Annotated in this window: 55 protein-coding genes (2 of these 55 only partly in view); 21 read left to right on the plus strand and 34 right to left on the minus strand. The window is 41.0% G+C overall.

The genetic code is table 11. The features are described from left to right. Both SKC38_RS02300 and SKC38_RS02305 read right to left on the minus strand, forming a co-directional pair. On the minus strand, positions 1–2572 hold the 5' portion of the coding sequence (locus SKC38_RS02300; protein ID WP_377974870.1) for a S8 family serine peptidase. The gene continues 1331 nt to the left of window position 1, outside the view; 2572 of the gene's 3903 nt are visible here — the first part of the coding sequence; it begins with the start codon at positions 2570–2572; its stop codon lies off the left edge, out of view. A gap of 58 nt (positions 2573–2630) precedes the next feature. After that, the gene (locus tag SKC38_RS02305; protein ID WP_377974727.1) at positions 2631–3239 is read right to left on the minus strand and encodes a ribonuclease HII; all 609 of its coding nucleotides are present in this window, start codon (positions 3237–3239) and stop codon (positions 2631–2633) included. Between the two features lie 82 nt (positions 3240–3321). On the opposite strand from SKC38_RS02305, the gene SKC38_RS02310 reads away from it, so the two are divergent. Beyond that, positions 3322–3996, plus strand: coding sequence for an outer membrane beta-barrel protein (locus SKC38_RS02310; RefSeq protein ID WP_377974729.1), 675 nt, complete (start codon positions 3322–3324; stop codon positions 3994–3996). A gap of 2 nt (positions 3997–3998) precedes the next feature. Here the strand turns inward: SKC38_RS02310 and SKC38_RS02315 are convergent, their stop codons facing one another. Together SKC38_RS02315 and SKC38_RS02320 are read right to left on the minus strand one after the other, a co-directional pair. Beyond that, a complete protein-coding gene (locus SKC38_RS02315; protein WP_377974731.1) occupies positions 3999–5339 on the minus strand; it encodes a dihydroorotase in 1341 nt (446 codons plus the stop codon). A gap of 7 nt (positions 5340–5346) precedes the next feature. Then, positions 5347–7347: a CHU_0125 family OmpA-like outer membrane integrity protein gene (locus tag SKC38_RS02320; protein WP_377974732.1), complete on the minus strand. Its 2001-nt coding sequence runs from the start codon at positions 7345–7347 to the stop codon at positions 5347–5349. Positions 7348–7470: 123 nt separating this feature from the next. Between SKC38_RS02320 and SKC38_RS02325 the strand changes: the two genes are divergently transcribed. Next, the gene (locus SKC38_RS02325) at positions 7471–9153 is read left to right on the plus strand and encodes a pseudouridine synthase (protein WP_377974734.1); all 1683 of its coding nucleotides are present in this window, start codon (positions 7471–7473) and stop codon (positions 9151–9153) included. A 62-nt stretch (positions 9154–9215) separates the two neighbouring features. Here the strand turns inward: SKC38_RS02325 and SKC38_RS02330 are convergent, their stop codons facing one another. Continuing rightward, on the minus strand, positions 9216–10142 hold the full coding sequence (locus SKC38_RS02330; protein ID WP_377974736.1) for an AraC family transcriptional regulator: 927 nt from the start codon (positions 10140–10142) through the stop codon (positions 9216–9218). 322 nt (positions 10143–10464) lie between these two features. On the opposite strand from SKC38_RS02330, the gene SKC38_RS02335 reads away from it, so the two are divergent. The 8 genes from SKC38_RS02335 to SKC38_RS02370 all read left to right on the plus strand — a co-directional run bounded on the left by SKC38_RS02335 (position 10465) and on the right by SKC38_RS02370 (position 17014). After that, entirely contained in the window at positions 10465–11490 is a 1026-nt protein-coding gene (locus tag SKC38_RS02335) for a rod shape-determining protein (protein WP_377974737.1), read from the plus strand. A gap of 19 nt (positions 11491–11509) precedes the next feature. Then, positions 11510–12349 (plus strand): rod shape-determining protein MreC, encoded by an 840-nt coding sequence (gene mreC / locus SKC38_RS02340; protein WP_377974739.1) that lies wholly within the window; start codon positions 11510–11512, stop codon positions 12347–12349. 1 nt (position 12350) lies between these two features. Further along, positions 12351–12860 carry a hypothetical protein gene (locus SKC38_RS02345; RefSeq protein ID WP_377974741.1) on the plus strand — a complete coding sequence of 170 codons (510 nt, stop codon included), beginning with the start codon at positions 12351–12353 and terminating at the stop codon, positions 12858–12860. A gap of 84 nt (positions 12861–12944) precedes the next feature. Beyond that, the gene (locus SKC38_RS02350; RefSeq protein ID WP_377974743.1) at positions 12945–13529 is read left to right on the plus strand and encodes a sigma-70 family RNA polymerase sigma factor; all 585 of its coding nucleotides are present in this window, start codon (positions 12945–12947) and stop codon (positions 13527–13529) included. Between the two features lie 78 nt (positions 13530–13607). Next, on the plus strand, positions 13608–13880 hold the full coding sequence (locus SKC38_RS02355; protein WP_377974745.1) for a hypothetical protein: 273 nt from the start codon (positions 13608–13610) through the stop codon (positions 13878–13880). A 20-nt stretch (positions 13881–13900) separates the two neighbouring features. Further along, a complete protein-coding gene (gene gmk / locus SKC38_RS02360; protein ID WP_377974746.1) occupies positions 13901–14467 on the plus strand; it encodes a guanylate kinase in 567 nt (188 codons plus the stop codon). A gap of 1 nt (position 14468) precedes the next feature. Continuing rightward, positions 14469–15041, plus strand: coding sequence for a nicotinate (nicotinamide) nucleotide adenylyltransferase (gene nadD, locus SKC38_RS02365; RefSeq protein ID WP_377974748.1), 573 nt, complete (start codon positions 14469–14471; stop codon positions 15039–15041). A gap of 17 nt (positions 15042–15058) precedes the next feature. Further along, a complete protein-coding gene (locus tag SKC38_RS02370; RefSeq protein ID WP_377974750.1) occupies positions 15059–17014 on the plus strand; it encodes a ComEC/Rec2 family competence protein in 1956 nt (651 codons plus the stop codon). A gap of 33 nt (positions 17015–17047) precedes the next feature. On the opposite strand, the gene typA is transcribed toward SKC38_RS02370, so the two are convergent. The 5 genes from typA to cysS all read right to left on the minus strand — a co-directional run bounded on the left by typA (position 17048) and on the right by cysS (position 24072). Then, positions 17048–18856, minus strand: a complete 1809-nt coding sequence (gene typA / locus SKC38_RS02375) for a translational GTPase TypA (protein WP_377974752.1) — start codon at positions 18854–18856, stop codon at positions 17048–17050. Between the two features lie 115 nt (positions 18857–18971). Continuing rightward, positions 18972–20930, minus strand: a complete 1959-nt coding sequence (dxs, locus tag SKC38_RS02380; protein WP_377974753.1) for a 1-deoxy-D-xylulose-5-phosphate synthase — start codon at positions 20928–20930, stop codon at positions 18972–18974. A 56-nt stretch (positions 20931–20986) separates the two neighbouring features. Then, positions 20987–21841, minus strand: a complete 855-nt coding sequence (locus SKC38_RS02385; protein WP_377974755.1) for a rhomboid family intramembrane serine protease — start codon at positions 21839–21841, stop codon at positions 20987–20989. Between the two features lies 1 nt (position 21842). Next, positions 21843–22580: a rhomboid family intramembrane serine protease gene (locus tag SKC38_RS02390; protein ID WP_377974757.1), complete on the minus strand. Its 738-nt coding sequence runs from the start codon at positions 22578–22580 to the stop codon at positions 21843–21845. 4 nt (positions 22581–22584) lie between these two features. Further along, positions 22585–24072 carry a cysteine--tRNA ligase gene (gene cysS, locus SKC38_RS02395; RefSeq protein ID WP_377974759.1) on the minus strand — a complete coding sequence of 496 codons (1488 nt, stop codon included), beginning with the start codon at positions 24070–24072 and terminating at the stop codon, positions 22585–22587. Positions 24073–24214: 142 nt separating this feature from the next. Here cysS and SKC38_RS02400 point away from each other — a divergent pair, with 142 nt between their 5' ends. Together SKC38_RS02400 and SKC38_RS02405 are read left to right on the plus strand one after the other, a co-directional pair. Beyond that, positions 24215–25384 (plus strand): hypothetical protein, encoded by a 1170-nt coding sequence (locus SKC38_RS02400; protein WP_377974760.1) that lies wholly within the window; start codon positions 24215–24217, stop codon positions 25382–25384. A gap of 10 nt (positions 25385–25394) precedes the next feature. Further along, positions 25395–26303 carry a PfkB family carbohydrate kinase gene (locus SKC38_RS02405; RefSeq protein ID WP_377974761.1) on the plus strand — a complete coding sequence of 303 codons (909 nt, stop codon included), beginning with the start codon at positions 25395–25397 and terminating at the stop codon, positions 26301–26303. Here SKC38_RS02405 and SKC38_RS02410 read toward each other — a convergent pair. From SKC38_RS02410 to SKC38_RS02460, 11 genes are all read right to left on the minus strand, one after another. Beyond that, positions 26300–27571, minus strand: a complete 1272-nt coding sequence (locus SKC38_RS02410; RefSeq protein WP_377974763.1) for a M16 family metallopeptidase — start codon at positions 27569–27571, stop codon at positions 26300–26302. The two genes, SKC38_RS02405 and SKC38_RS02410, sit on opposite strands and share 4 nt — an antisense overlap. A 67-nt stretch (positions 27572–27638) precedes the next feature. Continuing rightward, entirely contained in the window at positions 27639–28820 is a 1182-nt protein-coding gene (gene porV, locus SKC38_RS02415; RefSeq protein WP_377974765.1) for a type IX secretion system outer membrane channel protein PorV, read from the minus strand. 106 nt (positions 28821–28926) lie between these two features. Further along, the gene (porU, locus tag SKC38_RS02420) at positions 28927–32169 is read right to left on the minus strand and encodes a type IX secretion system sortase PorU (protein ID WP_377974767.1); all 3243 of its coding nucleotides are present in this window, start codon (positions 32167–32169) and stop codon (positions 28927–28929) included. After that, a complete protein-coding gene (locus SKC38_RS02425; RefSeq protein WP_377974769.1) occupies positions 32141–32758 on the minus strand; it encodes a SprT-like domain-containing protein in 618 nt (205 codons plus the stop codon). The genes porU and SKC38_RS02425 overlap by 29 nt, the downstream gene beginning before the upstream one ends. A 59-nt stretch (positions 32759–32817) precedes the next feature. Next, positions 32818–32991 (minus strand): hypothetical protein, encoded by a 174-nt coding sequence (locus SKC38_RS02430; protein WP_315574991.1) that lies wholly within the window; start codon positions 32989–32991, stop codon positions 32818–32820. Positions 32992–33189: 198 nt separating this feature from the next. Continuing rightward, a complete protein-coding gene (locus SKC38_RS02435; protein WP_377974771.1) occupies positions 33190–33681 on the minus strand; it encodes a GtrA family protein in 492 nt (163 codons plus the stop codon). Next, on the minus strand, positions 33682–35079 hold the full coding sequence (locus SKC38_RS02440) for an NADH-quinone oxidoreductase subunit N (protein WP_377974773.1): 1398 nt from the start codon (positions 35077–35079) through the stop codon (positions 33682–33684). Positions 35080–35109: 30 nt separating this feature from the next. Next, positions 35110–36555: a complex I subunit 4 family protein gene (locus SKC38_RS02445; RefSeq protein ID WP_377974774.1), complete on the minus strand. Its 1446-nt coding sequence runs from the start codon at positions 36553–36555 to the stop codon at positions 35110–35112. A 21-nt stretch (positions 36556–36576) separates the two neighbouring features. Next, complete coding sequence (gene nuoL / locus SKC38_RS02450; protein WP_377974776.1) at positions 36577–38457, minus strand: NADH-quinone oxidoreductase subunit L; 1881 nt, start codon at positions 38455–38457, stop codon at positions 36577–36579. Between the two features lie 28 nt (positions 38458–38485). Further along, positions 38486–38815 (minus strand): NADH-quinone oxidoreductase subunit NuoK, encoded by a 330-nt coding sequence (gene nuoK / locus SKC38_RS02455; protein ID WP_377974778.1) that lies wholly within the window; start codon positions 38813–38815, stop codon positions 38486–38488. Positions 38816–38878: 63 nt separating this feature from the next. Continuing rightward, complete coding sequence (locus tag SKC38_RS02460) at positions 38879–39688, minus strand: exonuclease domain-containing protein (RefSeq protein WP_377974780.1); 810 nt, start codon at positions 39686–39688, stop codon at positions 38879–38881. Between the two features lie 52 nt (positions 39689–39740). Here SKC38_RS02460 and SKC38_RS02465 point away from each other — a divergent pair, with 52 nt between their 5' ends. Beyond that, positions 39741–40430: a YjjG family noncanonical pyrimidine nucleotidase gene (locus SKC38_RS02465; RefSeq protein WP_377974782.1), complete on the plus strand. Its 690-nt coding sequence runs from the start codon at positions 39741–39743 to the stop codon at positions 40428–40430. Here SKC38_RS02465 and SKC38_RS02470 read toward each other — a convergent pair. From SKC38_RS02470 to SKC38_RS02490, 5 genes are read right to left on the minus strand one after another with little or no spacing between them, the layout of a single operon-like run. Further along, complete coding sequence (locus tag SKC38_RS02470) at positions 40419–41042, minus strand: hypothetical protein (RefSeq protein ID WP_377974784.1); 624 nt, start codon at positions 41040–41042, stop codon at positions 40419–40421. The two genes, SKC38_RS02465 and SKC38_RS02470, sit on opposite strands and share 12 nt — an antisense overlap. 10 nt (positions 41043–41052) lie before the next feature. Beyond that, a complete protein-coding gene (locus SKC38_RS02475; protein WP_377974785.1) occupies positions 41053–41355 on the minus strand; it encodes a (2Fe-2S) ferredoxin domain-containing protein in 303 nt (100 codons plus the stop codon). 1 nt (position 41356) lies between these two features. Continuing rightward, positions 41357–42127, minus strand: a complete 771-nt coding sequence (locus SKC38_RS02480; RefSeq protein ID WP_377974872.1) for an exodeoxyribonuclease III — start codon at positions 42125–42127, stop codon at positions 41357–41359. A gap of 6 nt (positions 42128–42133) precedes the next feature. Continuing rightward, positions 42134–42493 (minus strand): hypothetical protein, encoded by a 360-nt coding sequence (locus tag SKC38_RS02485; protein WP_377974787.1) that lies wholly within the window; start codon positions 42491–42493, stop codon positions 42134–42136. Beyond that, positions 42493–43038 (minus strand): hypothetical protein, encoded by a 546-nt coding sequence (locus tag SKC38_RS02490; RefSeq protein WP_377974788.1) that lies wholly within the window; start codon positions 43036–43038, stop codon positions 42493–42495. Before SKC38_RS02490 ends, SKC38_RS02485 begins: the two co-directional genes overlap by 1 nt. Positions 43039–43314: 276 nt before the next feature. On the opposite strand from SKC38_RS02490, the gene SKC38_RS02495 reads away from it, so the two are divergent. Further along, a complete protein-coding gene (locus SKC38_RS02495) occupies positions 43315–44553 on the plus strand; it encodes a 4-hydroxy-3-methylbut-2-enyl diphosphate reductase (RefSeq protein ID WP_377974790.1) in 1239 nt (412 codons plus the stop codon). Here SKC38_RS02495 and SKC38_RS02500 read toward each other — a convergent pair. From SKC38_RS02500 to rpmH, 6 genes are read right to left on the minus strand one after another with little or no spacing between them, the layout of a single operon-like run. Next, positions 44550–45434, minus strand: coding sequence for a fructosamine kinase family protein (locus tag SKC38_RS02500; protein ID WP_377974792.1), 885 nt, complete (start codon positions 45432–45434; stop codon positions 44550–44552). The genes SKC38_RS02495 and SKC38_RS02500 overlap by 4 nt on opposite strands. Before the next feature lie 39 nt (positions 45435–45473). Further along, positions 45474–45980: a DUF2480 family protein gene (locus tag SKC38_RS02505; protein WP_377974793.1), complete on the minus strand. Its 507-nt coding sequence runs from the start codon at positions 45978–45980 to the stop codon at positions 45474–45476. A 2-nt stretch (positions 45981–45982) separates the two neighbouring features. Continuing rightward, a complete protein-coding gene (gene tsaB, locus SKC38_RS02510; protein WP_377974795.1) occupies positions 45983–46666 on the minus strand; it encodes a tRNA (adenosine(37)-N6)-threonylcarbamoyltransferase complex dimerization subunit type 1 TsaB in 684 nt (227 codons plus the stop codon). Then, the gene (locus SKC38_RS02515; RefSeq protein ID WP_377974797.1) at positions 46663–48333 is read right to left on the minus strand and encodes a S41 family peptidase; all 1671 of its coding nucleotides are present in this window, start codon (positions 48331–48333) and stop codon (positions 46663–46665) included. Before SKC38_RS02515 ends, tsaB begins: the two co-directional genes overlap by 4 nt. Beyond that, a complete protein-coding gene (locus SKC38_RS02520; RefSeq protein ID WP_377974799.1) occupies positions 48324–48719 on the minus strand; it encodes a ribonuclease P protein component in 396 nt (131 codons plus the stop codon). The genes SKC38_RS02515 and SKC38_RS02520 overlap by 10 nt, the downstream gene beginning before the upstream one ends. Before the next feature lie 58 nt (positions 48720–48777). Further along, complete coding sequence (gene rpmH / locus SKC38_RS02525) at positions 48778–48933, minus strand: 50S ribosomal protein L34 (RefSeq protein ID WP_127802947.1); 156 nt, start codon at positions 48931–48933, stop codon at positions 48778–48780. Between the two features lie 154 nt (positions 48934–49087). Here rpmH and SKC38_RS02530 point away from each other — a divergent pair, with 154 nt between their 5' ends. After that, positions 49088–49828, plus strand: coding sequence for a glycosyltransferase family 2 protein (locus SKC38_RS02530; RefSeq protein ID WP_377974801.1), 741 nt, complete (start codon positions 49088–49090; stop codon positions 49826–49828). Positions 49829–49883: 55 nt separating this feature from the next. On the opposite strand, the gene rpsJ is transcribed toward SKC38_RS02530, so the two are convergent. Continuing rightward, positions 49884–50189 (minus strand): 30S ribosomal protein S10, encoded by a 306-nt coding sequence (gene rpsJ, locus SKC38_RS02535; RefSeq protein WP_315575090.1) that lies wholly within the window; start codon positions 50187–50189, stop codon positions 49884–49886. 109 nt (positions 50190–50298) lie between these two features. Continuing rightward, complete coding sequence (locus SKC38_RS02540) at positions 50299–52485, minus strand: tetratricopeptide repeat protein (protein WP_377974803.1); 2187 nt, start codon at positions 52483–52485, stop codon at positions 50299–50301. A gap of 141 nt (positions 52486–52626) precedes the next feature. Here SKC38_RS02540 and atpD point away from each other — a divergent pair, with 141 nt between their 5' ends. From atpD to SKC38_RS02570, 6 genes are all read left to right on the plus strand, one after another. Next, the gene (gene atpD, locus SKC38_RS02545; protein ID WP_377974804.1) at positions 52627–54144 is read left to right on the plus strand and encodes a F0F1 ATP synthase subunit beta; all 1518 of its coding nucleotides are present in this window, start codon (positions 52627–52629) and stop codon (positions 54142–54144) included. A gap of 8 nt (positions 54145–54152) precedes the next feature. Then, complete coding sequence (locus SKC38_RS02550; protein ID WP_315575028.1) at positions 54153–54383, plus strand: F0F1 ATP synthase subunit delta/epsilon; 231 nt, start codon at positions 54153–54155, stop codon at positions 54381–54383. A gap of 4 nt (positions 54384–54387) precedes the next feature. After that, positions 54388–54924: a hypothetical protein gene (locus SKC38_RS02555; RefSeq protein WP_377974806.1), complete on the plus strand. Its 537-nt coding sequence runs from the start codon at positions 54388–54390 to the stop codon at positions 54922–54924. A gap of 93 nt (positions 54925–55017) precedes the next feature. Further along, on the plus strand, positions 55018–55482 hold the full coding sequence (locus SKC38_RS02560) for a MarR family winged helix-turn-helix transcriptional regulator (protein ID WP_377974808.1): 465 nt from the start codon (positions 55018–55020) through the stop codon (positions 55480–55482). A 2-nt stretch (positions 55483–55484) separates the two neighbouring features. After that, positions 55485–57275: an acyl-CoA dehydrogenase family protein gene (locus SKC38_RS02565; protein ID WP_377974810.1), complete on the plus strand. Its 1791-nt coding sequence runs from the start codon at positions 55485–55487 to the stop codon at positions 57273–57275. Between the two features lie 88 nt (positions 57276–57363). Then, on the plus strand, positions 57364–57671 hold the beginning of the coding sequence (locus tag SKC38_RS02570; RefSeq protein WP_377974812.1) for an OmpA/MotB family protein. Its footprint extends 595 nt past the window's final position; 308 of the gene's 903 nt are visible here — the first part of the coding sequence; its start codon is at positions 57364–57366; its stop codon lies beyond the right edge, outside the window.

Raw genomic sequence — 57671 nt, forward strand, 5'->3', positions numbered from 1 at the left:
TCGGTCCCGTACCTACCAATGTATTGTTTGCATACCAAAGCGCCCCATCACTAAGGGATGTCAAATTGACCAAAGTCCCCGGTGTACACTGGGTTCCTGTGGCGACGGGAGTTTGAGGACTTTCAATTTTCTGTTGAATTTGGATTTTGTTGTTGGGGGCGTATTGGTCGCTTGCCAACTGGTTTGTGAGTTCAAAATTGTAGGTTTTACCTGCTAGGAGTGTGATATCTGCTTGCAAGGCAAGCTCTTGTTCGTGGCCAGCAAAGATTTTGTTAACAATACCTTTTAAGGTTCCGATCTGTTGGGCATTTTCAAAAACTGAAATCTGAACGGGTACATTGTTTTGTGTTTTAGTGCCACTATTCTTCACTCGTGCGATGAGTTTGAGGCTGCCGGTATTTTGACAGAAATTACCCACGGGAGTTGAGATGCCTGTGGCTTCCATGTCGTTGGACGCCTGTAAAACTTGAATGCTTGTTTCGAGGATATTTCCATTCGAAATCGTGCCACAGCTGCCTGAAATCGGGTCATTTGATGCCAATATGCGCACTTTATAGCGTTTGTTGACCGATACGCTAGTTGGTGGTGTAATGGAAAGGTTAATACTGTTAGCGCTAAGGTTTGTCGACGCATTGATTAATTCATCCGCATCATCAAAATCTCCATCCTGATTCCAATCAGCCACTGCTCGCAAGTTTTTGGCTGTTGAATTGCTGAATAGGATGTTGGCAATTTTCGTTTCCCCCATTTCAACGGGAATGGCCGTTCCAGAACTATCAAGTGTATTTGCGATGGATTTACTATCCACCAAAACTTGTGATATCAGTAATTTATTTGTGCTTGTGCTTACACTACAATATGTTTTACCCGCGATGCCAGAAAGAATCAGTGAAAAGTCTTGCAAATTGTTTTTCAACGTCCCTTTGTGATTGATTGATAAGGTATAAGTCTCGCCTGGGATGCTTTGGTGAATTATGATTTTTTCAATGTTATCTAGATTATTTACCCCAGTTTTGGCAAGAGCACTCGGATTTTCTGGGTCTAAGGTAAAGGGAAGGTAGGTGCCTTTGCTATCCTGAATTTTGATGTCTAAATCATTGACGAGCCGAGGAGTTCGGTTATTCAAACTGCTCGCTACAAGAGGCAAAACGTTGCCTTCTGGATCAGTCCAAGATAGCGTAACGCTAATATTTCCTGCTCCTGATGCTATCAGCTTTTCTGTATATAAAGTGCCATTGCTTAAACTAAGCTCTCGGATTGCTTGGGTTTTATCCGTGTTTTGAATGACTTTTGCAGCGCTTTCTGCATTCAATAATCCCCATCCGCTTTGGTAGTCGGGCCCCACAGGTCCAAAATCCATCGCTGTGTGGATGACCAATCCTTTTAGCGTTGCGGAACGCATGAATTTGCCATTATTTAGACGATTGTATAACTGCTGAAGCAAAAACAAAGATCCGGCAACTTGCGGGGAAGACATGGAGGTCCCGTCGAGGGTTGTGTAGGCCGCATTTGAGGTGTTGCTGGTGGATAAAATATCGGTCCCTACGCCCATAATATCCGGTTTGATCCGACCGTCGTCGGTAGGACCCCAACTCGTAAAATTGCTTACTCGGAGATCAGAAGCAAGGTTAGGGGTTTGTTGGATTGACTCAATGGCTCCCACGGTCAAGATATTTTTTGCAGTACCCGTCGTGGAGATGATATCATAAGCGTCGTTTTTTGACCGGATGATATTGCTGGAATCTTTTGTGTTTTTGAGGTAATAATATTCGCCTTTGGTGAAATCAGGGCCATTTTCTGATCGGCTATTTCCAGCTGATTTGGTAATGAGGTAGTAGGGGGCATTGAAGGCAATCTTGTCCAAGGCTTGCGCATTGCTGTCATAATACCCGAACTTATAATCTTCTAGTGTGCTGATAGCATCATTTCCCCACCACTGCCATTTGTTTTTCGTCGAGTCATAAACCCATCCCGCCTGATACCCATAGGAATGATTACTGATTAATAAATTCGGTGATGCTGCACTAATTTCTGAATTGTCATTATTATAATCCCAGACCTTTAAATCCGCTCCGAAAGCCATTCCACGTGCCGAAGCAATTACCCCACTAGCAATCATTGTTCCCGCAACGTGCGTGGCGTGCAGGTCGGATGTTAATACACTCTCTTGTGATTTTATGCGACTGCCAAATTCCTGATGCGTCGACATTGCACCTCCGCCATCCCAAAGGGCTAGTTTTCCAGCAAGCGTGTCAGATTTCCCCGTTAAGGCAAGGCTTAATCCTCCCGTGCTATACAATTGATCAGTACGTGTTATTTGTGCAGAACGGCGATTCGACTCGATCCCTAGATATAGGGCTTCTCCAAGTGAATTGATCTGCTGTAAAGTGATTTTTTTATCCCCGATTTGGTCTTGGAGTTTAATGCCATTCTGTTTGGCGAGTGCTTGACTCTGTAAATACTGCTTATTTTGCTCCCGACTGAAATCATCCGCAAACTCTTGCATGCGTTGTTTATTTTCACCCCTGTACAATTCATGTTGGGCATGAATGCTCATGGAGAAAATAAGCATCAAGATAACCGTGTTAAGTAGTTGTTGGGGGCGCATCACACAGAGCTAAAGTACTAATTTAGGCTTTTTCCTTTAATTCTACACGAAAGGTTTTTCGGTGGATTTCCGTAGGTCCTATGCGAAGGACTGCCTTTCGATGTTCCAAGGTCGGATAGCCCGCATTTCGCTCCCATCCGTAGCCTGGAAAGCGTTCTGCAGCTTTTTGCATCCATTCATCTCGATAAGTTTTGGATAATATGGAAGCTGCCGCAATCGAAAAATACTTGGAATCTCCTTTCACAATGCAGGTGTGCTGGACAAATGGGTAGCTAATAAAACGATTTCCGTCGACTAATAAATGGTCAGGTTTAGTTTGTAGTTTGTCCACAGCTTTGTGCATCGCCATGACACTTGCTTTGTAGATATTAATTTGATCAATCGTCTCATGGTCAACTTCTGCAATCGCATAATCAATGGCATAGGTTTTGACCACTTCGATTAATTGTTGCCGCTGTTTCGCATTCAATTGTTTAGAATCAGTCAATAATTTATCATGAAAATCTTTGGGTAAAATGACAGCAGCTGCAACTACAGGTCCTGCCAAACACCCTCGACCGGCTTCATCTAGGCCTGCTTCGATCCCTTCAGCATGAAAATAAGGTAGTAAAGCGTGTTTAATTATTGACATTATTCCGTTGCGTACAATAAATTTTGTTGGTGTTTCCACAAATATGGCTTAAAATTGCTAATTATTTCCAATGATTCCACCTATGATTAAGCACCTAGTTTGTAGTTTTTTGTGTATTTCGCTACTTGTAAATACAGCATTTGCTCAAAAAAATCGCTCCAAAAAGATTTTCCATATCGAAGCGAAGTCGGCCCGTTTCAGCGGTGATGGTGTAGGAGGGGAAACCTATTTTTTTAAACCAGCCTTCGAAGTTGGCTTCGGTGTGCAATATCCATTAACATCCCGCGTCAGCTTTAATCCCGAATTAACCTTGTCACAAAAAGGATTTCATGGCAAAACGAATTATTCGGATTCTACGTATACAGAACGAAACATATCCTTAAACTACTTGGATATCAGCCCTAATTTCGAGATTAAATTAGGTTCCGTTTCCGAATATGCGAGTGGGTTTTCCGTGTGGGGTGGTCCATACATGGGAATAGGCCTTTGGGACAACGCTACTTACGATATCCGCTCAGCAAATGTGCTGAAGCCAGGGACCTATGTATTGACTTCTACGACTGGTGAAAGCTTTTCGCGTGATGTTCGCCGACTAGACCTAGGTTTTAAAGTGGGCATCGGTGTTGTTTCCCAAAACTTTGTATCCGTAGGATTAACTTACCAAGCAGGACTAATCAATATAGCGACTGATACAAAATCATTGTATAATCAGTCACTCGGTTTTTACATGCGTGTTTTCTTCGACGAGATTCTCTAAGCCTAACGATTAAAAAGTAGTCGTATTCCTTTTTTACTCATATCAAATCGGCCATTTGCATAGGCCAAATGTCCTGAGACAAACGTGTGTGTAATGCTCGCTGGGAATTTATGTCCTTCTAAGGGTGACCAGGCACATTGATAATGTAGTGATGATTTTGTCACTTCGTGCGATTGCTGTAAATCAACAATTGCCAAATCTGCCCAATAACCCTCTCTGATATATCCGCGATCTTGAATTTGGAAACATTCAGCCAAATTATGCGCTATTTTTTCTGCAATTTGAGGAAGGCTTAATACACCTTCTTGGCTCATTTCTAATAACATCAATAAGGGGTGCTGAACCAAGGGTAGGCCAGAAGGTGATTTCCAATAACCTTGTTGTTTCTCCTCCCACGTGTGTGGAGCGTGATCTGTGGCAATGACATCAATAGCTCCTGTTTGAAGTGCTTGTCTGATCGCTGCACGATGTCTTCCATCTTTGATGGCAGGATTACATTTGATTTGATTTCCTAAAGTTTCATAGCTTGCGGCATCAAACCACAAGTGATGAACACAGGCCTCAGCTGTAATTCGTTTGTCTTTCACAGGCTTACCTGTTTCGAATAAGGCTAGTTCTTCCTCTGTACTAATATGTAAAATGTGCAAACGGGTATTGGACTTTTTCGCCAAATCTACCGCCATCGATGAAGATAAATAACAAGCCTCTTCATTACGAATCAAGGGATGAATAAAGGCCGGTGCATCTTCCGTTGGGTATTTTTCTCTGAATAATTCCAGACGCGCACGCACTGTTGCCTCATCTTCGCAATGCGTCGCAATCAATAATTCGCTGGAATTGAAAAGTGTTTCTAGGGTTTTGGTATTATCCACTAGCATATTTCCTGTGCTAGATCCCATGAATATCTTGATCCCACAAACATTGTTTTTGTTCGTCTTTAATACTTCTTCCAAATTGTCATTGGCAGCCCCCATAAAGAAAGAGTAGTTGGCCAAAGAGCTCTCATGTGCGATGTGGTATTTGTCCGAAAGTAATTCTTGCGTCAGTGCATTCGGAACGGTGTTCGGCATCTCCATAAAACTCGTTACACCCCCGGCTACTGCCGCGCGTGCTTCGCTAGCAATGGTTGCCTTGTGTGTCAAACCGGGTTCTCTAAAGTGGACCTGGTCATCAATCATACCTGGAAAAACATGTTTGCATTCTAAATCAATGATCTGTTCGTTTCCTTCCGGACTTAAGCTCGTTCCGATTTTCTCAATTCGGCCGTTTTTAATGCGAATATCACCTGGCGTGATTTGCCCTTCGTTGACGATTTGACCATTTTTTAATAAGTATGCCGACATATTATTTCTAATTTATTTGTATGATTTTAAACTCTGTCCGACGGTTCTGCTGATGCATTTCCTCTGGGCAATCTACCCCGTCTGAACATTCATTGATTAATTGGCTTTCGCCATAACCTTTCGGTTTGATTCGGTCTTTTGCGATACCGCGTTGTAAGATGTATTTTACAGCTGATTCCGCGCGGCGTTGTGATAACTTCTGATTATATGCAGCCGTTGCACGGGCATCTGTATGGGCACCCAATTCCAAATTCACTTGTGGGTTATCCTGCAAGAAATTGACAATTTTGTCTAATTCAATAGCTGCGTCTGGTCGGATATCTGCTTTGTCTAAATCGTAATAAATGGAATTCAACTGGTAAAATTGACTAATTTCTTTGCCGATTTCCGGTTGGTCCATCACGATTTTAAACGCAAACGTTGTATCCGTGAGTTCCTTTTTTAGCAAAGCCTGTGGGATTTCTCTGCCTTCCAACGAAAAGCTCGAACGAGCCGAAATATATCCGTCTTTTTCAAGTTTGAACTGAACCTCATCGCCCGAGTTTAAATTGATTGGTTCTATTTTCCCCAGTTTATCCGTAGTAAAAACTTCGCTAGATTCCCCATTTCTTCTTGCACTTACCTGAACCCCCGGAATCGTCTTGCCATCCGGTTGAACGACTTGTACGGCTAACGCATAATTGACCGTTTTTAATGCTTGTGGCACTTGCGTTGACGTGGTATCATTTGACCACCAATGTTCTTCGCTTCCGCTGGACTTAAAGAAATAAATGTCGTCATCTCCTTTGCCGCCGGGACGGTTGGAACTGATATAGCCCGAAAGCGGGTCGGATAAATTAATCGCAAAATCATCGCCAATCGAATTCAACGGGACGCCTAAATGCTCGACACTGATTTCGTTTTCGTTTCGACTTGCTACGTATAGGTCTAATCCCCCGATGCTCGGATGTCCATCTGATGAAAAGTACAGTTTTCCATTTTCACTTACATAAGGGAAAATTTCATCCCCAGGGGTGTTGATGATGGACCCTAAGTTTATAGGTCTTCCAAAACGTCCTGAATTGTCAACGGGTACGCGATATAGATCCAGGCCTCCTTTGCCACCTCTTCGATTTGAGCTGAAGTAGAGCGTTCGGTCATCAAATGAAAAACAGGGGCTTCCGTCCCAAGCGATCGAATCAGATATGGCTAGGCGTTCTGGTTCCGACCAATCATTTCCATTTTTTTTCGAAATGTATAAATCTACATCCGGCGAAGGATCCTTGCTTTTGCCGGTATTGCCGCGTGCAAAAACAACCGTTGTTCCATCGTGTGAAAATGCGGGAGTTCCGTCATTGGCATTCTCCTTGTAGAGCTGAGTGCTGAATAAATGTGGCGTGGTGATTTCGTTTTCTTTCAGCAATGGAGCACTATAAAGTCCCAAAAATGGAAGTCCATTGTTTTTGTAAATTAAGGGTTTGCTTGAACTGGTAAAGAGTAATTCATTTCCAATTTTTTGCGCGGCAAATTCCGTTTTAGGGGTATTCCCCATTAATGGAAAGAGTGTAACAGGGCTTTGTTTTTGAACAAGCGATGGGATTTTATCCAAATTCTCTAATTCAATTTCGGCCTTAATTTGGTAGAAACGATTCGGCTTACTTTGAAGGAATTTAGTTAAAGCGGTTTTGCACAAGGTATAATCGCCAAGTGATTTTGCTGCTAAGGCAATGTGATAATTGACTAAAATATCGTCGATTCCTTTTGATTGGGCTTTTTGGTAATAGGGGAGTGATAGTCCAATCCGATTAGATAGTCGGTAAGATTCCGCCACATAATAGGCGCTTTTATCTCCTTCGATACCTTGATCGGCCAAAGGCTTCAGTGCTTGAATGGCCCATTCGTATTCGCCTCGTTCAAAATATTTCAAGCCTTTTTTGCTTGTTTGACGCGTAGGATTACAGCCAAATATCGTTATGAGAACGATAAAAAAAGCGAGTAAACGGACGGATTGACTGGATTTTGCTAGCATGGCCCTTAAAGATCTTTCAAATGTAATAAGCTATGCTCGTTTTTTTGATGTACCTTTGCATAAATTATCAATCAGTCAAGGAAATAAATCCTTGTCAAATCCAGCAGTGATGTTGCATATTTTATGAGAAAAAGAATTCAGAAAGACGACAATCGTCGTTCAGATGCGCCACGTAGTAATTCAGGTGGTCGCTCAACAGCAAGAAATTTTAGTGATCGTTCTTCAGGGCCTAATCGGGCGTCTGCAGGAGACCGTAAACCTTTTGAAGGCGGAGATCGTCCATATACACCACGTGCTCTGCGCGAAGGTGGTGAACGTCGGCCTTTCAACCGTGAAGGATCTAGCGATCGTCCATATACACCGCGCGCACCGCGTGAGGGTGGTGAGCGTCGGCCTTTCAACCGTGAAGGATCTAGCGATCGTCCATATACACCGCGCGCACCGCGTGAGGGTGGTGAACGTCGTCCTTTTAACCGTGAGGGATCTAGCGATCGTCCTTATACGCCTCGTGCACCTCGTGAAGAGGGGGAGCGTCGCCCTTACAACCGTGAAGGATCTAGCGACCGTCCATATACTCCTCGTGCACCTCGTGAGGAGGGTGAGCGTCGCCCTTACAACCGTGAGGGATCTAGAGATCGTCCATATACTCCGCGTGCACCTCGTGAAGGTGGTGAGCGTCGCCCTTACAATCGTGAAGGATCTAGCGATCGTCCTTATACGCCACGTGCACCTCGTGAGGATGGAGAGCGTCGTCCATTCAATCGTGAAGGATCGAGTGATCGTCCGTATACACCACGAGCTCCTCGTGAAGAGGGTGAAGCTCCTCGTGCACCATTTAGAAGAACGGGAGGTGATTTTTCACCACGTCCAGCACGCGATGAGGCTCCACGTAATATTGAAGCACGTGAGGAACGTAAATTTACTCCGCGTGAAGATGATCGCGGGCGTCCAGCCAAGTTTTCGAAACGTGATACATTCAAATCGCGTAATCGCCATGATCAGGCACCTGCCTTTTCTCCGGCCTATAAATTAGACCGTTATAAAGAAACGGCTCCTGCCAAAATTCAAAAGAGAATTGCACAGACAGAACGTCGTGGCGATGATGTTCGTTTAAATCGTTTCATCGCGAATGCGGGCATTTGCTCTCGTCGGGACGCGGATAAGTTGATCGAAGCAGGTGAAATTAAAGTAAACAATAAAGTTGTAACGGAAATGGGTTACCAAGTGGGCCCAACGGATGTCGTGAAATACGGGAACCGTCGTTTGAATCGCGAGAAGCCTGCATATGTTTTATTGAATAAGCCTAAAGATTTCTTAACAACAACGGAAGATCCTCAAGATCGTAAAACGGTTATGGAATTAGTGAAAAATGCGGGTGAATCACGTATTTATCCCGTTGGACGTTTGGACAGAAATACGACAGGCTTAATTTTATTAACAAACGATGGCGAATTAGCCGATAAATTGACGCACCCATCGAATGAGATTGAGAAAATCTACCAAGCGGAATTGGATAAGCCATTGACCGACGAGGATTTTGAAAAAATCGTTGCGGGCTTAAAGTTGGAAGATGGTGAAATTAAAGTCGATGATTTGGCCAAAGTTACGCCAGACGGTTATGTAATTGGGGTGAAAATTCACTCAGGTAAGAACCGTATCGTTCGTCGTATTTTTGAACATTTGGGATACGAAGTAACGAAACTAGACCGGACAACCTTTGCGGGATTGACTAAAAAAGATTTGCCACGTGGCAGCTGGCGTTACTTAACAGAGCGCGAGTTAGTGAAGTTGAAATACTTGCTATAGTTTTTAGCAAAAGAAAAGGCCCAGTGAAAACTGGGCCTTTTTTATGTTCAGAGCGGAATCGCTTAGATGTTCATCAACGATTCACGACGTCTCATTTTTCCTGCTGGAATACCAAACATCATTTTGAAACGACGACAGAAATAAGCAGTGTCTTTATAGCCAACTTCTGAACCAATCGCGCGGATTGATTTTTTGGTTGTACGTAATAAACCTACAGCCGCTTCCATACGTTGGTATTCGATGTAATCTTGTGGATTAATTCCAGTCAACATTTTGAAATATTGACCTACATAATCTTCAGATACATTGGCAACGTTAGCAAGAACCTTATTAGATAAATCGCCACCGATATGGTCTTTGATGTAAGCAAAAATGTCGATTAAGCGAGGGTCTTTGAAATACGTACTGTTTGTTGCTAATTGCTCAACGAATAAACGGTTTTGGATGATGTAACGAATGACTTCAATGACAATTTCTTCCGTTTTAATCTTAATGATACGACCTTTGCCGATTTCTTCCGACATGTCTTCTAATAAGATTTCTTTGATCGTTTGAGCGAGCTTTTCGTCCTTTTTAATTAAGAAAGGAGGGATATCTAAGGAAGTGAAGAAATTCACAGAATCGAATACTTTGGCTTCGAAAGCCACCATACCAAATGAATTGTCATGCGCTCCGATGTTCTGTGGCTCCATATTCAAGTCGAAGTACAATTCGCGGTGCGTCATGAACTCTTCATTGTTGACAGCTTTAGGTTTCTCAGCGTTTCCGTAGGTTACGCTCACCATTTTTCCGCCTGGGATGAATAGCATATCGCCTTCTTCTACTGGAGTGTCTTCTTCACCAAATGAAACTTCGCCTTTGTACAATATCAAGAGCGAGTTTTCCACATCGTAATAATTCTTAATACGAATAGGTTGTAATATTCTTATGTTTCGTGCTTTGATGAATTTGACCCCAAGGGACTCAATGATCTTGTTGTAATCTTCCATTTTATTGCTGATTATCCACCGACAAACACGGTTTTAACTTTTAAATTTGGACAAAACTAATAAATCAGATAATAATTCCAAATTTTTTTATGTTAATTTTTGTCCATTTGCTGAAATGTGTCGACCACTATTAATTGTAATATACCTATAAATCCCGCTGGCGGGGTGGGAGCGGTTTGAATTTCTGTGCTAATCTGTTTTTTATAATTATTTTTAGGGTGACTCAAAATTTGAAATAAAATCAATCAATAGGTCATTTTTTATCTGTAAATTTGTTTTCTAGAGCGTGTATAGCTTTATTATTTCCCCTATTTGAAACACCATGGGACTATTTAATTTCCTGACCAAGGACATCGCCATTGATTTAGGTACAGCGAATACCTTAATTATCCACAAAAATCAAGTTGTTGTCGACGAGCCGTCGATTATTGCTTTAGACCGGACCACAAATAAAGTGTTAGCCGTAGGTCGACAAGCCATGATGATGCATGAGAAGACAAATGATAATATCAAAACGATTCGTCCATTGAAAGATGGCGTAATCGCCGACTTTACTGCAGCGGAATTGATGTTGCGTGGGTTAATTAAAATGTTGGATCGTGGAAATTCATTTTTCTCACCTGCACTTCGCATGGTGATTTGTATCCCATCAGGTATTACGGAGGTAGAGAAACGTGCGGTTAAGGATTCAGCGGAGCACGCAGGTGCTCGTGAAGTTTACATGGTGCATGAGCCTATCGCTGCTGCAATTGGTATTGGAATAGACATCGAACAACCTAATGGTTCATTGGTTGTTGATATCGGAGGAGGAACAACCGAAGTTGCCATCATCTCTTTGAGTGGTATCGTTGTTGAAAACTCGATTCGTGTTGCGGGTGATGAGTTTACTCGTGACATTAAGGATTATTTATTACGCGAACACAAATTGGTGATCGGTGAGCGCTCTGCAGAGCAAATTAAAATACAAGTTGGTGCAGCTTTGCCAGAATTAGAAAATCCCCCTGCGGATTTCGAAATTCGTGGTCGCGATCAAATGACGGGTATCCCGAAAGAAATTTTGATCAATTATTCTGAAATCGCATACGCTTTGGATTCGTCTATTACGAAAATTGAGGTTGCGATTATGGAAACCTTGCAACGGGCTCCAGCGGAACTTTCAGGTGACATTTTCCACAACGGTATTCATTTAGCCGGTGGTGGTGCGATGCTACATGGTTTAGATAAACGTATCGAAAAGAAAACGCAATTAAAAGTTCACGTGGCTGACGATCCATTGAAGGCTGTTGTTCGCGGCACAGGCGAAATCTTGAAAAATCTTGAGAAGTACAAGCCTGTTTTAATTACCTAGTTTTCAATCGCGATAAGCCATGATTCAATTGTTCCAATTTTTAGCGCGCCAAAGGGTAATCCTTTTGCTTTTGTTGCTGGAATTGGTCAATGTTTGGGCAGTATTCAAATACAATGCTTATCAGCATACACTTTATTTTAATACCACAAATCAGTGGGCGGCTTCCATTCTATCTACGACTCAGGAGGTAAAAACCTATCACCAACTGCGTATTGTGAATGGTACGTTGGCGCGTGAGAATGCCCAATTGCGGACGGAATTGTTGCGCTTAAAAAGCCAACAACAGCCTTTAACCAAACTTCCCTATTATGTGAGCGAAGCGATGTTAAATCGCTATCAAGCTGTGGCCAGTAAGGTGATCGACCAGTCGACAAGCATGTCCCAAAATTATTTAACCTTAGATAAGGGAAGAAAAGACGGTATACAGCCAGGCATGGCCGTTATTTCTTCTACAGGTGTTGTTGGGAAAGTGATGTCATGTACCGATAATTTATCCTTGGTCGTGTCCGTTTTACACACGAGCAATTCTGTTTCTGCAAAATTGAAGCGCAGTGGGGAATTAGGTTATATCAAATGGCCGGGTTACCAAAGTGAGGTAGCTGATATGATGGATGTATCCAAATATAAGAAGGTTGTTAAAGGAGATACCGTTGTGACTTCTGACTACAATGCCGTGTTTCCGCCCAACATTCCCATTGGTATCGTCGCGAAAGTAGGTCTCGAAAAGGATGATACGTTTCATGACATTAAAGTTATGTTGTTCACGCAGTTCGCTACCTTGCAATACGTCTATGTTATCAAGAATCGTTTAGCAGGCCAACAAGCTCAATTAGAAACGACTAAACCGAAAGCAGAATAAAATGAACTTCACATTTAATTTTAAATGGTTTTTCTCAGTCGTTTTTGCCATCGCGATTCAGGTATTGTTTTTGCGTGATATCGCCATTGCAAACGTGGCTTTTTGCTTTATATATACGTGGTTTCTTGTCAAAGCTCCGATGCAAGTAAACCCATTGTTATTGCTTTTCGGGGCTATGGCGGTAGGCTGGGTAATTGATGTCTTTTATAACACTCATGGGATGCATGCCTTTTCCTGTGTTCTAGTGGCCTGGTTACGACCTGTATATTTCCGAATTCTAACACCGGCGAACGGTTACGATGAGCGTTCTAGCATTTCATTAGCTGAAATGAAGTGGCTTTGGTTCTTCCCGTATTTATTTCTGATGCTGATGTCGCACCATTTGCTTCTCTTTATTTTAGAGGCCGGCGACTGGTCCTTATTGGGCTTTAGCGTCTTGAAAGCACTTTCTTCGACGCTACTAGGGATGGCCGTTTTTGGAATTTTGGAATTTTTCAACCGACCTGAATAGGTCTTTTTGGCAGATTATTTTTTGGTCTAAAATTTGCAGGCATGTCTACGCACATGTCATATTCCATGTGCAAATTGCCTACCCATGGAAACACCTACACAATCGGTTTCGATGCCTCGATCCAATGCACAAGTGCTATTTGAGAAAGAGTTTATGCCGCATCTTGATGCGATGTACAACTTTGCTCTACGCTTAACCAATGATGAGGATGATGCACAAGATCTTGTACAAGATACCTGCATGAAAGCGTTTCGTTTCATCGATTCCTTCGAGCCTGGTACCTATGCCAAAGCTTGGTTATTCCGAATTCTTAAAAATAATTTCATCAATGATTACCGAAAAAAATCCCGTGGCCCCGCGAAAGTGGAGTTTGAATGGGTTGAGCAATCCTTTTCGGGTGATGAAGATCAAGAGCCTGCGTCACATGCCGACCTGCATGCAGAGACTGTCAATGAGATGTTGGGGGATGAGATCACTGCCGCCATACAAGCGTTGCCTGTCGACTTTCGAATGATTATCATACTCTGTGATTTAGAAGAATTTAGTTACGAGGAAATGGCCCGTATTTTGGATATACCCATTGGGACTGTTCGTTCACGTCTGCATCGTGCGCGTGCTATCTTGAAAGATAGTTTGGCCGCCTATGCTAAAAGTAAAGGCTACCACTGACAATGTGTCACTCCTTCAAAATGAACTTTATTCCCCGTCCCCGTTGTTAAAAAATTAGTGCATTAAGCATGTAAACTCATGAAAAAGACTTGTACCCATCAGCCCGATTGTTTAAAGTTAATTCAGCGTATCATCGATCGCGAGGCAACTCCTGAAGAAGAGGCAGCTTTTCTTGCTAATAAAGAACAATGTTTGCCATGCCAAGAAGGGTATGAACTTGAGCAATCGTTGCGAAAAGCTATTAAATCGAACTGTTCAAGTAAATGTCCGGAAACGCTTTTCGCTCGGATTAAAGCAAAACTTTTCGTCGTTTTAATCCTTATTTCCATACTTATTCCGTTATTTTGCTAGCTAATTAAATCAAGCAGCACTTGGAAGGTAAACTCATTATTTTTTCTGCTCCATCCGGATCCGGTAAAACAACCATTGTAAAAGAATTATTAGCGAATAACCCGAATTTGGGTTTTTCTATTTCAGCTTGCACGCGTGATAAACGTGGTCGCGCAGAAGCGAACGGTCAAGATTATTATTTCATGACGCCCGATGAATTCCGTGCTAAAATTGATGAAGATGCGTTTGTCGAGTGGGAGGAAGTTTACCCAGGCGCCTATTATGGTACATTGAAGTCTGAAATTGAGCGTATCTGGGCATCAGGAAAACATGTCATTTTTGATGTGGATGTGAAAGGCGGTCTTGCGTTGAAAAACTATTATAAGGAGCGCGCATTAGCCATTTTTGTGAAAGTCCCTACGCTTGAAATGCTCGAAGAGCGTTTACGTTCTCGTGGTACCGAAACGGAAGAATCACTTTCCAAGCGAATTTTTAAAATGAAATTTGAATGGGCATTTCAAGACAAATTTGATGTGATTCTCGTGAACGACAAATTGGAGGACGCTGTCAAAGAAGCACAAAGTTTATTTGATAATTTTACGCGATAAGATGAAGATTGGCCTATTTTTTGGATCGTTTAATCCCATTCATCATGGCCACCTCATTATTGCTCAAGCCGTATTAAATCAAACGGACGTAGATCAAATCTGGTTTGTTGTTTCTCCTCAAAATCCGCATAAACACAGCAAAACGCTTTTGCACGAATTCGATCGACTGGATTTAGTTGACCGTGCCATTGCAGATAATTATCATTTTAAGAGCTCGGATATCGAGTTTCACTTAAGTAAACCTTCCTATACGATTCATACACTGACGCATTTGTCGGAGAAATTCCCCAACGATTCTTTTCGGTTAATTTTGGGTGGTGATAACCTCGAACAATTCAAAAGTTGGAAGAATTACGATAAGATACTTGATTATTTTGGCCTCTATGTTTATCCGCGCGGAGAGCAAAAACAGAGTGATTTGTGGCAGCACCCACAGGTTACGCGCATTGAGGCACCATTATTGCAAATTTCGGCAACGTATATTCGTCAATGCATACAACAAGGTCAGTCGATAAAATATCTAGTTCCTGATACTGTAGAAGAATTAATCCAATCAAAAAAATTCTACATTTAGGCCTTTTCGCCTAACATGTGTTTTCATTTTTTAGTCCTTTCCCTTTTCTGCGAATTTTAGGCCTATGGATCATCGGCTTTTTGATTGGTCCTTACGGATTGTTGGCATTTGCTTTGAGCTTAATGCTTATTTTTCGCCAGTGGAGAATCGTAGGCCTTATTTTTATCATGGGCTTATCCTATGTTCGATTTGCTCAAATAGCAAATGAATGGACAATTGTTCCGAGTCACGATGCCTTTGTATTTCAAGTTGACCAAGACCCAGTTGAAGGTGCTAAATCTTTGAAGATTCGTGCTAAAGTAATTGCTGTTCGTCAGAAAAATCGATGGATTCAAGTTCACGCCGTTGCCATCTTATATGTACCGCTTAAGGGGATCTCACCTCGGAGTGGCCAAGTTTATCAAGTTTATGGAAGCTTAAAACCCATACGTGATGCTTTGTTGCCTGGAGCATTTGATTGGAAGTCTTATTATGCCCGACAAGGAATATATGCCTCAATTTTTGTCGCATCGAAAAGTATGAGCTTATTGAGAGATGCAAAAACGCAGCCCCATTTTATCGATAAGCTTAGAAATCAGGCTGTATTTTATTTACATCAAGCATTGCCGATAGGGGTTCATCGCAATGTTGCTGAAGCAATGTTTTTGGGAATTGGTGGTACGATCGATTTTGAAACACGTCAGTCTTATGCGGCATTAGGAGCCATTCATATTTTGTCGGTGTCCGGCATGCACGTTGGCTTACTTTATATGGGTTTGCAGTTCTTATTTGGGTTCTTAAAGCGTTTTAGGACGGTTGGCCTACAAGTATATTTTGCCTTAATCATGCTGGTCTTGTGGACTTATGCCGCGATGTCTGGATTTTCTGCGCCCGTATTGCGTTCGGCTTGGATGTTCTCGGTATTGCTCTTTGCGCAGGTGTTCCGCTTGCGATCGCATCCGTTGAATATTTGGGCTTTTTCGTGTTTTGTTTTACTTGTAATTCAGCCGAATGAATTGTTTCAAGTGGGCTTCCAACTGTCTTATGCTGCTGTGCTCGGGCTTATTTTATTTCAAAATAAACTCGTTCAATTATGGAAGCCAAAAACTTGGATAGCCCAACAAACATGGGAGTTGACCTGTGTCGCCATCAGTGCCCAAATTTTTACCTGGCCCTTGATTATCTTTTACTTTCATCAATTCCCCAATCCTTTTTATTTCTTTTTGCTCAACCCTGCTTTGGTTTTGCTTTCGACTTGCACTTTGGGTATTGGCTTTTTATATCTGATTTTAGCCCCAATCATTAGTTATATGCCTATTGTTTTTTCTGCGTTTGGACATTTGTTTTTATTCAGTTTTGAGCTTTTACATGGTCTTATGTTTTATACCACAGGGCGCTTTCAGACGGTGATTTCCTTTGTCCGAATGAATGGATTTGAATTAGGAGCCTATTATTTGGGTATCGCCTTGGTGTGGTATTGGCGGGCAATGCGTAGGGTGTGGGGGCTCTACCTTGGAATAGGCCTCTTGAGCTTTATTATGATTTATCGTTTGATGGAGCCCTGGCAGGATGAAGCCTATTTAACGGTGGCGGAAAAGCAGTTGGTATTTCTAAGAACCAAAGGGATATATGGGCAAAGCTATGGCGCAGTGAGTGAGGCATGGTTACAAGCAAATGCCAGTCCTTGGTGGGCAAGGAATCAAGGGGTAGACACCTCGACTCATAAATGGCCACAAGGTAGTTTTCAGTGGATATATCAGGGGAATGAATTTGTCTATCTGACGAAACCGAGTGTCCAACGAAATCCACACAATAGCCATCTGATTCTAGCCGCAGATTTAGATTTGAGAGATCCTCGATTTTTGACTACGTGGCGGAGGTCAACTTGGTATTTTATACGTAAGCCGAGTGCGTATCGATTGAGTAAACTCAAGACTTTTTGGCCTAAAAAAGTATATTATTTAGCAGAGCAAGCTGCCGTTCATTTGCCATAAAAAAAGGCTGCCCGTTTAGGCAGCCTTCTAGAATTAGCTTGGTTTCTTCTCGTTACGCTTACGCTCGTTTGGATCTAGCCAAATTTTACGCATACGCAATGATTTTGGAGTGATTTCTAAGTATTCATCCTTTTGGATAAATTCCATACACTCTTCTAATGAGAAGTTTAATTTCGGAGCAATTTTGGTATTTGAATCCGTACCTGACGCACGCATATTCGTTAATTGCTTCGCAGCTTGAAGGTTTACTTCGATGTCGTTTTGGCGATTGTGCTCACCTACAACCATCCCTGTGTAAACCTCTTCACCTGGATCGATGAAAAACACCCCTCTATCTTGTAATTTATCAATTGCATAAGGAATTGCAGGACCTGTGTTCATTGAGATCAATGACCCGTTGATACGACCTGGAATAGCTCCTTTGAACTCTTCGTAAGCAATAAAACGGTGTGCCATAATCGCCTCACCAAATGTAGCTGTTAAAACTTTCGAACGTAAACCAATCAATCCACGAGATGGAATGTTGAATTCTAAGTGTTGCAAGTCACCTTTCGGTTCCATGATCAATAATTCACCTTTACCTTGTGTTGCTAATTCAATTACTTTACCAGCAACTTCAGCAGGAACGTCTACAACTAAAGATTCAATTGGCTCTAAACGCTCGCCGTTTGGACCTTCTTTAAAGATTACTTGAGGCTGACCTACTTGTAATTCGTATCCTTCGCGACGCATAGTCTCGATTAATACCGACAAGTGAAGAATACCACGTCCAAATACTAAGAATTTATCTTCGCTTTCTGTTGTAACAACTTTCAAGGCTAAGTTTTTCTCTGTCTCTTTGAATAGACGCTCACGGATGTGACGAGATGTTACTAATTTACCTTCTTTACCAAAGAATGGAGAGTTGTTGATTGTGAACAACATATTCATCGTAGGCTCATCGATTGCGATACGCTCCAATGCTTCTGGATTCTCAGCATCTGCGATTGTATCACCGATTTCGAAATCTTCGATACCTGTTACTGCACAAATCTCACCACACTCTACTTTGTCAACTTTTACTTTACCAAGACCCTCAAATACTTGAAGTTCTTTGATGCGCATTTTCTTGGTTGTGCCATCTGCTTTACACAATGAAATTTGCATTCCTTCTGTCAAAGTTCCACGCTCTAAACGTCCGATCGCGATACGACCTACGAATGAAGAGTAGTCCAATGACGTAATCTGCATTTGTGGCGTTCCTTCTTGAACTTTAGAAGCTGGGATGTGCTCGATGATTGCATCCAACAATGGGATGATGTTGTCGGTTGGTTTTTTCCAATCGTCACTCATCCATCCTTGTTTCGATGAACCGTAAACACATGGAAAATCTAATTGATCTTCCGTTGCATCTAAGTTGAACATCAAATCAAATACACTTTCGTGTACCTCATCTGGACGACAGTTTTCTTTATCTACCTTATTAACAACCACGATAGGCTTCAATCCTAGAGCGATGGCTTTTGATAATACGAAACGTGTTTGTGGCATCGGACCTTCAAAGGCGTCAACCAATAAAATAACACCATCCGCCATACGAAGTACGCGTTCCACCTCTCCGCCAAAGTCGGCGTGACCTGGTGTGTCAATGATATTGATTTTTACTCCATTATAACGAACCGATACGTTTTTAGAAACAATCGTAATACCGCGTTCACGTTCTAAGTCGTTATTATCTAGGATCAAATCTCCAAATTCCTGGTTCTCACGGAAGATTTTAGAGGCATGAATAATTTTGTCCACAAGAGTCGTTTTACCGTGGTCAACGTGGGCAATGATGGCAATGTTACGAATGCTTTGCATAAAAATGTAGGCGTTGAATGAATTAAAATTCTCCCAAGTCGGGGAATTTAAGGTGCAAAGGTACGGATAATTTCTTTGAAAAGTGCTAATTGATTAAAAATCAGCTGTGGGGAATTTATTCTGTCAGGGCTCTTGATGCCTTAGCCTTCGCTTTTTGGCCTAATTGCTCAGCTATTTTTTGTGCAATTCCGACCGAATCAATCCCACAAAGTGCATATAATTCACTTTGTTCGCCATGTTCCACAATGTGGTCTGGGATTCCCAAACGAATCATGTTGGCCTGATATTGATGATCCACCATGAATTCCGCAATGGCAGAACCGAATCCTCCAACAATCGAGGCGTCTTCTACTGTTAAGATGGTATTAAATTTAGCGACGATTTCATGTAAAAGCTTTTCATCTAGCGGTTTTGCGAAGCGCATGTCATATAAAGCTGCTTGAATTCCTTGACTTGCTAATAATTCAACTGCCTTGATCGCTTCGTTCCCAATATGACCTAAACTCAAAATGGCCACATCTTTCCCGCTGTTGATTTGAAGGCCTGTCCCAATTTCAATTTCTTCAAAATTTGTACGCCAAGCGGGCATGACCCCTTGACCTCTTGGATATCGAATGCTGATCGCTTCACCGCGTTCTTTGAATGTATCCAAAGATGCTGTATACATGATGTTTCTTAATTCTTGCTCGTTGCGTGGAGCTGCCACAATCATATTGGGAACGCAACGCATCATCGCAATGTCCAAATTTCCATGGTGCGTGGGACCGTCTGCTCCCGCCAACCCCGCACGGTCTAGGCAGAAAATCACCGGTAACTTTTGCAAACACACATCATGTACAACTTGGTCGTAGCCCCTTTGCATAAAGGAACTGTATATATTACAGAAAACGGTCAATCCTTGCGTAGCTAATCCCGCCGAAAATGTAACGGCATGTTGTTCCGCAATTCCCACATCAAATGCACGGTCCGGCATCGCCGCCATCATGATATTTAACGAGGAGCCCGATGGCATCGCAGGGGTAATTCCCATGATTTTGGGGTTCTTTTCTGCGAGCTCAACTAATGTGTGTCCAAAAACCTCCTGGTATTTAGGTGCTTGTGGATTGTCGTAGGTCTTTTTTTCGATTTCCCCCGTTAGCTTATCGAATTTACCTGGCGCATGCCAAAGTGTTTGATCTTTTTCGGCTAATGAATATCCTTTGCCCTTGGTTGTGACGCAATGCAAAATTTTAGGGCCGGGAATATCTTTTAAATCACGCAAAACAGTGGCTAGGTATTCCACATCATGTCCATCAATCGGGCCAAAATATCGCAAATTGAATGACTCAAATAAATTGCTTTGTTTCAACAAAGTGGCTTTCAGGCCATTCTCGATTTTGGAGACAATTTCTTGTGCCGATTTCCCAAAGCGGGACATTTTACCTAATAAATTCCAAACATCATCCTTTACCTTGTTGTAAGTATGGGATGTCGTGATGTCGGTTAAATATTCTTTCAAAGCACCTACATTGGGATCAATCGCCATGCAATTATCATTCAAAATGATAATCATGTTGTTTGGGATATCTCCCGCATGATTCATGGCTTCGAAAGCCATACCCGCCGTCATGGAACCATCACCTATGACCGCAATGTGCTGACGATCAAATTCTTTTTTATAGCGTGATGCAACAGCCATCCCTAAAGCAGCTGAAATGGATGTGGATGAATGTCCTACACCAAATGCATCATATTCACTTTCTGATCTTTTGGGGAATCCGCTGATACCGCCCAACAAACGATTCGTGTGAAAAACCTCCTGTCTACCAGTTAATATTTTATGTCCATAAGCCTGATGTCCTACATCCCAGACTAATTGGTCATAAGGTGTATTAAAAACATAATGTAAGGCTACGGTTAATTCGGTCACTCCAAGTGAAGCGCCAAAGTGTCCGCCATTGACCGAGACATGGTCGATGATGAATTGACGCAATTCCTCGCAAACAGCTGGAAGCTGATTGGCTTGTAACTTACGCAGATCGGCAGGTGCCTGAATCTTGCTTAGTAAGGGGCCGGCAGGGAATTGAGTTGACACAAATAATTTATTCAAGTGAAAGAAAAACTCTACAAAGGTAAAAATGTTTTTGACGCTTACTCATTTTTTTGACTTGCCTTGAACAATCTTCTTTTTTCGGTTTTGCTTAGGCTGTCGTAGCCCGACTTCGATATTTTGTCTAAAATCTGATTCAGTTCTTCTTCATCTATGTTTTCGGCTTGTTTTCTTGGCTTTTTTTCACGCGTTAAATCGGCATAAATGAATGGGCTATCTTTTTTTCTAAATCTTTCCCAACGAATCGGATGTTCGTGGAGATAACCCATGAAAAAGCCAACCATTGCACCACCTAAATGGGCAATTTGACCCCCCGCATTTGTTCCCACCGTCTCCAAAAGCGACCAAATTAAATAAAAGCCCGCGATGTATTTGATGCGAACGGGACCAATTAAAAGTAGATGGACCTCGAAATTCGGTCGGAGGGTGGCAGCAGCCAAAACAATAGCAAAAACCCCTCCTGAAGCACCCAATAAATAACTCCCATTTTGGCGCTCAAAAAAAGGAATGAAATTATAGGCTAACAAAAAAGCGATTGCCCCCATGATGCCACCCAAGAAAAAGGTTTGCACACTTTTATTATTCCCGATGACCTCTTGTAGAATTTTCCCGAACCAATAAAGGAACATCATGTTGAAGGCCAAATGGAAAATTTCAACATGCACAAAAAAGTAACTGATGAACCGCCAGGGATGCAAGAGGTTTGATTGGAAGTCAGCGGATAATGTCAATTGCTCCAAAAGCAACTCATAAACATACGCTTTGCCGCTGATAATCATCACAATGCGGAACAGCATCAATGCAAGAAATAGCAAACAATTTACCGCAATGATTTTCAACAATCCTTCACCGGGTTGCTGCAATATGCGTATTAAATCATTCCAAAATCCGCGCATATCAATAGAAATGATTGCGTTTGGTCTTCCAAACCATCAATAGGATAACAGCAAAAATCATCCCGCCAATGTGCGCGAAGTGAGCTACATTATCTCCCTGGTATTGTTGAATCCCTTGATACAATTCATAAAGACCATAAAAACTCACAAAGTATTTTGCTTTGATGGGAATAGGGAAGGGGAAAAGGAACATTTCCGAATTAGGGAACAAATATCCGAAGGCCATTAAAATTCCGAAAATTGCACCGGATGCTCCCGCCAATTGGCTTCGATTCACATATTCCGCATAATTTTCTCGCGCCCATTCAATATTCACATTGCCATTGGGCAGGGAAATAACCTGATAGTGCTGTGCATAATCGTAGAGATGCATGGAACTCGGATCGCTTAGGACGATTTCTGTTGCCCGACGAAAATCCGCGAAATCAATAAAATGCTGAATGCCCATGTACAATAAGCCGGCACCTATTCCGCAGAAGAAATAGAAAAATAAAAATCGCTGAGCTCCCCACATCCGTTCTAGCAACGATCCAAACATATACAGTCCGAACATATTACCTAATAAATGCATAAAACTTGCATGGACAAACATGTAACTGACAACTTGGTAAATGTGAAAGTCTTTCGCTTGGAAATAATGGAGACTCAACAAATCCTGTGGTAAAAAGCCACCTAAGACATAAATTGCAATATTTATGAAAATTAAATTTCGAACGGTAGGAGATAGATTTCTAAACATAGTTTTATTCTTCGTAAGCCCAATCAATACGTGTTTTCATGTCCTTTACTAATAGACCCATCGCTTTAAAACTCGCGCGAATTTCGTCCACTTTATCATATTCCCGCTTCTCTTTGAAGGAGGCATATAATGCTAACATTCCGTTAATCAATGCTTCTTGATTCGCCGGAAATTCCTCGCGAAGCCCTAAAACTTGCTCCAGGAAGTTGATGTAATTTGTCTTCATGCGATCAAAAACATCTTGTCCTAACTGCGCAAATGTTAGTTGGCCCGTATGCAACTGATTAATCTTTTTTAATAACGTAAACAAGTGCGAAATTGTTACAGCCGTATTCAAATCATCGTTCATTCCATCATAGCAACCTTGAATGGCTGCGTCGATTTCGCCAACTTGTAATTCGTCGATAGCCAATGCCTCGCCTTCAAATTCCATGCCTTTGATGATGCGTAAGCCATTCGCAATGCGTTTATAGCCTTTTTGGGCTGCTTTTAAGGCTTCGTTCGAGAAGTCCAAAGTACTTCGGTATTGCGATTGCAACATGAAAAAGCGAACGGTCATCGGGCTGTAGGCTTGTTCCAAGAGCGGGTGAGCTCCGGCAATTAATTCACTCGGCAAAAAGGAGTTTCCTAAGGATTTACTCATCTTTTGGCCATTCACAGTCAACATATTGGTGTGCATCCAATAGCGGACAGGCGCGCGTCCATGTGCTGCTTTTGCCTGAGCAATTTCGCATTCATGGTGTGGGAATTTTAAGTCCATGCCACCGCCGTGAATATCAAATGTATCGCCTAAATATTTATGGCTCATGCAGGTACATTCCAAATGCCATCCTGGAAATCCATCTCCCCAAGGGGAAGGCCAGCGCATGATGTGTTCTGGAGATGCTTTTTTCCAAAGCGCAAAATCCAAAGGACTGCGTTTTTCTCCAACACCATCTAAATCGCGGGTTTCGGTCAGTAAGTCGTCTAAAACGCGACCTGATAAATGGCCATAGTCGCCACCTTGTTTGTTGTAAGTTTCAATATCGAAATAGATCGAACCATTCGATTCGTAGGCTAAGCCTTTATCTAATAAGATTTTAGTCGTTTCAATTTGCTCTACGATGTGCCCCGTGGCTGTTGGTTCAATGCTTGGAGGTAACAAATTAAATTGAGTCAACACATCATGAAAGTCGTTCGTATAGCGTTGAACAATTTCCATGGGCTCTAATTTCTCCAATTTGGCCATTTTGCCAATTTTGTCTTCGCCTTCATCCCCATCTCCTACTAAATGGCCAACATCCGTTATGTTTCGTACATAGCGAACCTGGTAACCGATGAATTTCAGATATCGGTGTAAAATGTCAAAGGATGTGAAGGTTCTCAGGTTACCTAGGTGAACGTAATTGTACACGGTAGGTCCACAGACATAGAGTCCAACATGCGGGGCGTTGATGGGAGTAAATACTTCTTTTTCTCGGCTGAGCGTATTGTAGATTTTTAATGGCTGCATGAATCCTAGGTGCTTTTGTAGAGTCCTCAAAAAGGAATTAAAATTACGCTGATTCTTTTAATTCACCAAACATAGCATTTTGACAATTTCAAACGATTCTTTTCAGATTGTGTTATCTTTGTGTGTTTTTTGAAAATCCATCATGGTGTTAAAGGAAGTAGGCGAGGATAAATCGCTTCAACGTGTTTTTTTGCAATTCCCAGTTCGTCTATATGCGTCGGATTCCAATTGGATTCGCCCCTTAGATAATGATGTGGAATCTGTTTTTGACCCGAAGAAGAATGGGCATTTCAAACATGGCGAAGCAATTCGTTGGGTTTTATTCGATGATGCAGGTGAGGCGATAGGTCGAGTGGCGGCATTTTATGAAAAGAGTAAGGACGAAGTTCCGGTCGGTGGAATGGGCTTTTTTGAATGTATTGAGGATGAAAAGGCCGCCTTTTTGCTATTTGATGCATGCAAATCATGGTTGATTTCCAAAGGAATGCAAGGCATGGATGGCCCGATTAATTTTGGTGAGCGCGATAGTTTTTGGGGATTAATGGTAAAAGGTTGGGAGTATGAGCCAACCTATAAAATGCCATGGACCAAAGCTTATTACATTCATTTCTTTGAAAACTATGGATTCCGGGATTACTTCCAACAATATGTATATGTATCTTCTATTACAGGAGCAAACGTAACACCTGCCATTGAAGAAAAGGCCAACCGGATTTATCAAAACCCTGAATATGTTTTTAGGCACATTGAAAAGTCAAATTTGGCTAAATACGCTGAGGATTTTAAATTCATTTTCAACGCAGCTTGGGCCAAATTCCCTGGTGTAAAGGAGATGAGTTCGGAACAAGCTCAGCGCTTAGTGAAAACCATGAAGCCGATTATCGATGAGCAATTACTTTGGTTTGCTTATACGCAATCGGGTGATCCTGTTGCCTTTTTTATTGTTATCCCTGATTTAAATCAAATCATCAAACACTTGAATGGTCGCCTGAATTGGTGGGGGTTGATTAAATTTTTGTTGTTGAAAATGCGTGGTGCATTGACGCGTGCATGTGGTGTGATTTTTGGCGTAGTGCCTGATCACCAAGGACGTGGCGTGGAATCAGCAATCGCCCTTCGATTCCGTACAGCAGCTCGGGAAAATCCATTCTATCCTTATGAGACAATGGACATGAATTGGGTGGGAGATTTTAATCCCAAAATGCTGCGCTTTGTTTCCCAGTTGGGAGCAACAAATGAAAAGACTTACATTACATATCGTTTATTTTTTAATCCAGACCAAGCCTTCACACGTTGTCCGAAGGTTGGTTAAATCTTTATTTATGAGCTTATTAACAATTGGAACGGTTGCGTTCGACGCTTTGGAAACTCCTTACGGAAAAACGGATAAAATTATTGGTGGTTCTTGTACTTACATTGCCCTTTCTTCTGCGTTTTTCTTGCCTAAGGTGAATGTTGTCGCTGTTGTAGGGGATGATTTCCCGCAGGCTTACATGGATACATTGACCTCCAAAGGCATTGATTTAGAAGGTCTGCAGATCAAGCAAGGGGAAAAATCTTTTTTCTGGGCTGGCAAATACCATAATAACATGAATTCTCGCGACACCTTAGTGACGGATTTGAATGTGTTGGCAGATTTTAAGCCGGCTATTCCTGCTTCCTACCAAGATTGTGAATATTTGATGTTGGGGAACCTAACACCCCAAGTTCAGATCGAAGCAATCGAAGGTTTAGCTAAGCGTCCTAAGTTAATCGTGATGGATACCATGAATTTCTGGATGGATGTGGCGATGGATGATTTGAAACGCGTTTTGAAAATGGTGGACGTGCTTTGTATCAATGATGAAGAGGCGCGTCAGTTATCTGAGCAATATTCGTTGCGTACAGCAGCAAAGTTAATTATGGCTATGGGACCGAAGACCTTGATCATCAAGAAAGGGGAGCACGGAGCCTTATTATTCCAGGATCAAAATATGTTCTATTGTCCAGCATTACCATTGGAAGAGGTATTTGATCCAACAGGTGCTGGGGATACTTTTGTTGGCGGATTCATCGGATATTTAGCCAAAACTGATGATATCTCTTTCGAGAATATGCGTAAGGCAATTGTTTATGGCTCTGCCATGGCGTCGTTCTGCGTAGAGAAATTTGGAACGGAGCGTTTGCTTGAGATTACCGACCAAGATTTAGAGGGTCGTGTAAATGAATTCCGGGAATTGGCTCGTTTTTAACGACCTCCCACAATAACTCCATGGAGATTTGTTGGGTCTAGGTATTTATTAGCTAGTTCCAGCAAATCTTCAGAAGTACAAGCAAGAATCTGAGCTTGAAACTGATCATAAAAATCCAAAGGAAGATTTTCCAATTGAATGACTTTTATCTTTTCAGCAATATCAAATGCTTGAGTAAGCTCGCCCGTAAAACTTCCCATCAGGTAATTTTTTACTAGATCAAGTTCTTCGTGGGCAACTTTTTCCGTCCGTAAGCGTAGCATTTCTTTACGAATCTCGTCACAGGTTTCTTGCACATTCGCATTGGCTACATCGGTTCCTACAACCCAATAACCCGCTCTTTGCATAGGAACGATCGAGGACGAAATTCCATAGGTAAATCCTTTTTCTTCCCGGATATTCTTTTGCAAGCGAGAACCAAAAAACCCACCGAATAAGGTATTCAAAACGCTGAATTTAAAATAGTCGGGGTTACTCCGGGTAATCGAATGCATGCCCAAGCGGATGGAGGATTGCAGCGCATTGTCCCGGAATTCATGAATTACTTCGGGTTTATGAGCATGTAGGTTATAAGCTAGCGCTGATGTTGCGGGCTGTGTTTGTAGTTGCTCAAATGTTTGTTGTACTGCTTCTAATTCATTCGGTCCAATGTTTCCTGAAAGGAAAATTTGGGGCGTTCCTCCGAGCCACTTTTGTTGGTGAAACTGGATTAGCTCCGATCTGTGAATAGATTCAATACTCGCTTGCGTTGCAATGCGCCCGTAATTGTCTCCTTCAAATAGTTGTTTGCGTAATAATTGACTCGCTGAAAAGGCCGTTTTTTGCCAATTAAGCTTGTTTTTCTGAACCTCTATTGCGATTTCTTTCTCGAATTCTTCTGTAGGGAAAGTAGCTTCTCGAATGATTTCAAGCACATAGGGTAATAGGGATTTTAAATGCTTAGTAAGGCCATATAGGACAAAGGTAGCATTGTCAAGGTTGGTTTGAACATCCCAAAATGCACCGTAAAAATCAAATAATTTGTGAATGGCAGTCGCATCATGTTGTTGTGTTCCTCGCTTCATAAGCGAACTTGTTAAACTTGCGATTCCTGATTTTGCCGCCGCGCTTGCTCCTGCTAGAACTGTAAATTCTAATTTGAATACTGCTTGCTCTCCGAGTGACAAAGATTGAATTTCAATGCCATTCGACAAGCTAGTTGTTGTGACATGCGGAAATTTAATCAGTTCAATCGGATAAGCCGCCGGGGCAAGGGTTCGATTCAGCATATATAGGTCTATAAAACAAATGACATTCCGGTAGGAATGTCATTTGTCAAACAAGAAATCTGTTTAATTATCTTTTACCGTTATCGTTGTTGATAGCTGCCAACAATGTTACACGTAATGTATTGGCTAATGGGCTACTTGTTCCTGTTGGAACTAAGTAAGCAAAGTCAAATCCGTATTTTTGATCCAATTTAAAACCAACACCCATTGTGAAGTATTTACGATTGCCTTTCATTTCGCTCTCGTTGAAATAACCACCACGGATAGCAAATGTGTTGTTAAATAAATATTCAGCACCTAATGAAGTTGTTACTTCTTTTAATTCTTCACCAAACCCATCTGGAGCATCAAATAATGATCCGAAGATTCCACCGATTGCCGATGTAGTTGTTGGGTCAGTTCCCACTTTGTTTCCGTTCGCATCAATTGATTGTGGTGTAGGAACCATCAATTTGTTGAAATCTAAAGTTAATGTCAATTTGTTTTTGTCATCGATTTCTTTCACAGCAGCAACACCTGCACGCAAGTTTGTTGGAATAAAGTTTTTCTCTGCACCACCATAAGATACCTTACCTGAAATGTTTGAAAGAACTAAACCGTATGTGTATTTCCAGTTTTTCTCAGAATTTGTATTCCAGTAAAGTGCGATATCTGCAGCAACTGTTTGAGCAGGCTTCATAGCAACTCCTGTTCCTGAAGTACCTTGATAATTACCTAATAAGTTCGAGTTAATGTATTTCAAGTTTACACCTAATGAAAGCGTATTCGAAAGCTTTCTAGCGTGCGTTAACGAAAGCGCGTATTCTTTTGAATTGAAATTTCCTGCACTTGTTCCGTTTGCTAATGTTGCTTGGAAAAGACCTTGATCAAAGTAATTGATTGAGAAACCAAAAGCTTGATCTTTTGCTGTTTTTTTGTAACCTGCGATGTTATACAAGGCCATATCATTCACAAGGTTACGTAACCAAGGAGTGTATGAGATTGCGAACCCAAGATCTTTATCTGCACTAGCTAACTTAGCTGGATTCCAATAAATCGCATTGACATCTGACGAGATAGCTACACCCGCATCTCCCATCGCTGCTGAACGAGCATCTGGAGCCACATTAAGAAATAACATGGTTGGAGTTGGGATTCTGCCTGAATTTAATTGTCCAGAAACCAATGTTTGGCCATAAGCAACTGTAGCGAAGCAAACAGTTAAAGCTGTAAATAGCGCTTTGTGGAAAATTGAATAATTCTTTGTCATTGTATATTAAATTATAAGAGAGTCTTTTTATTCAAAAATAGCTAAAGTCAAAAATAGGCAATTTTTAGTAAATTGATTGTGAGAATAACAAAAAAAATACGAAAACTTATTTTAGGGTACTTGTTTTTTGCCTAAATACTATGATTTTATTTGTCATCGGGTCTTCAAGTTTAATTTGTAAAATCATATTGTGATTGAGTTTTTCAATTTCTGCCGCGGCCCATTCAAATTCAATCATGCCTTGATCATCAATGAAATAACTGCTAAGCCCTTTCTTTCGTAATATCTCCTTTCCGAGTAAATCGAAGACTTGAATTTCATACGGCATCGAATTCCAAGGCTTTTCTTGCTTAAAAACAAAATGAAATGTTGGACCCAATGGATTTGGATACATATATCCATTCATAGATTCCAATTCATCTTGTTTAACCTGGAAACTTAACGATGCTTGGGCGTAATTATTGTAGATATCCCAACAAAATGCTTGAATTTTATGTACTCCCGGTTTTAGTGATTTGAGTTGGTGTGTTAAAGCCCCCCTTTTCGGGTTATTTATATCAGGAATAAATTTGCTTCCCAAATCTATTTGAACACTATCGTCTAAAACAATATAGGCAATTTCCCCAGTAACATTTTGCCACATTAAACCAGAGGAATCTGCCAACGAAACACTAAGCCATGGATTACGGCTCGTCGCATTTAAGTCTTCCGCCAGCAGTTCAATCTTGATAATGGGAGCTATGTTTTCTGTTTTTTGTTTATTTTTCCATTGTTCAGGTTCAATAGCTGATGCATATTTTGCATTTCCATCCACTGACCAGATGTGTAGTTGATATCTTTGACTTGGATTTAAGCTAGGCATGCTCTTAGTACTTAATGTCGACGTATTGCTACTACTTTCACCTGCTGATTTCCATATGAGTGAACTCATCACGGGATATTGAAATTCGGTGTTTTTTGTGCCTAATGTCTTCTGTGCATCACTTATGCGAAATAGCCCCATTTGAATTTTAGCTCCTTGCGCTAATCCCTTCAACAAAATCTCTTGCTTGCTCGTATCAAGTTCGGCTGGCAAATTTTTCGAGGTCCATGGTAAGGCAAGGGTAGGGTCCCCAAGTAAATGTATGTTGCGATTGATAACTCCTGCTTGACTCGCATTTTTCGCATCCCGGAATAGATCGCCTAAGCGATAGTTGCCATTTTCTTTGTTGGCCAACATAGACCGGTAGAATGCCTGCCCAAACAAGTAATTGCTACTTTGGAAAACGGGTCTTGTTGTACTGATTAATGCAATGGCACCCCCTTGATCCGATAATAAACTTACTTCTCCACCGGACAAGATGTTCGGGTCGTCATATCGTCCGAACTGACAAGTTGCTGTTAGTAATATCGGTAAATGCGTGTTATTTTTTAGTTTGATTAGTTCATTCGTCGTGAGGAGCTTTTCATCTGTCCAGCCGCTTTCCGATCCATGACCCATGAAATGAATGAAATCTGCTTTTTCTTCGAAGAGATTTACTAAGGCTTTTGTGCCTGCCGGACTCGTATAAACACCATTGCTTAATTGCATTGGGTATTGGTCCAGATACAATTTTTCTTGTTGAACGGGGAACAAGGCTTTTTGAAGCATCGTTGAAAAATCTTCCGCATCCTGCATGTGGATATTGGAATCGCCATCATCCGCGACCCAGGCAAATCGAGGGGGAGCAGTTAATTGTTTGGATTCAAAATCCTTCAATTTGTTGACAAACATTTCAGCCTCTTGCGGATTCTTTGCAGGAATTCGTCCGATAGCTACCTGTAAATTTTCACCTTCCTTCCATACCCCTGAACCTTCAGGGAAAATCCCATAGTAATCGTCTGATGCATAACTCAATAGCGGATGAAATGATTCTTCACTTTGATAAGTTGGAACAAAACAAGCTTTTTCCAAAGCTGTCGACACAACGTTTTTACCTTTATAATCTATGGAGGCATCCCCCAAGAGAATGACGTATTTCAATTTTGATCCTTGTTTTTGGAATTGAAAACGGATAAAATTTCGAATAGCTGTTACGTCTTGTTTTCCTCCACTGAAATCATTGAATATCGCCTGAGTTGTAATATTTTTTGACTTGATATTTCGCTGCGAAGTTTTGTATTTCGCGAAATTGCTTGCTACGTTCTCTAATGGAGAACTTGACAAAATGAGCAATTCCGTATCAGCAGCTATGTTGAATGTATTTTGGTTCCCTATTTGTCCACAGAAAATAGGCTCATTTGCTTGCTCTAAATTAGCAATGGCTAATTGACTATTCGGATGAAAGGAATAGCTGAAACTTGCATTTCGCGCAAGCTTTTTCCACGTAATCCCCCCGTTATTAATCCAAATTTGTTGGCTCGCTCGTAAATTCGGAATCGTGATGTTCAATAGCGAATCTGTTTTATTGGGAAGTAGATATAAAGGATTTTCATAATTGGCATCGAATCCTTTGGGATACATGAAACTAATGTAATCTAGGTAACCTGTTCCACCAGTGCTTTGGAAGTTGATCGGCCAAGTCCAGGATTTGTTTGTTAAAACGGGGCTTGTCCAGGTGGATATGTCTTCACCGAATGATTTGTTGTCATAACGGCCACCGAGTATGGGTTTAATCGAAATGGATTTATCAATAATCGGAATGGTGAATGTACTTGGGGAAACGCTGCTGGCAAAAAGTTTGACGTTCAAATAGGCTGCTTGGCCACTCAAATAATCAGGTAGTGTGTATTGTAAAATTTTACTCGAGTTACCGTAGAATGCATCGCCCAACCAAGTTTGACCAGATTGGAGAAGATTATAAGTTTCGGGCTCATAATGTTTTAATGACCAGGCGTAGGGTAAAAAGGGGACATTCGACGGAACATTATCAATTTCTTCGATTGGGTTTGTTTTCGCTGCATCTAGCTGAATGAAATAATACGTGGAATCACTATATAGGTTCGTTTCTTGTTTCCACGTTTCTTGTTGGCGAAGCGCATGCGGGGATTCGCCCCAAAACAGGATGCTCCAATTTGCCGTTGGTCCTCCTTGATAATAAGCCGGGATTGGCTTTAGCAAGCCATTTTGATATGGCTCATTCGGGTTTAGCATGCCTTTATTCGCCGCGTAGATGCAAATCTTATCCGGTTGGGTATTTTCAATGTGATGTTTCGCTAACCAAGTTTGATTGATAGCATAGAACCCCGACTGCGTAACTGCGAGTCTAATCCATTTTCCTTGTTGGAGTGGAGTGTCTATTTGCCCAAAGAGATTCCATGTAAACAAGAAGAGCACCAACAAAAGCGGGAACGGATTAAGCTTATGTATCGAGTGTTTGTACTTGAGCATTTTTTGCTACGAGGTATAATTTGCCGGTGTGTACTTCTAAGCAAATGTAGCGGGTTCTGCGTAGTTTACCTTTCTGTAGAATAAGGTTTTTTAATTTGAATGTCGTGCCTTCGGGTAAGTTGAATAATAAGCTGGCTTCTGTTTCTGTCGGTACATCAAATTTCTTGAGTACTTCAACCAAAGGTGTATAGCCATTAGAGGTCGCAACAGGATTAATTAAATACGTCTTAAGTACTTGGACTAATTCTACTGGCAGGAGGTCGACATCTAATAATGGATCAAATAATGCTAGGAAAGCATCCTTCCATTCTTGACCGTGCGGATTAACCTTATTTTTGTATTTCTGATAAGTAACCAAATGCGCGACTTCGTGCAAATAAGTAACTAAAAAAGCAAAGGGATTTAGGTTGTGATTAACTGTGATTTGAAATCCTTTGGAAGGTGAAAAACGGAAATCCCCTAATTTTGAGTCTCGTTTCTTGGAAACAATAAAATCAAATTGGTGCTCGTCCCATAAGTTAAAACAGTATTCTGCCACTTTCGGAGGGAAGTGGTCTAAGAATGAAGCTATTTTTCTGCTTTTGTTCATAGACGGGCATAAAAAAAGTCCTTCGCATGCGAAGGACTCTTTTGAGAGACTGGCTAAAATTATTTAGCAGCAGCAGTGTCAGCAGCAGCTGTATCAGCAGCAGCAGTATCAACTGGTGCAGCAGCAGCTGTATCAGCAGCAACTGAATCAGCAGCAGCCTCAGTTTTTTTCTCACCACAAGATGCTAAAGTTACCATACCAGCAACGAAAGCTAAAGCGAATACTTTCTTCATTTTTGTAATATTTTAAGGTTTGAGCTACAAAACTACGCGATATATTTTTAATTGCAAACAATCGAGCTAAAATTTTAAGAATTTTTTAAGAATTAGTGGAGTTTTTGGTAAAATCGCGTCATACAGCGCGTATTGGCATTGTGAATTCTTAAGAAAATTAAGATTAATCTAATACCTAAACGGGATTGATTGGGCTTGTTACTTAATGAGGTCCTTGAAACGGTCGTAAAACCCACTACTTTTAAAGGTAAACGTTTTGTGCAAAACATAGTTTGATACAAAACTGAATCCCATTCCATTTAAGGTCGTACTGATTTGCGTTACATTTACCTTCTTGAATGAATATGGAATTTGAATGAATAAATCCTGGTAGCTCGCTTGAATAATATGGTAAGGAAGAATACTAAATCCCCAAGTGACAAAGCCTGAAAAAGTTGCGACCATCATGAATTTGATCATTTCCCTACGAGTTTGTTGGGATTGTCGGGCATTAAATGCAAACAATTTAGTCAAGATAAATCCTGCGATTAATGAAATGAAATAGGCAGGAAGTATGGTCGATTCATAGGCCAAATGAAACCAATCCTTTAACAAGGCACCTGCCAATAATTGAATCAATGCCCCAGTTCCTGCAATCAAGAAATAGGCAATTAAATCTTTCCGATTAAAAAGTTCAGATTTTTTCTTCAATTAAAATAGGCTTTTAACTAAGTTTGGAAACAAGCCTAATACCAATGTTCCTAAGGTTGTTAAGCCTAATGCTACTTGATATAATGTACTTACCTCTATTTTTTGAATATCTCCTTGTTTGAAATATACGGCAATAATTCCTTTGAAATAATAGTAAATACCTACGGCCGACATTAAAATAGCTATGATGACCGGATAGACAATATTGCGATTAAAGGTATCCGTGAAGACGAAGAATTTTCCCCAAAATCCAGCAGTTAGTGGAATTCCGGCTAGTGATAATAAGGAAACCGTAAAGCAAAATGCTAAGAATGGATTCGCTTTCGCTAAGCCTTCAAAAGACTGAAAATTATTTGGCTTTTCTGTTCTGCCCGTTTGGTATTCTGAAACGATTTTAAATACGGCAAAGGCCGTTAATGTCGCCAATGTATAGGCTAATGAATAAAATAATATGCTCGATGTTGAGCTTCCTTGTCTTGCCGAAACCGTCAATAACATATATCCTGCATGGGAAATGCTAGAATAGGCCAACATTCTTTTGATGCTTTGTTGGTACACTGCCGTGACATTTCCAATTAATAAGGTCAACATGGAAATGTAATAAACCGGCATAACCCAAGTCGAATATAAGCCACCGAATACACCCGCGAAGATGTGGTAAATAGCAGCAAATCCAGCCGTTTTCACGACCGTTGACATGAACATGGTAAAGATTGTAGGCGCGCCATCATAGACATCTGGCGTCCAAAAATGGAAGGGTGCTGCGGATACTTTGAACAACATGCCGACCAACATTAACAAAACACCGGCATACAAAAATGATGGCATTGACTCTGGTGCTGAGCTTGCAATGACATTTGCCATATTGGAAATGTAAAACGTACGCGTTGCGCCATACACTAATGTCATACCAAATAACAAGATTCCTGTCGCAAATGATCCCATTAAGAAATACTTAATCGCAGCTTCGTTAGACCGTAAATTACGCTTGTCTGAACCTGTCAATACATACATCGCCACGGATAAGATCTCAAGACCAACAAACAACATCATTAAGTGGTCGAAGGAAACCATGATAATGGCCCCTACGGTTGAAAATAGCATGATGGCGTAGTATTCTGCCGGATGTGTATGCTCATCATCTTGTCCGAATGCGTTCGAGAATGCAACGACAAAAAATGCCGCGAGTTGGATAATCACGCTGAAGTTGATCGACGTATTGTTCGTACGGAACATATTTCCAAACCACAAAAACTCATGATTCCAATCTGTCAACGTGATACCAATGCCTATTGCTAGAAAAAGCATCGTGATTTGTTGGATCATTTTACGTGATAACCAAAAGCCTAAAAATAGGTTCAGGATTCCAAATAATGATAGAGCAATGATAGCTGTCATAATTCTGCTTTGCTGTTGTTAAATTTCCACTTAGTTTAATAATGCGACAAGTTTTTCTACACTTGCTGCACTATAGGATAAAACATATTGAGGGAACAAACCTCCCAAAATAACCAAGAGGATTAAGGGTATTAATACAAGTTTTTCTCCTAACAAAAGATCTTCAAAGTCTTTTGTCACTTTGGACACATTACCAAAGATTGATTTTTGAATCAAGCGTAAAGTGTAAACGGCTCCTAAAACAATCGTGATTCCTGAAATGATTCCCAAGTACATTTCTTGGTCGAATACACTTTTTAATAATAAGAATTCACCGATAAAACCATTCGTTAATGGGAGCGCCACAGATCCTAAACTCAAGACAATAAATGCGACTGTCAGTATATAGGATGATTGTGTAATACCACCTAGTTGAGCTAATTCACGCGTTTTTGTACGACGTTCAATTACTTCAATCACAAAGAATAGACCAACCAAATTGATACCATGCGAAAGCATTTGGTATAAAGCTCCTTGAATTCCATCCACACTTTGTGTCATGATTCCTGCCACCATTAAACCCACGTGTGCAAAGGAAGAATAGGCCAGTAAGCGTTTCGCGTCTTTTTGTTGGATTGCAATCACCGAACCATAAATGATTCCGATAATTGCTAAAATCGATACGGTTAATCCCCATTGTGCAATTCCCAAAGGAAACATAGGGATAACTAATCGAATCATCCCGTAGGTACCCATTTTCAACATGATACCTCCAAGCAACATACTGCCTTGAACCGGTGATGTCGTGTAAGTATCAGGTTGCCAAGTATGAAATGGAAATACAGGCATTTTAATCGCGAATGCGATAAAGAATGCTAAAAATAAGAATCCTTGATGTTCAGCACTTAAGTTACGTGCCGTCAAGTACAACGTTTCTATGTCGGCAGAATGTGTTTCACCCGGTGTACGTAAATACACGTAGATCAACGCAATCAATAAAAACAAGGATCCGAATAAGGTGTACACAAAAAACTTAAACGTAATTGCTGTTTTGTTTTCTCCGCCGTATTGAGCAGCAAGAAAATAAATTGGCAATAATGACGCCTCAAAAAAGAAATAAAACAAGAATGCATCTTTTGCTAAAAATGCACCCAATAAAGCTGTTTGCATCGCCAAGATTAATCCGAGGTAAGATGCGTTTTCCGACTTGTCTGAATTACTTGTAGATGCGATAATAAAAGGAATTAGCAAACCAGTTAAGCCAATCAAAATTCCATTGATGCCGTCTATCCAAAGGGTAAAGCTGATACCCGCTTCTGGAATCCATGCCTGACTAAATTGCAAGTTGGCCGACTCAGCCGGGCAAAGTGCATAGGCAATGGCGATGGCCTCAATCATGGAGCCCGCTAATGCGATAGCAAATGGCTTGCTTGGTTTTGCAAGCATTAAGCCTGCACCGAGTACCAACGGAAATAATAGGATAAATAGTAATAACATACCTTTTTGTTCTATTTTAAATTACAAGATCCAAGTGCGTAAACTCACAGCGAGAATGACCGCAATGGATAAGACCATGACGAAAATATAGTAGCCAACATTTCCTGTTTGAATGCGGCGGAACTCCGTGGATGCATAGGCTACAATTCTGCCTACACCTTCAACGATTAGATCAATCACCAAGAATTCTACCACTTGGAAACAGAAATTACCCAATACGGTTATCGGTTTTACGATAAGCACATCATACAATTCATCGATGTAGAATTTATTGTAAATCACTTTTTGGATACCCGTTATGGATTCATCTGCTGCCGGTACTGATTTTTGTACACCAAATAAATAAATCGCGAAAAATGCAGGTAAGAATGCAGCTAGCAATGGAGCGCCCATTTCTAAACTTAATAATGAAACCTCAGCTGCTTCACCCGTGGCAGGTAAAATCGGCGCTAACCAATGTGCTAAGAACTCATTTCCACCAGCGAAATGGGGTAGATTAATCAATCCACCAATAACCGATAAAACTGCTAATACCATTAATGGGAATGTCATTGAAAGAGGGGATTCATGCAAATGATGCGCTTGAGCCTCTGTACCTCTGAAATCACCAAAGAAGGTTAAAATAAACACACGAAACATGTAAAATGACGTCAATGCAGAACCTACAATGGCCAAACACCACATGGCAAAATCATGGTGGTATAAATGGGCAAGAATTTCATCTTTTGAGAAGAAACCAGCGAACGGTGGAATACCTGCAATAGCAATAGTACCTAACAAAAAGGTGATGTAGGTAATCGGCATTTTGGATTTCAATCCACCCATTTTACGGATATCTTGTTCATCCGACATGGCATGAATCACAGATCCGGCACCTAAGAATAATAGCGCCTTGAAGAATGCATGCGTCATGACATGGAAGAAAGATGCTGTGTAAGCCGAAGCGCCCAAGCCCATGAACATGTAACCTAATTGTGAAACCGTAGAATAGGCTAATACTTTCTTAATGTCGTTTTGGAATAAACCGATAGCAGCTCCTAATAAAGCAGTCGCTAAACCGATCCAACCTACAAAGTGTAATACCTCAGGGCTTAATTCGAAAATCACATTCGCACGAATCACCATGTAAATACCCGCTGTAACCATCGTTGCCGCGTGAATTAAGGCAGAAACGGGTGTTGGTCCCGCCATCGCGTCTGGTAGCCAGGTGAATAAAGGAATTTGTGCCGATTTACCCATCGCTCCAATGAACAAACAAAAGGCGATTAAGCCGACGTTCTCAGGTACGTTGCCTGCTGCAATTTCTTGGAAAATAACGGAGTAGCTCGTCGTGTTGAAGTTTTGAATCAACAAGAATATACCCACTAAGAATCCTAAATCACCAATACGGTTCATGATAAAGGCCTTGCGTGCCGCATCCCCGTAGCTGTTTTTCTGATTCCAGAATCCGATTAGCAAGTAAGAACAAAGTCCTACGCCTTCCCAACCGATAAATAAAACTGTGAAATTAGCCCCTAAAACTAAGATCAACATGAAGAAAACGAAGAGGTTTAAAAAGGCAAAAAACTTGCCAAAACCTGCATCATGGGCCATATAACCCATGGAATACACGTGTATCAAGGTGCCTACTCCCGTGATAATCAATAGCATCAAAAGGGATAATTGATCCACTTGGAATTCAAAAGGGATCGATAGGTTTCCCACCTTAATCCATTCTGCCAGGGTATAAATTTGTGCTTGGCCATCAAAATTCAAAAACAATTGAAGGGACAAGGCAAAAGCCACCAATGGAGGAATTGTACCAATGATACCCGCAACTGATTTACTTAGTTTCGGGAATGCTAAACCATTAATGGCGAAGCCAAGAAACGGTAATAAGGGAATTAAATAGAATAATGACATAGGAATTCTGATGGATTGTGGCGCTTAATTAATTTTTGATTTTATTAAGTACACCAATATCAATACTTTGAATATTGCGGTAAATCATCACGATAATGGCTAAGCCTACAGCTACTTCTGCAGCAGCCACCGCCATAATGAAGAATACGAAAATCTGTCCAGCAGGATCAGCATAATACGACGAAAATGCAGCTAACAATAAGTTAACAGCATTTAACATAAGCTCAATGGCCATAAACACGATAATCGCATTGCGACGTGTCAAAACACCTAAAATTCCGATACAAAAAAGTGCAGAACTGAATAAAATGTAATGCGTGAGCGGAATCGTACGTAATACTTCTGGAATCGATTGCATAGTTATTAGTTGGAATGCATTTATGCGAGGCAAAAATACGAATTAAACTGAATTTTTATGTCCCTAGCGTTGAAAACCTTGTAATTTAATTTCGGTCAATTTGCGTTTCGTATCCATCGGAAAATCGCCCTTCATCATCCAATCATAGTAGGACGGGTCAGATTTTAAGACGTCTAAAATAGGCCGACCAATGTGCTTACCGAAATTAAACACCGCAACCTGATCTTTGTTATAAACCATGCGATTTGCAAAATCAATCGAGTTCGATGCGCTTAGTTCATGTAATTTGTTGACGTCATTCTGGATTGGGAAATATTCTTTGCCTTCTGCATCCTTCATCGCCGTTGCTGCATAGCGTTTAACTTGTGCGTTTAGTACTTCAAGCGTTGCTAAAACGTCAGCTTCGGCACCATGCGCTCCCACTAATTCTTTGTCACAGTAAAAACGATAGGCTGCCGTTAAATTACGCGGCTCCATCATGTGGAAAATTCGTTGGGCATCCACCAATTTTCTATTTTTCATGTCAAAATCAACTTCCGCACGCAAAAACTCTTCCACGAGCATCGGTACATCAAACCGATTTGAATTAAATCCTGCTAAATCACATCCATCTAAGAAACCAGCTAGCGACTTGGCTACTTGTTTGAAATTGGGCTCTTCTGCCACATCAGCATCATAAATTCCGTGCACCAAAGAGGCCTCTAATGGAATCGGAATACCTGGATTTACTCGACGCGTCTTGATTTCTACTGAGCCATCAATGTTGGCTTTCGCAATCGATATTTCAACAATGCGATCCTTGTTGACTTGTATGCCTGTCGTTTCTAAATCGAAAAACGCTAACGGTTTTTTTAATTGTAATTGATGCTCCATAGCTTATCAGAAATTAATAGCGACAAAGGTAGCTTATTATTACCTTTGTTCGATGAAATTTAGTCCAAAAGCGATTTTTTTTGATTGGGATCATACCCTTTGGGACCATGACCGAAATGCCTCAGAAGTTATCCAGGAATTATTAGCCGAATTAGCGCTTTTGGAATCCATCCCACATAGTCCAAAGGTAGTTTGGCAGGAATTCACCCGAATAAATGATGCTTTGTGGGATGACTACCAGCATGGACGTATCGATCAAAAAACCTTGCGTGAAACTCGATTCGAGCTTTTTTTTGAGGCTTTAGGCATTCGAGGAGACGCCAATTTATTTTCAAATATTTACCTCGAACGAACTCCTCGGAAAAAGCATCTGATTCCAGATGCCTACCAGGTCATTGAAAAACTGGCTGCAAAATACCCGCTTTACGTCTTAACGAATGGCTTTGATGATATCCAACATGTGAAAATTGCTGGAGTAGGAATGTCGCATTTTTTTGAGCGAGTCATCACGTCAGAGCTAGCTGGTTGTAAAAAACCGGCTGCGGAATTTTTTGAATTTGCTCTGAAGGAGGCGAATTGCTTGCCTGCTGAAGTTGTGATGGTCGGAGATCATCCCATCATCGACATACAGGCTGCGGAAGCGTTAGGGATATCAGCCATTCATTTAAATTTTCGCGCGGAAGATGTTCGAACAAAAAATCAAATCAGCCAATTGGCAGAATTACTCCTTTTATTCGAATAAGGATAATTGGTTGTCATTCGATTTGCGATCAAAAATCTTTTTGTCACGAATGAATTTCTTATTTTCCTCCAAGAATGCTTGAAATTGTTCGATTTGGGTATATAATGGACTGAAATCGTATTGATTTAAATAATACGTTTCCTTGTAAACCACTTTGAAATCGGTAATAACATAGTCTAATTGCTCAATACCCAGTTTTTGTAAACCCAATAAGTATAGGTTCTGGTGATTTTTAGCGAATCGACCCGGCTCATAAAACGAAGTACTCTTTAAATCAAAGGCTACATGTTCACCCACGCCATCTACATAGCCATAAATCAACGCATTTTTGTAGCGTGATTCTACATAGTATTGCGTCTTATATTTTTCCGGAATCAATTGACGAGCTTGGTCAATGATGCCTTCCGCAAACAATTCTTCATCTTCTCCCAAAATTACCGCACGCTCAAAATCCATCCCTTTTTGTTGGGCAGTGGTCGTCGGCTTTTTAACCCGATTAATCCGTTCGATCATCTCAATTTCATCCACAATAATTTTGCCTGCTGAATCGCGTGATTGTTGCAGGAATAAGGAAAATGAATTAAGCAGGGTAGGGTATAAACGGTATTGCATGCGTTTGGAATTATCCGATTTGTAGTCGGCTTACAACTTCGCCTTCGATTAAATGTTTTTGAGTTATTTCTTTGACATCATCCAGTTGGACATTACCATAAAAGACCCCTTCTGGGTAAACGACCATGGCTGGCCCTTTGCCGCAAAAATCCAAACAACCCGCACGTTGGATACGAATTTTTTCAGGGCTTCCTGCTTCTGCGTAGGCTGCTTTAAAGGCCTCGACTAATTCCATGCCATGGCCTGAACCGCAACATTTTTTAGGAGCATCTTTGTCGTTTGTACAAATGAATACGTGTTTTTCGAAATGCATATTAAGCAGGATTTAGTTCAAGAACGATAGGACAATGGTCTGAATGCATCGCATCAGGTAAAATATAAGCATTTGCAACGCGAGGTTTTAACGCTTCGCTCGCCATGTGGTAATCGATACGCCAACCGAGGTTTTTCCCACGAGCACCGGCACGATAACTCCACCAAGAATAGGCATGCGCTTGATCGGGATTAATATGTCGGAACGTATCAACGAACCCACTTTGTACAAAAGACTCCATCCATTCGCGCTCCTCTGGCAAGAAACCCGAGCTGTTCGCATTGCCTTTTGGATTATGAATATCGATTGCTCGATGGCAAATGTTGTAATCACCGGAAATAATTAAATGGGGTATTTCTTGACGCAATGCCTGAATATACGCATGGAAATCACTTAACCACTCCATTTTGAATGCTTGTCGTTCATCGCCACTCGACCCCGAGGGCATGTACACACTAATGACTGAGAAGTTGTCAAAATCCAAACGAATCACACGCCCTTCAAAGTCATATTTTTCGATGCCACAGCCGATTTCAATATGCTCAGGTTTTAATTTGCTGAAAATGGCAACGCCAGAATAGCCTTTTTTCTGTGCGGAGTGCCAGTGGACCGTATACCCCAATTGCTCTATTTCATTCGTATCCACTTGTTCGAAATCCGCTTTTAATTCTTGAATGCAAATAATATCAGCTTGCTGTTCGGCGAGCCACTGTGTAAAACCTTTTTGAATAGCAGCGCGAATTCCGTTGACATTATAACTGATGATTTTGATCATGACTTAAAATACTTCTGTTTCGAAATAATGGATGATATGTGCTTTTAAGAGAATGTCTTGTTCTTTCAAGTTAAGCGAAGGAACGGGCGTTACTAAATTCCAATGTGGCCATCCCGCCTCATCGAGTCCTTCCAGTTCATAAAAGCCACTAAAGCTTAACACTTTACACGTGGCAATGTGCATCAAGTCTTGTTTTTCTTCTTTGGTAAAAACGCGATGACCAATCCCCAATTCTTGAACACCTATTAAGAAGAGTATCGACTCTAAATCACTCGGGCGTTTGTTGAATTGTTTTTCGAAAAAATCTAGAACATTTTCCCAGGCGGCTTGAACCAAGCCCGGTTCGAATTCGATCATATCCATTAAGGATGTAGGTTTACTTTGAATTTTGCCGCACCCAATATGGCCTGCTGACCTGCTGGATTATTGCCGATAATTACTAAATCCCCCATAATCACATCCGATGTATATGAGGTTATATTTACTCGGCCAACACCATTAGAAATGCCATTTGCATTGGGTTGCGTGGCCTCATAAAAGTTATTCTTATTTTGAAAATCCCGTAGATTTTTAATTAAATTTCCGATGTTCGTTGATTCTTGATCACCTGGAATAAAATAGGTGCCTACCCCTTTGAAATTCGTAATCTTCGTGTAAACAGTCGCCGAGTCATTTGTACTCGTTGCTGTAATTTCCAGCGTAGCTAATTCATTTTCTTTGGTAATATTGGCCGTTATTTTTTGTGTATTGATTTGAAATGCGGGTTGCTTGTCAAACTCGATAGAACCGGAGAAATAGCCAGATTGCTGAATAGATTCGCTAAATGAGTGCTCTACATTTATTAAAACGACAAAAACAAAGAGTCCTATGTACAATATGCTGATAGGATTACGGAACAACGAAATCATTCCTCTGCTGAGAGGATTTGATAAAACATAGCGCCAAAACCGAAACCTGTCAGTTGTAGACTTGTTCATTTTTTTCGTATTGGGTTGTTGATTTCGTTGAAAATTCAAATGTAAAATTAACACAAACAATCCATTCCTACACAACTTCTAGTCAAATCAATTATTTAAAGGTAAATATATAGGACATGCATTTTTCCAAACGGAGTTTTGTAAATTTGAAAACACTTACGCCTAATCTGGGTTAAGTGTTCGATTTTTATTGTTTTAAATCACAAGATGAAGTCTTTCTCTATTCCAAGTTTATTTAGTAGTTCTTTGATTGGATCCATCAAAGAAAAAAGACGCGTAAACGATAAATTAAAGAAGGATTATCGTCCATCGCATTTCAACTTTGGACCCGTTGAAATCTATTTGTCTAGGCATTTTGGCTTTTGCTATGGAGTAGAGAACGCAGTGGAAACAGCCTATAAAATTATTGATGAGAATCCTGGGAAGAAAATCTATTTGCTTTCTGAAATGATCCACAATCCGGCGGTTAATGCTGATTTATTGGACCGTGGCGTTTCGTTTATTCAGGATACTAAAGGTGGTCAAATTATCCCTTGGGATGCGCTGAAAGCTAGCGACATCGTTATTGTTCCTGCATTTGGAACCACCCTGGAAATTCAAGCCAAATTGGCTTCGATCGGGATTGATACCTATGCCTATGATACGACCTGCCCATTTGTGGAAAAGGTTTGGAATCGCGCAAGTGCTATAGGCCAAAAATCTTATTCTGTCATTGTTCACGGGAAACCGAGTCACGAGGAGACAAAGGCAACTTTTTCACATTCTCAGTCGGTGACACCTACTTTGGTGATAAAAGATCTCCAACAAGCGCAACAGTTGGCATATTACATTCGCAAAGAGAAATCTGCGGAGGATTTTTTTGATGAATTTGAAGGCCAATTTTCCAAAGGATTTAATCCGGAAACGGATTTGGAGCGAATCGGTGTTGTGAATCAAACGACAATGTTAGCGACGGATACACAAGAAATTACGGATTATCTACGGGAGGAAATTGTCACTTTTTATCAGTTAGGTCCCGATCAAGTAACAGAACATTTCGCAGATACGCGTGATACGCTGTGTTATGCAACGAATGATAATCAAAGCGCCACTTATGGATTATTGAAGGCGGACGCTGATTTTGCCATCGTGGCAGGAGGGTATAATTCATCTAACACGGCCCATTTAGTGGATCTTTGTGCTGAGAAATTGCCAACCTATTTTATTAAATCTGCGGACAAATTAATTGGCCCAACGGAGATTTGGCACTATAATAATCGTCGAAAAGAAGAAATTCAAAGCCTTGACTTCATTCCTGCTCAAAGACCTGTTAAAATTCTTTTGACTTGTGGAGCCTCTTGTCCTGATGCGGTGATGGAAGAAATTTTACGCAAACTGGTTTCTTTTTTCCCAGGTGCATCAGATACCGATGAGGTAATTCAAGCTTGGTTAGCTGAAACAGTTTAGTAACTAGTTAAGATTTTGCTAACAGCAGGTAAATAACCTTCGCCAAACAAATTCACGTGCACCATCAAGGGGTACAGATTGTATAGCGGTATACGCTGGTGAAAATCTTTTTCAATCGGGAAAGTGCGATGATAAGCTTCGTAAAACTCCTTTGGAAATCCACCAAACATCGTTGTGAAAGCCAATTCAGCCTCCCGAAGTCCATAATAACAACAAGGGTCTACCAACGTTATTTCTCCTTGCGCATTTACCATTGCGTTTCCCGACCATAAATCACCGTGCAATAATGCGGATGATTCATTTGGAATCAATTGAGGTAATTTCTCGTACAACGCATTGAATTTTTCTTCCATTTCAGCCGAAATTTTTCGGTGATAAATGGCCGTGTCCACTTGTTTTTTCAAGCGATTTTGAATGAAAAATTGCACACCATCGGCTTGCCAGGCGTTCTCTTGTTTCGCTGCACCTAAAAAATTATCATAATCAAGTCCATGACCTTTGCTGGCCTGTTGTTGATGTAAATGGGCTAGTTTGCCACCGAAATCCGACCAGTAATCAGCCGATTTTTCAGCGGATTGAATGCAGTCCATCATCAAATATTCCTTCTCGTCTAAGGTTCCCACACCGAGTACGCTAGGCACGTCGATCGCACCTGTTTTTTGAATCAGTTGAAGATTTTTGGCTTCTGTCTCAAAGAGGCCTTTGTGTTCACCTTGCGTCCACTTGATGAAATATTCAGCTGATCCTGTTTTTACGCGGACCGCAAGATTGAAGTTTCCTCCATAAAAAAACTGAAGGTCATCTATGTTTGTTCCGGCACCAATATGCTGCGTTAATATCGCAGAAATGAATTGATACTGTTCTTGAGATTGTTGGGACATACGGTTCGGGGAAAGCGCAAATTTACGAAATGCGAAGGACTATTTTGCTTTTTTATAAATGGGTACCGTGCTGCAAGGTTCCCCAAAAAAGAGGCTTCTTGCCAGTGGACGCAAGCGATTTGTTAGGCTAACATAAGCATCCAAAGGAACAGACTCTTTGGAGCAACCTTTGATAACAATCTTCGCATCGTCATAAGGAACTAAATCCATATCTTGAATCACTTGTTCGAATAAATGTTTTTCTAAATCTGCTAAACTTCCATAAACAATGGTCGAAGCCTTCCCACTTAATTGCGAGCTAATGAGCATGTAGGCCCAAGTGGGAATGATCGCATCTGCCGTACAGGCAATTGCCACATGTTTACCTTGATATTGTGACCAATCATGTGTTTGAATAAACGTGCGAAAATCTTTTTCACGAAGCGCTAAACCCATAAACAGCTGCGGTGCAATGTCAATAAATACGCGTTCACCTTTCGGACGTAAATCTTCCAAGTCAATTTGGATGAGTCCACTTTGCTTGACTTTGTTAATGATCTCTTCCATGTTTACAATGCTTTGATTTTGGGTTTTGTACCCATGAATTCTTTTAAATAGGCGGGCTCAGTTAACACGAGCGATGCAAATTTTTGGTTTGTAAAAGCACTCGCAGCATTTGCTCCCATAAATTCTGCATGTGGATAGGGGTGGTCTTCTGAAAAGGAAATTTGCGAATTTTCGCAAGCCTCTTTCCATTTTAATGCACCATTTCCAAATGCAATCGTGGGTTGACTCAGCGATTCAAACGAGTTGGATTCCAAAATAATAGGACACGTTTCTGTCATAGGCTCTTTGCTTTGGCCATCAAAAACGGCTGCATAAACTTCCATGCGGCGGGCGTCCAACATAGGTAATAACAAGGTATTTTCAGGCAATCCTGTCCAAGCATTCGCCATAATTTGCAAGGTGTTCATCGTAATTAAGGGAATATCTAATCCAAAGCATAGCCCTTTTGCTGTTGCTAAACCTATCCGTAATCCTGTGTAAGATCCTGGGCCATTGGATACCGCAATGGCATCTAGTTGGTTCATCGAAATTCCAGCATCAGCACAAACCGATTCAATCAAACGAGTTAGTTTTTTCCCATGCCCACCTTCTTCTTGTGTTTCCCGCGTGGCAATTAATTCCCCTACCCGATGAAGAGCAACGGAACACAAAGGTGTGGAGGTTTCTATGCTTAAAATCAAACTCATGGTTTCTCTTTACGACTTAATATACTTGCAAATTTAGCCGGTTTGCCTAACAAATCTACGGCTGCCAAAATGCTCGGATCTTTTCGTGTTGACCAAGTATTTAATCCTTTTTGCAAGTAATAATGCATGATCATTTCCTGTTCAAGCAAGGGTGTGATTTCCTGGGCATGAAGCTTTAGTTCACGTTCCAAATTTGTTTTCCATTGTGCCGCTTGTTTTTGAAGTAGCTCACTAAGTTCAGCGTATTCTGCTTGTTCGCGTGTTGATTCCAATATTTTTTTTACTTGGGTTTCCACAGGTGCCTCGTAATTAAAATTCGATTTGCCTAACCAAGTAGTAAATTTTGCCATAATATCTGCATCCACCGCAAAGTTTTCCGCCGGAGCAATATTGATTCGCGATCCACGATAATCGCTGGCAAACAAAAAGAGCATATCTTTCGTTAATAAGGCCTGAGAAAAGCCAGATAAGGGTTTTTTGTCGGTCAATTGGTCAGGGACAATTCCGCCACCATCGACCACCTTACGGCCATTTTGTGTGTAGAAAATTTTAGCACTAGAATCTTGAAAAGCCTTAGCAGATCCGTCCGCATTTTTATGTTTGTAGTCTAAGGCTTGAATACATCGGCCACTTGGGATATAATATTTGGCTGTGGTAATTTTCATTTTGGTTCGATACGGTAAGTCGCGCGTTACTTGTACGAGACCTTTCCCAAAACTCTTTTGTCCCATAATCACTGCCCGATCATAGTCCTGCAAAACGCCTGCTACAATTTCCGCCGCTGAGGCACTTCGGTTATTGATCAAAACAATTATGGGTGTTTCCGTGTCCACCGCCTGATTGAGCGCCTGGTAACTTTTGTTCCATTCTTCGACTTTTCCACGTGTTTCTACGATTTTTGCTCCTTTGGGAATGAACAAATTGCAAATATCAATGGCTTGTGTTAGCAGACCGCCGGGATTGTTTCGTAAGTCCAAAATCAATTTTTGCATGCCTTGTTTCTTTAACTCAAGCAAGGCTGTTTTGACTTCCTTCGCCGCGGAGGCATTGAAATCTTCAAGTAATATATAACCCACGCCTGGCCGAATGATGGATGCGTTAACCACGTTTTTAATCTGAACTGTTTCGCGTTTAATCGAGAAGGTTTGTGGGGCTGTTTTCCCAACTTGCATGACATCAATATTGACAAAAGAACCGGCACTTCCTTTCATCAGTACGGATGGGTCAGTTTCTGGTGTTTCACCTAATTTCGTTCCATTAATGCTAATAATTTGATCGCCTATCCCCAAACCCGCTTTGTGTGCAGGACTGTTTTCTTCAATGAAACTGATTCGATGACTTTGATTGATGTCAGATAAGATGATGCCAATTCCCTGGTATTTTCCAGTTGTCATCTGAAGAAATTCATCAATCTCACTCTCCGGATAGTAGACGGTATAGGGGTCAAAGCTCTTGAGCAATGCTTCAATGGACGTTTCGATTGACTTTTTTGGGTCAACTTCGTCCACATAATAGGTATTTAGCTCTTTGAAGACGGTTGCGTAGATGTCTAGGTTTTTAGCAATTTCAAAAAAACGATCACCCGGATTTGTGAAGGCAAGGAATAAGCCTGAAATGAGGATTAATCCTAGGAAAGAATGCTTAAATGAACGGGGATTTATTCGCATGGCTGAGGCGTGCTGAGTTCTTTTAAAATGCCAATGACTCTTTTTTCGATTTTCGCATAGGGTTCAATGACAGAACCAATATAGACAAAACCCAAGTAATCTGGTAATTTCTGGAATTCAGGTCCGATAAAATGGGGTTTGTTCAGTCGGTAAGCCTCCCGAATCCGTCTTTTCAATAGATTTCGGTCTACCGCTTTTTTGAATTTGCGCTTGGGAACTGAAATGATTATTTGGGGAGCTTGCAGATTTGCAGCTGAATTGGTCTTATACAAAACTCGAAAAGGATAGACAAAACGTTGTGAAACGTTTGTGCTATCCTTTTGGAATAACGAATCGATTACCTTGATTTGAGTTAATCGTTCGGATTTAGGGAAACTGAAATTCATGGCATAATTACTTATAGGATAAGTAAATGGCCTCAATCAGCTTGAACTAAATTATGGCTTATTTACCTCTTTTTTCGTCAGAAACAGACAACTTATGGCGACCTTTCGCGCGACGTGCTGTTAACACACGACGACCGTTTGCAGTAGACATACGCTCACGGAATCCGTGCTTGTTCTTTCTTTTACGTACTGAGGGTTGGAATGTTCTTTTCATTGCTTTATTAATTAAAATCCGATTTAGAATCGAATTGGGTTTGCAAAGGTACGGAAAAATATATTTTTGTCAAGTCTTCGCATAAAAAAATATTATAATGTTCGAATTAAGCATTGAGAGGGATTTTTATATCTTTGGTTTTTAATCGCATCAATTGAAAGTATCCATCATAACGGTATGTTACAATGCAGCGGCCACCCTCAAGCAAACGATTGAGAGTGTTCTTGCGCAAGATTATCCCAATGTCGAATACTGGGTGATTGATGGTGGATCTAAGGATGGAACAAAGGAGCTATTGGAGTCCTTTGGTTCACAGATCAATTTTATTTCTGAATCAGATAAGGGAATTTACGATGCATTCAATAAAGGCTTGTCTCGCGTTTCCGGCGAAGTCGTGGGCGTAATTGGAGCAGATGATTTTTATCCGAGTAACGATGTAATTAGTCAGGTTGTTCAGTCGTTTGAACAAAACCAAGTGGATGCCGTCTATGGAGATTTGCAATTCATTGATCCTGTTAGCCTAAAAGTCGTCCGACAGTGGAAGGCCGGTGCCTATAAGCGCTCAAGTTGGTTGTTGGGATGGATGCCACCGCATCCTACTTTTTATGTGAAGCGAAAGGTTTACGAGGAGTTTGGTCATTTCAAGACACATTATACCTGTGCAGGGGATTATGAATTCATGTTACGGGTTTTATACAAACATTCGATTTCGGTAGCTTATCTGCCCAAATTATTAATGACGATGCGCACCGGAGGGACGAGTACAGCTTCTTGGAGACATCGCTGGGTCGCGAACCGAGAGGATCGCAAAGCATGGCGAGAGAATGGCTTAAAGCCTTATTTCTTTACCGTTACCTTGAAACCTTTGCGAAAGATTTTCCAACTATTATCATAAAAAAAACCTCTTCGATTGCTCGGAGAGGTTTTCTTTTTGTGTTTGAAACCGAAGGTTAAACTTTGATTTCAACATCAACACCTGATGGTAATTCTAATTTCATCAAAGCATCTACAGTTTTTGCAGAAGAAGAGAAAATGTCAATTAGACGCTTGTACGTACATAATTGGAATTGCTCACGTGCTTTCTTGTTCACGTGTGGTGAACGCAAAACTGTGAATTTCTCAACTTTAGTTGGCAATGGAATTGGACCAGATACAACCGCTCCTGTAGCTTTAACCGCTTTAACGATTTTTTCAGCTGATTTGTCAACCAATGTATGGTCGAACGACTTCAACTTGATGCGAATTTTTTGATTCATCTTGTTTGGTTCATTAGGTGAATACATGTCGAAAGAACCATTGACTCCGCCATGTATGTAATTTTGGTTTGCAAAACTACGCGATAATTATCTGATACACAAGTGCTCACTAGAAATTTTGTCGGCGAATGGCTTCTTGCAAGGCTTTTGCTAGGATTGCTTGATTAGCCAGATAAATCGTCGGGTTTAGTTTCTTCAACTCCTGAACTGCTTCATTTCCATACGTAATTTCGCCTATTTGATAGGCTTGCATGGCAAAAATCAAGTAATAAACCGGTACGCCTTCATTCCATTGAAGTGCTGCCAAAGCGGCATCATATCCCACTTTTTCCTGGTTGTTTTTGTTTAATATGGGCAAGGCTTGTTGGAGTACATCCACCTGAAAAGGCATCTCCCTTAAGGCTTTTTGCGCCTCATGAAGCGTTCTGATTGTTTGAAACGCTTGAGGTTTTAATAAACTCGTTTTCCAAAAATTTAACATATTATGCAGCCCAGTTGCACCTGAGGCCGTATCTTTTTTGATTAATAAGTCGATTTTTTGTAATGCCAGCAGCGGTCTGCCCTGGTGGTAGTCTTGCCAGGCCAACAAAATACTTTGCTCCGGAAAGGCAGCTTCTGCTAAGGGATTTTTAGCCCATTGGCTCAAAGGATATATGGGGGCCTGTTTTTTTGCGTACATCAGGTAATTGTAGACATTGGCCCATTTGCGAAGTTCTATGCCTGGATTTTGGGCGGTGTCTGGCGAAGCTGTTTGAATGGATTTTCCTGATTTTAACGCGATAGCTAAATTGTTCGCTGCAACGGCTGGGTCTGAATCCTTGCTGTTTTCAATCACCGTTTTCGTGCTGAAAAGTATGTTCCCTTGGCTGATGGGGTTGTCGGGGTGTACTTGATATGCTTTTTGGTAATAATAAGTTGCTGAATCAAGACTCTTTAAAGTTTCGAATTGTTTGGCAAGCGAGGTCAAGATTTCCAGTGATTCGGGAAATTGCTGTTGGGCCTTCTGCAACATAAACAAAGCCTCGAAAGCGTGTTCATTTTGCTGATAGATGTTAGCGAGTGATAGGTAGGCTCTTTCGCTGGCATGCTTTTGTAAACTCGTTGCTAAATAGTATGCCGCAGATTCATGATCATTCACTTGTAATGCCAAAGCTGCCAAACTCAAATTGCTTTTTGCGTTTAATTTGCTGTGCAGCATGGCTTGTTGGTAGGCAAATTCCGCCGATTTTCGGTTTCCCGTAAACTTGGCTAAGTCTCCACGTTCATTGTAGAATGCCGCTTGAAACTGGTGAATCACACTCGCATTTTTGGCATACACCCAAGCAGAACCTAAGATGAAAACGCCAAGATACATTAAGCGTAAATCCACATGCGGAGCTTTGTGGATGATTTTGTATACTGGCAAGTTTTGCTGAATCGGGGTTCTAAAATTGCTGATTATGAAAAGCGGAAACAATGCAAACATCACACTTTGGCAAATAAGGTACCAGTGTATAAATGCCTGGATGCCTGGATCGTTTCCCATTGAGAAAAAAAACAAAAGTGTCATGAGACTTAGTAGGCTAATTCCCCAGCGGAGTTGGGAATTCATTTGGCCCGTTTGGAATGCATAGGCAAACCAGGCAATATGGCTGAATAGCAAGCCTGGAATGGCAAAATGCAGGTCCCAAGCCAGGATTTCATTTCCATACGTCAGTAATAAATTGAGTATGAAGAGGCCAAATAGTATGAGCCAGTTTCTTTTTCCTTGTTCGAATGAGGTGCTGAAACCTAATTGAAAAAGTAGTCGGGGGATAGCTGCGGAGATAAACACGGTACACGCGATAAGACTGATAATGCCCAAACCATGGATTTGGTCGAGGATAATCAGGCTGATTTCAGTTGCCGATTGATGTCTGTTTGTTACATATATGAACGTTAACCAAATTAGGAAGCCGCCGATGAAATAGTTTCTGGGAATCTGCACCCATTTTTTGAAACCGATTAGAAGAATGAAGATGGCGATGATGGATGTTCCGGTGTAGAGATAGATAGGCCAAAGACTTTGGTCTTCAGCACCCGTCAAAAAAGATTGTCGGACGAAATAAATAAGTCCTTCCAATTTTGTGCTTCCGTTGCTATCAATCACTGCTCTATCTGGAATAATTTCACTTATAGTGTGTAGGCTAATGGGAGAATAAGGGAAAAACAACCACAATGCGATACTTGTCAGGCATATTAGGCCAATGAAAGCAGGAAAGGCAAAAGGCGTTTTGGGCATCAAGTCGTCATTTTTTTGAAAAGCCAATTTCTGCATAAACTTTAATTCATTCAAAGATTTGGGCTGATTTTGTTAAAAAAAAGGAGAAAAATACAATCTGCGTTTTTGTTTATTGGAAATTCCGAACTAATTTTGCAGTCCGAATGGATATCTCATTTTTATAAATTTAATTTTCAAATGGCAAACGCAGTTAATAAAGGGAGAGTTGCTCAAGTAATTGGGCCCGTAGTCGATGTGAGCTTCGAAGGAGAAGGATCTCATTTACCAGCGATTTTAAACGCTCTTTCTGTTACCAAATCAAATGGTCAGGAACTTGTTTTAGAAGTTCAACAACATTTAGGAGAGGATCGTGTAAGAACGATTGCGATGGAGGGAACAGAAGGTCTTCAACGAGGTCAAGAGGTGATTGACAAAGGAACTCCGATGACCATGCCAACAGGTGAAGGTATCAAAGGTCGTTTGTTTAACGTAGTTGGGGATGCTATTGATGGTATTTCACAACCTAAATCAGATAAAGGTTTGCCGATTCACCGTGCAGCACCGAAGTTTGATGAGTTAGCAACAACGACAGAAGTTTTATTTACAGGAATTAAAGTAATTGACTTGTTAGCTCCTTACGTAAAAGGGGGTAAAATTGGTTTATTCGGTGGTGCCGGTGTAGGTAAAACCGTATTGATCATGGAGTTGATTAATAATATCGCGAAAGCTTACGAAGGTTTATCTGTTTTTGCAGGTGTTGGTGAGCGTACGCGTGAAGGAAATGACTTGTTGCGTGAGATGATTGAGTCTGGCGTAATTAAATATGGTGAAGAATTTAAGCATGCGATGGAAGCTGGTGAGTGGGATCTTTCAAAAGTAGATCAAACGGAATTAGCGAAGTCTCAAGCTACCTTGGTGTTCGGTCAAATGAACGAGCCTCCTGGAGCACGTGCTCGTGTTGCTTTGTCAGGTTTGACAGTTGCGGAACACTTCCGTGATGGCGATGGCGAAGGTCAAGGACGTGATATCTTGTTCTTTATCGATAACATCTTCCGTTTTACACAAGCGGGTTCTGAGGTATCTGCCCTTTTAGGTCGTATGCCATCAGCGGTAGGTTACCAACCAACTTTGGCAACGGAGATGGGAGCGATGCAAGAGCGTATTACATCAACGAAGCGTGGTTCAATTACATCGGTACAAGCGGTTTACGTACCTGCCGATGACTTAACGGATCCAGCGCCGGCAACAACGTTTGCCCACTTAGATGCAACAACGGTATTGTCTCGTAAGATTGCTGAGTTAGGTATCTACCCAGCGGTGGATCCATTGGATTCATCATCTCGTATCTTGTCGGCAGAAGTATTAGGTGATTCTCACTATGATACTGCTCAGCGTGTGAAAGAGATTTTGCAACGTTACAAAGAATTGCAAGATATCATTGCCATCTTAGGTTTGGATGAATTATCAGAAGAAGATAAATTAGTTGTATCACGCGCACGTCGTGTTCAACGTTTCTTATCTCAACCATTCTTTGTGGCTGAACAATTTACAGGCTTAAAAGGCGTTCTAGTAGATATCAACGATACGATCAAAGGATTCAACGCAATCATTGATGGTGAATATGACCACTTGCCTGAGGCGGCTTTCAACTTAGTTGGAACCATCGAAGATGCAGTCGTTAAAGGAGAGAAATTACTAGCAGAAGCTGCTAAATAAGAAATACTATGTTTGTAGAAATTATTACACCCGATCGTAAAGTTTTCTCTGGAGAAGCCTCTGTGGTGACTTTACCTGGCGTGGATGGTTCTTTTCAGATTTTGAATGATCACGCGGCATTGGTTAGTACCTTGGAAAAGGGAACATTATCTGCTGATAAAGAGGTCTTTCAAATTGAAGGAGGAGTCGTAGAAGTGTTAAACAATAAGGTGTTAATTCTTGCAGAAGGCGTCAACTAATTCTATGAAAAAGCTCGTTTTTTTATTGCTAAGCGTAATTTTGTTGAGCTCCTGCTCAGAAAAGACGCAATTGACCGGTTCTTTAATGACGTTGATTAAAGAAAACCAATTGCCCTTGGATAAGATTCAGTTTTACAATGACAATGCGTTGTTTTTAGAAAGAGAATTGAATGCTTCGGATGCCAACGTGAAATCCGGGAAGATTACGATTGTTAATGGTAAGTCGATTAACCGTGTTAGCTTGGAGCAAGAAACGCCAGGTGTTTTGGTGAAAGAGACCAAAGATCAGTTGTTAATTTCCTTTGAGGCAGGAGCTGGCGAAGAAAAAAGTTTACACTTTGCCCCTGTTTTGGGTGAGCGCGGCGAATATTATTACCAATTGGTTGACGAGTCAGGAAGTCCTACTTTCTCTCGTTTAATGTATGATGGCAATAAATATTTGCTTTACAACAAAAAGAAAGTACGTTTATTGATTATGAAGTCATCCTTCTCAGGCTTAAAAGTAAGTAGCAAGCGGATGCGCGGTAATCGAATCAAATAATTAGTCTTTTATAGAAATTTGAAAATAGGATGCTTGCATCCTATTTTTTTTTGTTTCAAATTTACAAAGGTATGCCTGCATACCTTAAGCCCTATGAAAGCAGAAAAAACCGTTGACTTCCAGATTAAATCCAGTTGGTATGCGATTAGTCGCATGTACAATACCTATTCCGCACAATTTGATATGACGATGGCCATCGGTTATGTGTTGTTGCACATCGACAAAGAAGGCACTTCAGCTACCAAAATTGCGCCAGCTTTAGGTTTAGAATCGAGGAGTCTTACTCGTATGTTGAAAACGCTCGAGGATAAGAAATGGATTCGTCGGGAAGCGAATTTTGCAGATAAACGCGTAGTTAAGATTTTTCTGACCGACTTAGGGAAGCAGAAACGTGATCAGGCGAAGCAGGGGGTGTTGATTTTTAATGACTTGATTTATCAGCGTATTGGGGAGGAAAAACTCCGAGATTTTTTTGAAGTTATCGGGTCGATTAACAAAATATTAGACGAGGAGTCTGATACCATATTTGAATCAGTTTCAAACAAACTAAAGCAATAGCCATGAGTAGTTCAAATGCATTTAAAGGTGGTGAGTTTTTGATTCGCCCATTGTTGCCTTCGGAAATATTTATTCCTGAAGATTTTACGGAGGAGCAACGCATGATTAGTCAAACCTGTTTGGATTTTATCCGAACGGAAGTAAATCCCATTTTGGATGAGATTGATTTCGCAAAGGATTCCTCTGTGATGGTTGGCCTTTTGGATAAGGCTGGCGAATTAGGATTACTCGGGACGTCTGTGCCGGAGGAATATGGTGGGTTCGGAATGGATTTTAATACCTCAATGCTCGTGGCGGAGGCTTGTGGTGGGGGACATTCTTTTGCTGTGGCTTTGTCGGCTCATACAGGAATCGGAACGTTGCCTATCGTCTATTATGGTACGGAGGAGCAAAAGAAAGCCTACTTGCCAAAACTTGCTTCTGGCGAATGGAAGGCCGCATATTGTTTGACCGAACCCGATTCGGGATCCGATGCGAATGCCGCGAAAACAAAAGCTAAATTAAATGAAGTAGGTACGCATTATGTCTTAAATGGGCAGAAAATGTGGATTACGAATGGAGGCTTCGCTGATTTGTTCATCGTATTTGCCAAAATTGACGATGATAAAAATTTGACAGCTTTCCTTGTAGAGAAGTCCTTTCCGGGGATTTCGATGAATGAAGAAGAGCATAAAATGGGAATTAAGGGAAGTTCGACTCGTCAAATTTTCTTTACTGACTGTGAAGTTCCCGTTGAGAATTTATTATTTAAACGCGAAGGAGGATTTAAGATTGCTGTTAATATTCTAAATATTGGTCGGATAAAATTGGCTGCAGCCGTAATAGGAGGCGCTAAAGGGATTATTAATTTAGCGACCAATTATTCGAAAGAACGTAAACAATTTGGGAAGTCAATTCATGATTTTGGGGCGATTCAGGCAAAGCTTGCCAATATGATTGTTCGGACCTTTGCATCGGAGTCTGCATGTTATCGTGCCGGTCAAAATATCGATGAATCCATTGCGAGTTTGAAGGCATCGGGAATGGCTGATGCAGAGTCGAAGTTAAAGGGCGTTGAACAATTTGCAATTGAATGTGCGATTTTAAAGGTGCATGGGTCAGAGGTCTTGGATTATGTTGCGGATGAAGGGGTGCAGATTTATGGGGGGATGGGATTTTCAGCCGAGGCTCCGATGGAGCGGTCATATCGTGATTCTCGTATTAATCGAATCTTTGAGGGGACAAATGAAATCAATCGTCTGCTGGCTGTTGGCACCGTGTTAAAACGTGCCATGAAAGGAGAGATTGATTTGATGCCTGCTGCGATGGCCGTGGGGAAGGAAATTTTGGGAGTGCCGGATTTCTCAACCGATGTGCCTGAAGGTGTGTTTGGAAAAGAATACAAAGTCATTGCCAATGCGAAGAAGGCAATTTTAATGACGGCGGGTGCGGCTATTCAGAAGTATACGACGGAAATTGAGCACCAACAAGAAATTCTGATGGGGATTTCTGATATGATGATTGAGGTGTATGTTGCAGAATCTGCATTATGCCGTGTGGATAAATTGATTCAGCGGGATGGAGAAGAAAAGCATCAAATTGCGCGGGAATGCGCTTTGGTTTATTTGCATGAAGCTATGGATAAGATTGCAAATGCTGGGAAAGAAGTGATTATGGGTTTTGCTAAAGGAGATGAATTGAATGTCCTGTTGTTAGGTTTAAAACGATTTACCAAAATTGAAGCGAAGAATTTAATTGAGGCGCGGCGTCAAATAGCGCAAGCCGCGATTATAAAAAATGGGTATATTTTTTAAATTTTTCGTTATTCAGGACAAAATATCTATTTTTGATTTTTACTTTTGTTAAAATACTTATTTACCATATTCCTTTAATTATACGTTTATGAAAAAATTAATTTGGGTACTGGCGATATTGCCATTTTTGTTTACCTCTTGTGCGAGCAAGAAAAAGATGACAGAATTGCAATCGCGTTTAACGGAATTACAAGCAAGCAGTGATCAAGCTGTTGCACGTGCAAAGTCTGATTTGGCTGATTGTCAATCATTAACTGCAAGCTTGCAAGGAGAAGTAAAGAAGCGTGATGCGGATTTAGAAGCTAAAAATGGTCAATTGAAATCTTTGCAGGAGCAATTAGATTACATGAAGAAAACGAATACTAACTTGTTAGATCGTTTATCTGACCTATCTGT

It is taken from the genome of Aquirufa echingensis, from assembly GCF_042714525.1.
GTDB classification, from domain to species: Bacteria; Bacteroidota; Bacteroidia; order Cytophagales; family Spirosomataceae; genus Aquirufa; species Aquirufa echingensis.

Bases quoted from the DNA above. Each gene is read 5' to 3' on its own strand.
- SKC38_RS02305 (WP_377974727.1), bottom strand. From the start codon at position 3,239: ATGTCAATAATTAAACACGCTTTACTACCTTATTTTCATGCTGAAGGG.
- SKC38_RS02310 (WP_377974729.1), top strand. From the start codon at position 3,322: ATGATTAAGCACCTAGTTTGTAGTTTTTTGTGTATTTCGCTACTTGTA.
- SKC38_RS02315 (WP_377974731.1), bottom strand. From the start codon at position 5,339: ATGTCGGCATACTTATTAAAAAATGGTCAAATCGTCAACGAAGGGCAA.
- SKC38_RS02320 (WP_377974732.1), bottom strand. From the start codon at position 7,347: ATGCTAGCAAAATCCAGTCAATCCGTCCGTTTACTCGCTTTTTTTATC.
- SKC38_RS02325 (WP_377974734.1), top strand. From the start codon at position 7,471: ATGAGAAAAAGAATTCAGAAAGACGACAATCGTCGTTCAGATGCGCCA.
- SKC38_RS02330 (WP_377974736.1), bottom strand. From the start codon at position 10,142: ATGGAAGATTACAACAAGATCATTGAGTCCCTTGGGGTCAAATTCATC.
- SKC38_RS02335 (WP_377974737.1), top strand. From the start codon at position 10,465: ATGGGACTATTTAATTTCCTGACCAAGGACATCGCCATTGATTTAGGT.
- mreC (WP_377974739.1), top strand. From the start codon at position 11,510: ATGATTCAATTGTTCCAATTTTTAGCGCGCCAAAGGGTAATCCTTTTG.
- SKC38_RS02345 (WP_377974741.1), top strand. From the start codon at position 12,351: ATGAACTTCACATTTAATTTTAAATGGTTTTTCTCAGTCGTTTTTGCC.
- SKC38_RS02350 (WP_377974743.1), top strand. From the start codon at position 12,945: ATGGAAACACCTACACAATCGGTTTCGATGCCTCGATCCAATGCACAA.
- SKC38_RS02355 (WP_377974745.1), top strand. From the start codon at position 13,608: ATGAAAAAGACTTGTACCCATCAGCCCGATTGTTTAAAGTTAATTCAG.
- nadD (WP_377974748.1), top strand. From the start codon at position 14,469: ATGAAGATTGGCCTATTTTTTGGATCGTTTAATCCCATTCATCATGGC.
- typA (WP_377974752.1), bottom strand. From the start codon at position 18,856: ATGCAAAGCATTCGTAACATTGCCATCATTGCCCACGTTGACCACGGT.
- SKC38_RS02385 (WP_377974755.1), bottom strand. From the start codon at position 21,841: ATGCGCGGATTTTGGAATGATTTAATACGCATATTGCAGCAACCCGGT.
- SKC38_RS02390 (WP_377974757.1), bottom strand. From the start codon at position 22,580: ATGTTTAGAAATCTATCTCCTACCGTTCGAAATTTAATTTTCATAAAT.
- cysS (WP_377974759.1), bottom strand. From the start codon at position 24,072: ATGCAGCCATTAAAAATCTACAATACGCTCAGCCGAGAAAAAGAAGTA.
- SKC38_RS02400 (WP_377974760.1), top strand. From the start codon at position 24,215: ATGGTGTTAAAGGAAGTAGGCGAGGATAAATCGCTTCAACGTGTTTTT.
- SKC38_RS02405 (WP_377974761.1), top strand. From the start codon at position 25,395: ATGAGCTTATTAACAATTGGAACGGTTGCGTTCGACGCTTTGGAAACT.
- SKC38_RS02410 (WP_377974763.1), bottom strand. From the start codon at position 27,571: ATGCTGAATCGAACCCTTGCCCCGGCGGCTTATCCGATTGAACTGATT.
- porV (WP_377974765.1), bottom strand. From the start codon at position 28,820: ATGACAAAGAATTATTCAATTTTCCACAAAGCGCTATTTACAGCTTTA.
- porU (WP_377974767.1), bottom strand. From the start codon at position 32,169: ATGCTCAAGTACAAACACTCGATACATAAGCTTAATCCGTTCCCGCTT.
- SKC38_RS02425 (WP_377974769.1), bottom strand. From the start codon at position 32,758: ATGAACAAAAGCAGAAAAATAGCTTCATTCTTAGACCACTTCCCTCCG.
- SKC38_RS02430 (WP_315574991.1), bottom strand. From the start codon at position 32,991: ATGAAGAAAGTATTCGCTTTAGCTTTCGTTGCTGGTATGGTAACTTTA.
- SKC38_RS02440 (WP_377974773.1), bottom strand. From the start codon at position 35,079: ATGACAGCTATCATTGCTCTATCATTATTTGGAATCCTGAACCTATTT.
- SKC38_RS02445 (WP_377974774.1), bottom strand. From the start codon at position 36,555: ATGTTATTACTATTTATCCTATTATTTCCGTTGGTACTCGGTGCAGGC.
- nuoL (WP_377974776.1), bottom strand. From the start codon at position 38,457: ATGTCATTATTCTATTTAATTCCCTTATTACCGTTTCTTGGCTTCGCC.
- nuoK (WP_377974778.1), bottom strand. From the start codon at position 38,815: ATGCAATCGATTCCAGAAGTATTACGTACGATTCCGCTCACGCATTAC.
- SKC38_RS02460 (WP_377974780.1), bottom strand. From the start codon at position 39,688: ATGGAGCATCAATTACAATTAAAAAAACCGTTAGCGTTTTTCGATTTA.
- SKC38_RS02465 (WP_377974782.1), top strand. From the start codon at position 39,741: ATGAAATTTAGTCCAAAAGCGATTTTTTTTGATTGGGATCATACCCTT.
- SKC38_RS02470 (WP_377974784.1), bottom strand. From the start codon at position 41,042: ATGCAATACCGTTTATACCCTACCCTGCTTAATTCATTTTCCTTATTC.
- SKC38_RS02475 (WP_377974785.1), bottom strand. From the start codon at position 41,355: ATGCATTTCGAAAAACACGTATTCATTTGTACAAACGACAAAGATGCT.
- SKC38_RS02485 (WP_377974787.1), bottom strand. From the start codon at position 42,493: ATGGATATGATCGAATTCGAACCGGGCTTGGTTCAAGCCGCCTGGGAA.
- SKC38_RS02490 (WP_377974788.1), bottom strand. From the start codon at position 43,038: ATGATTTCGTTGTTCCGTAATCCTATCAGCATATTGTACATAGGACTC.
- SKC38_RS02495 (WP_377974790.1), top strand. From the start codon at position 43,315: ATGAAGTCTTTCTCTATTCCAAGTTTATTTAGTAGTTCTTTGATTGGA.
- SKC38_RS02500 (WP_377974792.1), bottom strand. From the start codon at position 45,434: ATGTCCCAACAATCTCAAGAACAGTATCAATTCATTTCTGCGATATTA.
- SKC38_RS02505 (WP_377974793.1), bottom strand. From the start codon at position 45,980: ATGGAAGAGATCATTAACAAAGTCAAGCAAAGTGGACTCATCCAAATT.
- tsaB (WP_377974795.1), bottom strand. From the start codon at position 46,666: ATGAGTTTGATTTTAAGCATAGAAACCTCCACACCTTTGTGTTCCGTT.
- SKC38_RS02515 (WP_377974797.1), bottom strand. From the start codon at position 48,333: ATGCGAATAAATCCCCGTTCATTTAAGCATTCTTTCCTAGGATTAATC.
- SKC38_RS02520 (WP_377974799.1), bottom strand. From the start codon at position 48,719: ATGAATTTCAGTTTCCCTAAATCCGAACGATTAACTCAAATCAAGGTA.
- rpmH (WP_127802947.1), bottom strand. From the start codon at position 48,933: ATGAAAAGAACATTCCAACCCTCAGTACGTAAAAGAAAGAACAAGCAC.
- rpsJ (WP_315575090.1), bottom strand. From the start codon at position 50,189: ATGAATCAAAAAATTCGCATCAAGTTGAAGTCGTTCGACCATACATTG.
- SKC38_RS02540 (WP_377974803.1), bottom strand. From the start codon at position 52,485: ATGCAGAAATTGGCTTTTCAAAAAAATGACGACTTGATGCCCAAAACG.
- atpD (WP_377974804.1), top strand. From the start codon at position 52,627: ATGGCAAACGCAGTTAATAAAGGGAGAGTTGCTCAAGTAATTGGGCCC.
- SKC38_RS02550 (WP_315575028.1), top strand. From the start codon at position 54,153: ATGTTTGTAGAAATTATTACACCCGATCGTAAAGTTTTCTCTGGAGAA.
- SKC38_RS02555 (WP_377974806.1), top strand. From the start codon at position 54,388: ATGAAAAAGCTCGTTTTTTTATTGCTAAGCGTAATTTTGTTGAGCTCC.
- SKC38_RS02560 (WP_377974808.1), top strand. From the start codon at position 55,018: ATGAAAGCAGAAAAAACCGTTGACTTCCAGATTAAATCCAGTTGGTAT.
- SKC38_RS02565 (WP_377974810.1), top strand. From the start codon at position 55,485: ATGAGTAGTTCAAATGCATTTAAAGGTGGTGAGTTTTTGATTCGCCCA.